At 59.0% G+C, this 56329-nt stretch carries 52 protein-coding genes and 2 pseudogenes (1 of these 54 cut by a window edge); 21 read left to right on the top strand and 33 right to left on the bottom strand.

Annotated elements, in window-relative coordinates:
• Positions 1 to 235: 235 nt before the first annotated feature.
• Genes K5D32_RS09875 through glyQ form a run of 4 tightly spaced genes read right to left on the bottom strand, consistent with a single transcriptional unit; the run spans position 236 to position 4621 of the window.
• Positions 236 to 1006 (bottom strand): 1-acyl-sn-glycerol-3-phosphate acyltransferase, encoded by a 771-nt coding sequence (locus tag K5D32_RS09875; protein ID WP_025257778.1) that lies wholly within the window; start codon positions 1004 to 1006, stop codon positions 236 to 238.
• A gap of 60 nt (positions 1007 to 1066) precedes the next feature.
• Entirely contained in the window at positions 1067 to 1612 is a 546-nt protein-coding gene (gene gmhB / locus K5D32_RS09880; protein WP_221600104.1) for a D-glycero-beta-D-manno-heptose 1,7-bisphosphate 7-phosphatase, read from the bottom strand.
• Between the two features lie 10 nt (positions 1613 to 1622).
• Positions 1623 to 3677: a glycine--tRNA ligase subunit beta gene (gene glyS, locus K5D32_RS09885; RefSeq protein WP_221600106.1), complete on the bottom strand. Its 2055-nt coding sequence runs from the start codon at positions 3675 to 3677 to the stop codon at positions 1623 to 1625.
• Positions 3674 to 4621 (bottom strand): glycine--tRNA ligase subunit alpha, encoded by a 948-nt coding sequence (gene glyQ / locus K5D32_RS09890; RefSeq protein WP_025257781.1) that lies wholly within the window; start codon positions 4619 to 4621, stop codon positions 3674 to 3676. Before glyQ ends, glyS begins: the two co-directional genes overlap by 4 nt.
• A 79-nt stretch (positions 4622 to 4700) precedes the next feature.
• Here glyQ and K5D32_RS09895 point away from each other — a divergent pair, with 79 nt between their 5' ends.
• Positions 4701 to 5252, top strand: a complete 552-nt coding sequence (locus tag K5D32_RS09895) for a DNA-3-methyladenine glycosylase I (RefSeq protein WP_221575305.1) — start codon at positions 4701 to 4703, stop codon at positions 5250 to 5252.
• Positions 5253 to 5290: 38 nt separating this feature from the next.
• A complete protein-coding gene (locus tag K5D32_RS09900; protein WP_221575306.1) occupies positions 5291 to 6178 on the top strand; it encodes a lysophospholipid acyltransferase in 888 nt (295 codons plus the stop codon).
• Positions 6179 to 6244: 66 nt separating this feature from the next.
• On the opposite strand, the gene trkA is transcribed toward K5D32_RS09900, so the two are convergent.
• The 4 genes from trkA to def are packed head-to-tail and all read right to left on the bottom strand — an operon-like array spanning position 6245 to position 10458.
• Complete coding sequence (gene trkA / locus K5D32_RS09905; protein WP_025257784.1) at positions 6245 to 7618, bottom strand: Trk system potassium transporter TrkA; 1374 nt, start codon at positions 7616 to 7618, stop codon at positions 6245 to 6247.
• A 14-nt stretch (positions 7619 to 7632) separates the two neighbouring features.
• Positions 7633 to 8955 carry a 16S rRNA (cytosine(967)-C(5))-methyltransferase RsmB gene (rsmB, locus tag K5D32_RS09910; RefSeq protein ID WP_221600108.1) on the bottom strand — a complete coding sequence of 441 codons (1323 nt, stop codon included), beginning with the start codon at positions 8953 to 8955 and terminating at the stop codon, positions 7633 to 7635.
• Positions 8952 to 9896 carry a methionyl-tRNA formyltransferase gene (gene fmt, locus K5D32_RS09915; protein ID WP_221600110.1) on the bottom strand — a complete coding sequence of 315 codons (945 nt, stop codon included), beginning with the start codon at positions 9894 to 9896 and terminating at the stop codon, positions 8952 to 8954. Before fmt ends, rsmB begins: the two co-directional genes overlap by 4 nt.
• Before the next feature lie 55 nt (positions 9897 to 9951).
• A complete protein-coding gene (def, locus tag K5D32_RS09920) occupies positions 9952 to 10458 on the bottom strand; it encodes a peptide deformylase (protein WP_221559445.1) in 507 nt (168 codons plus the stop codon).
• A gap of 129 nt (positions 10459 to 10587) precedes the next feature.
• Here def and K5D32_RS09925 point away from each other — a divergent pair, with 129 nt between their 5' ends.
• From K5D32_RS09925 to K5D32_RS09935, 3 genes are all read left to right on the top strand, one after another.
• Entirely contained in the window at positions 10588 to 11613 is a 1026-nt protein-coding gene (locus tag K5D32_RS09925; protein WP_221559447.1) for a LysM peptidoglycan-binding domain-containing protein, read from the top strand.
• Between the two features lie 123 nt (positions 11614 to 11736).
• On the top strand, positions 11737 to 12852 hold the full coding sequence (gene dprA / locus K5D32_RS09930) for a DNA-processing protein DprA (RefSeq protein ID WP_221575309.1): 1116 nt from the start codon (positions 11737 to 11739) through the stop codon (positions 12850 to 12852).
• A gap of 38 nt (positions 12853 to 12890) precedes the next feature.
• Positions 12891 to 13448 (top strand): L-threonylcarbamoyladenylate synthase, encoded by a 558-nt coding sequence (locus K5D32_RS09935; RefSeq protein ID WP_025257790.1) that lies wholly within the window; start codon positions 12891 to 12893, stop codon positions 13446 to 13448.
• On the opposite strand, the gene K5D32_RS09940 is transcribed toward K5D32_RS09935, so the two are convergent.
• Complete coding sequence (locus K5D32_RS09940; protein WP_221600112.1) at positions 13445 to 14422, bottom strand: NADPH:quinone reductase; 978 nt, start codon at positions 14420 to 14422, stop codon at positions 13445 to 13447. The genes K5D32_RS09935 and K5D32_RS09940 overlap by 4 nt on opposite strands.
• Before the next feature lie 169 nt (positions 14423 to 14591).
• Here K5D32_RS09940 and hemF point away from each other — a divergent pair, with 169 nt between their 5' ends.
• Together hemF and aroE are read left to right on the top strand one after the other, a co-directional pair.
• Positions 14592 to 15503, top strand: a complete 912-nt coding sequence (hemF, locus tag K5D32_RS09945) for an oxygen-dependent coproporphyrinogen oxidase (protein ID WP_025257792.1) — start codon at positions 14592 to 14594, stop codon at positions 15501 to 15503.
• 61 nt (positions 15504 to 15564) lie between these two features.
• Complete coding sequence (aroE, locus tag K5D32_RS09950; protein WP_221600113.1) at positions 15565 to 16389, top strand: shikimate dehydrogenase; 825 nt, start codon at positions 15565 to 15567, stop codon at positions 16387 to 16389.
• On the opposite strand, the gene K5D32_RS09955 is transcribed toward aroE, so the two are convergent.
• The 4 genes from K5D32_RS09955 to K5D32_RS09970 form a co-directional block, all read right to left on the bottom strand.
• Complete coding sequence (locus tag K5D32_RS09955; RefSeq protein WP_221575312.1) at positions 16386 to 17954, bottom strand: SulP family inorganic anion transporter; 1569 nt, start codon at positions 17952 to 17954, stop codon at positions 16386 to 16388. The genes aroE and K5D32_RS09955 overlap by 4 nt on opposite strands.
• A gap of 162 nt (positions 17955 to 18116) precedes the next feature.
• Entirely contained in the window at positions 18117 to 18581 is a 465-nt protein-coding gene (locus K5D32_RS09960; protein WP_095068091.1) for an inhibitor of vertebrate lysozyme family protein, read from the bottom strand.
• A 3-nt stretch (positions 18582 to 18584) separates the two neighbouring features.
• Complete coding sequence (locus tag K5D32_RS09965; protein WP_025257796.1) at positions 18585 to 18749, bottom strand: DUF1328 domain-containing protein; 165 nt, start codon at positions 18747 to 18749, stop codon at positions 18585 to 18587.
• Positions 18750 to 18807: 58 nt separating this feature from the next.
• Positions 18808 to 19089: a hypothetical protein gene (locus K5D32_RS09970; protein WP_221600116.1), complete on the bottom strand. Its 282-nt coding sequence runs from the start codon at positions 19087 to 19089 to the stop codon at positions 18808 to 18810.
• A gap of 422 nt (positions 19090 to 19511) precedes the next feature.
• Here K5D32_RS09970 and algB point away from each other — a divergent pair, with 422 nt between their 5' ends.
• Together algB and K5D32_RS09980 are read left to right on the top strand one after the other, a co-directional pair.
• Positions 19512 to 20858: a sigma-54-dependent response regulator transcription factor AlgB gene (algB, locus tag K5D32_RS09975; protein WP_025257798.1), complete on the top strand. Its 1347-nt coding sequence runs from the start codon at positions 19512 to 19514 to the stop codon at positions 20856 to 20858.
• 10 nt (positions 20859 to 20868) lie between these two features.
• A complete protein-coding gene (locus K5D32_RS09980) occupies positions 20869 to 22656 on the top strand; it encodes a KinB sensor domain-containing domain (RefSeq protein ID WP_221592946.1) in 1788 nt (595 codons plus the stop codon).
• A 116-nt stretch (positions 22657 to 22772) separates the two neighbouring features.
• Here K5D32_RS09980 and K5D32_RS09985 read toward each other — a convergent pair whose 3' ends face one another.
• The 6 genes from K5D32_RS09985 to K5D32_RS10010 all read right to left on the bottom strand — a co-directional run bounded on the left by K5D32_RS09985 (position 22773) and on the right by K5D32_RS10010 (position 29737).
• Positions 22773 to 24392 carry an EAL domain-containing protein gene (locus K5D32_RS09985; protein ID WP_221600118.1) on the bottom strand — a complete coding sequence of 540 codons (1620 nt, stop codon included), beginning with the start codon at positions 24390 to 24392 and terminating at the stop codon, positions 22773 to 22775.
• Between the two features lie 85 nt (positions 24393 to 24477).
• Positions 24478 to 25257: an N-acetylmuramoyl-L-alanine amidase gene (locus K5D32_RS09990; RefSeq protein ID WP_221600121.1), complete on the bottom strand. Its 780-nt coding sequence runs from the start codon at positions 25255 to 25257 to the stop codon at positions 24478 to 24480.
• A 96-nt stretch (positions 25258 to 25353) separates the two neighbouring features.
• Positions 25354 to 27408: a GGDEF domain-containing protein gene (locus K5D32_RS09995; RefSeq protein ID WP_221600123.1), complete on the bottom strand. Its 2055-nt coding sequence runs from the start codon at positions 27406 to 27408 to the stop codon at positions 25354 to 25356.
• A complete protein-coding gene (locus K5D32_RS10000) occupies positions 27405 to 28280 on the bottom strand; it encodes an endonuclease/exonuclease/phosphatase family protein (protein WP_025257803.1) in 876 nt (291 codons plus the stop codon). The genes K5D32_RS09995 and K5D32_RS10000 overlap by 4 nt, the downstream gene beginning before the upstream one ends.
• A 12-nt stretch (positions 28281 to 28292) precedes the next feature.
• Positions 28293 to 28937, bottom strand: a complete 645-nt coding sequence (locus K5D32_RS10005) for a thiol:disulfide interchange protein DsbA/DsbL (protein ID WP_221575318.1) — start codon at positions 28935 to 28937, stop codon at positions 28293 to 28295.
• Between the two features lie 185 nt (positions 28938 to 29122).
• On the bottom strand, positions 29123 to 29737 hold the full coding sequence (locus K5D32_RS10010; protein ID WP_221575319.1) for a cytochrome c: 615 nt from the start codon (positions 29735 to 29737) through the stop codon (positions 29123 to 29125).
• A 490-nt stretch (positions 29738 to 30227) separates the two neighbouring features.
• Here K5D32_RS10010 and yihA point away from each other — a divergent pair, with 490 nt between their 5' ends.
• Positions 30228 to 30866: a ribosome biogenesis GTP-binding protein YihA/YsxC gene (gene yihA / locus K5D32_RS10015; RefSeq protein ID WP_025257806.1), complete on the top strand. Its 639-nt coding sequence runs from the start codon at positions 30228 to 30230 to the stop codon at positions 30864 to 30866.
• 206 nt (positions 30867 to 31072) lie between these two features.
• Here yihA and polA read toward each other — a convergent pair whose 3' ends face one another.
• Positions 31073 to 33835 (bottom strand): DNA polymerase I, encoded by a 2763-nt coding sequence (gene polA, locus K5D32_RS10020; RefSeq protein ID WP_221600125.1) that lies wholly within the window; start codon positions 33833 to 33835, stop codon positions 31073 to 31075.
• Between the two features lie 74 nt (positions 33836 to 33909).
• On the opposite strand from polA, the gene K5D32_RS10025 reads away from it, so the two are divergent.
• The gene (locus tag K5D32_RS10025) at positions 33910 to 34194 is read left to right on the top strand and encodes a DUF2782 domain-containing protein (RefSeq protein WP_025257808.1); all 285 of its coding nucleotides are present in this window, start codon (positions 33910 to 33912) and stop codon (positions 34192 to 34194) included.
• Positions 34195 to 34231: 37 nt separating this feature from the next.
• A complete protein-coding gene (locus tag K5D32_RS10030) occupies positions 34232 to 35182 on the top strand; it encodes a homoserine kinase (RefSeq protein WP_221575321.1) in 951 nt (316 codons plus the stop codon).
• 185 nt (positions 35183 to 35367) lie between these two features.
• On the opposite strand, the gene znuA is transcribed toward K5D32_RS10030, so the two are convergent.
• A complete protein-coding gene (gene znuA, locus K5D32_RS10035; RefSeq protein ID WP_221600127.1) occupies positions 35368 to 36303 on the bottom strand; it encodes a zinc ABC transporter substrate-binding protein ZnuA in 936 nt (311 codons plus the stop codon).
• A gap of 67 nt (positions 36304 to 36370) precedes the next feature.
• On the opposite strand from znuA, the gene K5D32_RS10040 reads away from it, so the two are divergent.
• The 4 genes and pseudogenes from K5D32_RS10040 to K5D32_RS10055 all read left to right on the top strand — a co-directional run.
• Positions 36371 to 36853 (top strand): Fur family transcriptional regulator, encoded by a 483-nt coding sequence (locus tag K5D32_RS10040; protein WP_117163896.1) that lies wholly within the window; start codon positions 36371 to 36373, stop codon positions 36851 to 36853.
• The gene (znuC, locus tag K5D32_RS10045; protein ID WP_221600129.1) at positions 36853 to 37650 is read left to right on the top strand and encodes a zinc ABC transporter ATP-binding protein ZnuC; all 798 of its coding nucleotides are present in this window, start codon (positions 36853 to 36855) and stop codon (positions 37648 to 37650) included. Before K5D32_RS10040 ends, znuC begins: the two co-directional genes overlap by 1 nt.
• Positions 37643 to 38431, top strand: coding sequence for a zinc ABC transporter permease subunit ZnuB (znuB, locus tag K5D32_RS10050; protein ID WP_221575324.1), 789 nt, complete (start codon positions 37643 to 37645; stop codon positions 38429 to 38431). The genes znuC and znuB overlap by 8 nt, the downstream gene beginning before the upstream one ends.
• A gap of 38 nt (positions 38432 to 38469) precedes the next feature.
• Positions 38470 to 39180 (top strand): annotated as a pseudogene (locus tag K5D32_RS10055) (PA5502 family lipoprotein); the annotation flags it as partial.
• Positions 39181 to 39231: 51 nt separating this feature from the next.
• Here K5D32_RS10055 and katE read toward each other — a convergent pair.
• A pseudogene (gene katE, locus K5D32_RS10060) lies at positions 39232 to 41373 on the bottom strand (catalase HPII); the annotation flags it as partial.
• A 311-nt stretch (positions 41374 to 41684) separates the two neighbouring features.
• Here katE and K5D32_RS10065 point away from each other — a divergent pair.
• From K5D32_RS10065 to K5D32_RS10075, 3 genes are read left to right on the top strand one after another with little or no spacing between them, the layout of a single operon-like run.
• Positions 41685 to 42692 carry a methionine ABC transporter ATP-binding protein gene (locus tag K5D32_RS10065; protein WP_025257816.1) on the top strand — a complete coding sequence of 336 codons (1008 nt, stop codon included), beginning with the start codon at positions 41685 to 41687 and terminating at the stop codon, positions 42690 to 42692.
• A complete protein-coding gene (locus tag K5D32_RS10070) occupies positions 42692 to 43366 on the top strand; it encodes a methionine ABC transporter permease (protein WP_221575327.1) in 675 nt (224 codons plus the stop codon). The genes K5D32_RS10065 and K5D32_RS10070 overlap by 1 nt, the downstream gene beginning before the upstream one ends.
• Positions 43367 to 43420: 54 nt before the next feature.
• Positions 43421 to 44194 (top strand): MetQ/NlpA family ABC transporter substrate-binding protein, encoded by a 774-nt coding sequence (locus tag K5D32_RS10075; protein WP_221600133.1) that lies wholly within the window; start codon positions 43421 to 43423, stop codon positions 44192 to 44194.
• 152 nt (positions 44195 to 44346) lie between these two features.
• Here K5D32_RS10075 and K5D32_RS10080 read toward each other — a convergent pair whose 3' ends face one another.
• The 5 genes from K5D32_RS10080 to K5D32_RS10100 are packed head-to-tail and all read right to left on the bottom strand — an operon-like array spanning position 44347 to position 48227.
• Positions 44347 to 44979, bottom strand: a complete 633-nt coding sequence (locus K5D32_RS10080; protein WP_221600135.1) for an SCO family protein — start codon at positions 44977 to 44979, stop codon at positions 44347 to 44349.
• Complete coding sequence (cyoE, locus tag K5D32_RS10085) at positions 44976 to 45869, bottom strand: heme o synthase (protein ID WP_221600137.1); 894 nt, start codon at positions 45867 to 45869, stop codon at positions 44976 to 44978. Before cyoE ends, K5D32_RS10080 begins: the two co-directional genes overlap by 4 nt.
• A complete protein-coding gene (locus K5D32_RS10090) occupies positions 45866 to 46933 on the bottom strand; it encodes a heme A synthase (protein WP_221600139.1) in 1068 nt (355 codons plus the stop codon). Before K5D32_RS10090 ends, cyoE begins: the two co-directional genes overlap by 4 nt.
• 12 nt (positions 46934 to 46945) lie before the next feature.
• Positions 46946 to 47515, bottom strand: coding sequence for a hypothetical protein (locus K5D32_RS10095; protein ID WP_221600142.1), 570 nt, complete (start codon positions 47513 to 47515; stop codon positions 46946 to 46948).
• The gene (locus tag K5D32_RS10100) at positions 47493 to 48227 is read right to left on the bottom strand and encodes an SURF1 family protein (RefSeq protein ID WP_221600144.1); all 735 of its coding nucleotides are present in this window, start codon (positions 48225 to 48227) and stop codon (positions 47493 to 47495) included. Before K5D32_RS10100 ends, K5D32_RS10095 begins: the two co-directional genes overlap by 23 nt.
• 74 nt (positions 48228 to 48301) lie before the next feature.
• Here K5D32_RS10100 and K5D32_RS10105 point away from each other — a divergent pair, with 74 nt between their 5' ends.
• Positions 48302 to 48505, top strand: a complete 204-nt coding sequence (locus tag K5D32_RS10105; protein WP_025257824.1) for a twin transmembrane helix small protein — start codon at positions 48302 to 48304, stop codon at positions 48503 to 48505.
• A 5-nt stretch (positions 48506 to 48510) separates the two neighbouring features.
• Here K5D32_RS10105 and K5D32_RS10110 read toward each other — a convergent pair whose 3' ends face one another.
• The 4 genes from K5D32_RS10110 to coxB are packed head-to-tail and all read right to left on the bottom strand — an operon-like array spanning position 48511 to position 52708.
• Positions 48511 to 49401, bottom strand: a complete 891-nt coding sequence (locus K5D32_RS10110; RefSeq protein WP_221600146.1) for a cytochrome c oxidase subunit 3 — start codon at positions 49399 to 49401, stop codon at positions 48511 to 48513.
• A gap of 13 nt (positions 49402 to 49414) precedes the next feature.
• Positions 49415 to 49972: a cytochrome c oxidase assembly protein gene (locus K5D32_RS10115; RefSeq protein ID WP_221575336.1), complete on the bottom strand. Its 558-nt coding sequence runs from the start codon at positions 49970 to 49972 to the stop codon at positions 49415 to 49417.
• Between the two features lie 8 nt (positions 49973 to 49980).
• The gene (gene ctaD / locus K5D32_RS10120) at positions 49981 to 51564 is read right to left on the bottom strand and encodes a cytochrome c oxidase subunit I (protein ID WP_221600147.1); all 1584 of its coding nucleotides are present in this window, start codon (positions 51562 to 51564) and stop codon (positions 49981 to 49983) included.
• Between the two features lie 19 nt (positions 51565 to 51583).
• Positions 51584 to 52708 (bottom strand): cytochrome c oxidase subunit II, encoded by a 1125-nt coding sequence (coxB, locus tag K5D32_RS10125; RefSeq protein ID WP_221575338.1) that lies wholly within the window; start codon positions 52706 to 52708, stop codon positions 51584 to 51586.
• A 357-nt stretch (positions 52709 to 53065) separates the two neighbouring features.
• On the opposite strand from coxB, the gene K5D32_RS10130 reads away from it, so the two are divergent.
• The gene (locus tag K5D32_RS10130) at positions 53066 to 53716 is read left to right on the top strand and encodes a hypothetical protein (RefSeq protein WP_221575339.1); all 651 of its coding nucleotides are present in this window, start codon (positions 53066 to 53068) and stop codon (positions 53714 to 53716) included.
• 95 nt (positions 53717 to 53811) lie between these two features.
• Here the strand turns inward: K5D32_RS10130 and K5D32_RS10135 are convergent, their stop codons facing one another.
• Positions 53812 to 55344, bottom strand: coding sequence for a SulP family inorganic anion transporter (locus K5D32_RS10135; RefSeq protein ID WP_221592962.1), 1533 nt, complete (start codon positions 55342 to 55344; stop codon positions 53812 to 53814).
• 257 nt (positions 55345 to 55601) lie between these two features.
• On the bottom strand, positions 55602 to 56329 hold the 3' portion of the coding sequence (locus K5D32_RS10140; RefSeq protein WP_025257831.1) for a carbonic anhydrase. 4 nt of this gene lie beyond the right edge of the window; 728 of the gene's 732 nt are visible here — the last part of the coding sequence; its start codon lies off the right edge, out of view; the stop codon is at positions 55602 to 55604.

The following is a 56329-nucleotide window of genomic DNA, read 5'->3' on the forward strand; positions in this document are numbered from 1 at the left end:
CTTCGCGCCCGTGTCCATTGCACCTTCCTGAAAAGAAGTTAGAAGGTGTAAACCTTATTCAGGACGGGACACCACCCACTAAAAAGCCGACCCTCAAGATCGGCTTTCTATCTACCCGCAAAACTTATGCACGTTTTCAGCTCACTAATGAGCTTCAGAAATAAGCAGCTAAATTAATGACTTAGCCGCTTTTTTCGATGATTTTGCAAAAATGGTGCACAGGTTATCCACAAAATCAGACTTCGACTTTCTCGCTGCTCGAGACAGGTGCAACGTCTGAACCCAGGGACTTCTGGGTGGCTTCGTTCCAGGCCTGTACGCGGTCGTTGAGGGCTGCAATGGCGCGGGGGCCGGAGCCTTCGGCGTACATGGGTTCACCAATAACTACCTGGATGGTGCCTGGCTTTTTCGCCCAGCCTTCCTTCGGCCAGTATTTGCCGGCGTTGTGTGCCACAGGCAGTACAGGCAGTTCGGCGTTGACGGCCAGGGCCGTGCCGCCACGGGAGAACTTGCCGACCTGACCGAACGGGACGCGGGTGCCTTCCGGGAAGATCAGTACCCAGATTCCGTCCTTGAGCAATTCGTCGCCCTTCTTGGCGATTTGCTTGAGTGCGGCCTTGGGGTTGTCGCGGTCAATCGCGATAGGGCGCAGCATGGCCATGGCCCAACCGAAGAACGGGACATACAGCAGCTCACGCTTGAGCACCTGGCTCAGGGGCTCGAAGTAGGCCGAGAGGAAGAAGGTTTCCCAGGTGCTCTGGTGGTTGGAAATGATCACGCAAGGTGTCTTTGGAACGTTGTGCGCGCCGGTCACTTCCACGTGGATATTCAGGAACACGCGGGTCAGCCAGATTGCACAGCGGCACCAGTAGACATTGATAAACCGGTAGCGAGCCTTGAAGGGTAGAAAAGGCGCAATGAAGAAACTCAGGGTGCACCACAGCAGCGAGCTGGTGCCTAGCAACAGGTAAAAGAAAAAGGTCCTGATTGCCTGGATGATCGACATAGTTGCTTTTACCGTACGGGCAGGTGCCCGCTCATTCAGCGTACCGTTGAACCTGAGGGCTTACAGCGAGACGCTATTGTGGATAAGTTCTGCGGCAACTGCCGCCAGATCGTCAAAAATCAAAGTGCCGGCCGGCACTGTACCGTCCATTGTCCTGCGGCCTTTACCGGTCATTACCAGAACTGGTTGTGCATCGACGGCCAAAGCGGCCTGCAGGTCACCCTTGCTGTCGCCCACGAACCATAAACCTTTCAGGTCTGTTGCGTAATGATTGGCGATGGTCTGCAGCATGCCTGGCTTTGGCTTGCGGCAGTCACAACCTTGATTCGGCCCATGTGGGCAATAAACGATCAAGCCAACCTCGCCACCCTGCCCTGCCACCAGCTCGCGCAAACGCGCATGCATGGCATCCAGAGTAGCCAGGTCGTAATAACCTCGGGCAATGCCCGACTGGTTGGTGGCAATCGCCACCGTCCAGCCGGCCTTGCTCAATGCTGCGATGGCCTCGATCGAGCCAGGAATGGGAATCCACTCCTCCACCGACTTTATATAAGCGTCGGAGTCATGGTTGACGACTCCGTCCCGATCGAGAATCAGCAGCTTCACTCTCTATTCCTCAACCCAGCAGCGAGATATCGGCAACGCCCAGGAACAGGCCGCGCAGACGTGCCAGCAATGCATAACGGTTGGCGCGCACGTTGGCGTCGTCAGCGTTGACCATCACTGCCTCGAAGAACGCATCCACAGGCTCGCGCAGGGTTGCCAGGCGTGCCAGGGATTCGCTGTACTGACGCTCGGCAGCCATCGGCTGTACCGCGTGGTCGGCCTGTTGAATGGCTGAATACAGGGAGAACTCGTTGGCGTTGTCGAAGTACTTGGGCTCGACGGTCTGGGCAATGTTGCCCTCGGCCTTGCTCAAGAGGTTCGATACGCGCTTGTTCACCGCTGCCAGCGCAGCAGCCTGTGGCAACTTGCGGAACGCCTGTACGGCCTGGACCCGCTGATCGAAGTCCAGAGCAGAACCTGGCTGCAAGGCACGGACCGACAGGTAGACCGCAACCTCGACGCCTTCGTCTTCGTAACGCGCACGCAGGCGGTCGAAGATGAATTCCAGCACCTGGTCGGACAGGCCTGCAGCCTTGACCTTGGCACCGAACTGGCTGACCGCGAACTTGACGGTCTCGATCAGATCCAGATCCAGCTTCTTGTCGATCAGGATGCGCAGGATACCCAGCGCAGCACGACGCAGTGCATACGGGTCTTTGCTACCGGTTGGCAGCATGCCGATGCCGAAGATGCCGACCAGCGTGTCGAGCTTGTCGGCAATGGCCACGGCCGCGCCGGTCAAGGTGGTAGGCAGTTCTGCACCCGCACCGCGAGGCATGTACTGCTCGTTGAGCGCCAGTGCGACGTCTTGCGCCTCACCGTCAGCCTTGGCGTAGTAGAAACCGGCAATGCCCTGCATTTCCGGGAACTCGCCGACCATTTCGGTCGCCAGGTCGCACTTGGACAGAATGCCGGCACGCGCCGCACGCTGGGCGTCGCCGCCAATGCGCGGGGCGATGAAGGCTGCCAGCCTGGAAACGCGCTCGGCCTTGTCGAAGACGCTGCCCAACTGAGCCTGGAACACTACGTTCTTCAAGCGATCGTTGAAGGTCTCCAGCTTCTGCTTCTTGTCCTGCTTGAAGAAGAACTCGGCATCGGTCAGACGCGGGCGAACCACCTTCTCGTTACCGGCGATGATCTGTGCCGGATCCTTGCTCTCGATGTTGGCAACCGTGATGAAGCGCGGCAGCAACTTACCTTCGCTGTCCAGCAGGCAGAAATACTTCTGGTTGTCCTGCATGGTGGTGATCAAAGCTTCCTGAGGCACTTCGAGGAAGCGCTCTTCAAACGAGCAGACCAGTGGCACTGGCCACTCGACCAGCCCGGCCACTTCGTCCAGCAGGCTTGGCGGCACGATGGCAGTGCCTTCCTGCTGGGCAGCCAGTTCATCAACGCGCTTGCTGATGATCTGACGACGTTCGTTGAAGTCGGCCAGTACATGAGCGGCTCGCAGGTCGCTGAGGTAGCTGGCAGGCGAGGAAATACGCACATCTTGCGGATGATGGAAGCGGTGACCGCGAGAATGACGGCCTGCGCTCTGGGCCAGGATCGTGCAGTCGATCACCTGGTCGCCCAGCAGCATGACCAGCCATTGGGTCGGACGCACGAACTCTTCCTTGCGGGCACCCCAACGCATGCGTTTGGCGATCGGCAAGTCGTTCAGCGAGTCTTCGACAATGGTCGGCAGCAGTGAGGCTGTCGGTTTGCCGATGATGCTCTGGCTGTAACGCAGCTTGGGACCGCTCTGATCGATTTCGCTCAGATCGACGCCGCATTTCTTGGCGAAGCCCAGTGCTGCCTGAGTCGGGTTGCCGTCAGCATCGAAAGCGGCCTGACGAGGCGGACCGTCCAGATTGACGCTGCGATCCGGTTGTTGCGTGGCCAGGCCGGTCACCAGTACCGCCAGACGGCGTGGCGCAGCGTAAACCTGCTTGGCGCTGTAGGTCAGGCCAGCGCTCTGCAGGCCTTTTTCGATACCGGCCAGAAATGCATCGCCCAAGGCACTGAGGGTCTTGGGTGGCAGTTCTTCTGTGCCCAGTTCGACCAGAAAATCTTGAGCACTCATTGTGCAGCCTCCAGCTTAGCCAACACTTCATCGCGTAGATCGGGCGGTGCCATCGGGAAGCCAAGCTTGGCCCGGGCTTGCAGGTAGCTCTGGGCAACAGAGCGGGCAAGCGTGCGCACGCGCAGGATGTACTGCTGACGCGCAGTCACGGAAATAGCCCGGCGCGCATCCAGAAGGTTGAAGGTGTGCGAAGCCTTGAGGACCATTTCATAGCTTGGCAATGGCAGCTCAAGCTCGATCAGGCGTGCAGCTTCGCTTTCATAGAAGTCGAACAGCTCGAACAGTTTTTCGACGTTGGCGTGTTCGAAGTTGTAGGTCGACTGCTCCACTTCGTTCTGGTGGAACACATCGCCGTAAGTCACCTTGCCGAACGGACCGTCAGCCCAGACCAGGTCGTAGACCGAGTCCACGCCCTGCTGGTACATGGCCAGACGCTCAAGGCCGTAGGTGATTTCACCGGTCACCGGATAGCACTCGATGCCACCGACCTGCTGGAAGTAGGTGAACTGCGAGACTTCCATGCCGTTGAGCCAGATTTCCCAGCCCAGACCCCAGGCGCCCAGGGTTGGCGATTCCCAGTTGTCTTCGACGAAACGGACGTCATGCACCAGCGGGTCGAGGCCGATGTGCTTGAGCGAGCCCAGGTACAGTTCCTGGAAGTTGTCCGGGTTCGGCTTCAGGATCACCTGAAACTGATAGTAATGCTGCAGGCGGTTGGGGTTTTCGCCGTAGCGGCCGTCAGTCGGGCGACGGCTTGGCTGTACGTAAGCGGCGTTCCAGGTTTCCGGGCCTACGGCGCGCAGAAATGTGGCGGTGTGGAAAGTGCCGGCGCCTACTTCCATATCGTAGGGCTGAAGTACCACGCAACCTTGTTCTGCCCAGTATTGCTGGAGGGCGAGGATCAAGTCTTGGAAGGTACGCACGGCTGGCGTAGGCTGGCTCACAAAATTCACCTGTGCTGGGCTGCGATTTAAAGAGCGGGAGTATACCCGATTCGGCTGCACGTCCACCCTTGGAAGGCCTATGACTCGCTGCTTTTGGTGCAATGAAGACCCGATTTACATCGCTTATCACGATCAGGAATGGGGAGTGCCACTGCGCGATGCGCAGAAGCTCTTCGAGTTGCTTTTGCTCGAAGGGTTCCAGGCCGGTCTGTCATGGATCACGGTTTTGAAAAAACGCCCGCGATATCGCGAAGTCATGTTCGGTTTCGATGTTCATCGCATCGCCGCCATGACTGACGACGAGATTGAAGTCCTGATGCAGGAACCAGGCATCATCCGTAACCGCCTCAAACTCAACGCTGCCCGCCGCAATGCTCAGGCCTGGTTGAAACTGGACGACCCGGTCGGGTTTCTCTGGTCGTTTGTCGGTGGGCAGCAGAAGGTCAACCATTTCAAGGACCGCAGCCAGGTCCCGGCCATCACGCCAGAGGCCGAAGCCATGAGCAAGGCCCTGAAAAAGGCCGGCTTCACCTTTGTCGGCCCGACCATTTGCTACGCCTACATGCAATCGAGCGGCATGGTCATGGATCACACCGTCGATTGTGATCGATACGCGACTCTGGTCCGCTGAAGGTTACAATGCGCACCTCGAGAATGTGGGAGTGATCTGTGGATAAGTTCAAAGGTGCCATGATTGTCGGGGCGTTGCGGTTGTTTGCCCTGCTGCCCTGGCGTGCCGTGCAATGGGTCGGCACTTCGATTGGCTGGTTGATGTGGAAACTGCCCAACCGCTCCCGTGAAGTGGCGCGGATCAATCTGTCCAAATGCTTTCCGGAGCTGAACAAGGCTGAGCTGGACCAATTGGTGGGTCGCAGCCTGATGGATATCGGCAAGACCCTGACCGAAAGCGCCTGCGCCTGGATCTGGCCTGCCCAGAAGTCCATCGACCTGGTGCGTGAAGTCGAAGGCCTCGATGTGCTCAAGGATGCTCTTGCTTCCGGCAAGGGGGTGGTCGGCATCACCAGCCATCTGGGCAACTGGGAAGTGCTCAACCACTTCTATTGCAGTCAGTGCAAACCGATCATTTTCTACCGTCCGCCCAAGCTGAAAGCGGTGGACGAACTGCTGCGCAAGCAGCGAGTGCAGTTGGGCAACCGAGTGGCGGCTTCCACCAAAGAGGGCATCCTCAGTGTCATCAAGGAAGTGCGTAAAGGGGGCTCGGTGGGTATTCCTGCCGATCCGGAGCCGGCAGAGTCGGCCGGTATCTTCGTACCCTTCTGCGGTACCCAGGCACTGACCAGTAAATTCGTGCCCAACATGCTGGCTGGCGGCAAAGCCGTTGGTGTCTTCCTGCATGCCATGCGCCTGCCGGACGGTTCAGGCTATAAGGTGGTTCTGGAAGCTGCACCGCAAGACATGTACAGCACCGACACTGAAACCTCGGTGGCAGCCATGAGCAAGGTGGTCGAGAAATATGTGCGAGCTTATCCGAGCCAGTACATGTGGACCATGAAGCGCTTCAAGAAGCGCCCGGAAGGCGAAGCACGCTGGTATTGAGAAATCTGTAGGAGCGAATTCATTCGCGAAGGCTGCCTGTTCGCGAATGAATTCGGCTCCTACAAATCAGAAGAAGCTCAACCCCACCTGAAACAGCCGCTCCACATCGCGGATGTATTTTTTATCCACAAGGAACATGATCACGTGGTCGCCGGATTCGATCACGGTGATGTCGTGGGCGATAAGGACTTCTTCGTCGCGGATGATGGCGCCGATGGTGGTGCCTTGCGGGAGAATAATGTCCCTGATGGCCTTGCCGATGACTTTGCTGGATTTGGCATCGCCGTGGGCTACGACCTCGATGGCTTCGGCCGCTCCCCTGCGCAGTGAGTGTACGCTGACGATATCGCCGCGTCGCACGTGAGTCAGCAAGGTGCCGATGGTCGCCAGTTGCGGGCTGACGGCGATATCGATCTCCCCGCCTTGCACCAGATCCACATAGGCCGGGTTATTGATCAGGGTGACCACTTTGCGCGCCCCCATCCGCTTGGCCAGCAGCGACGACATGATGTTGGCTTCGTCGTCGTTGGTCAGGGCCAGGAACAGGTCGGTATTGCCGATGTTCTCTTCCATCAACAAATCACGATCCGAAGAGCTGCCTTGCAGGACCACTGTGCTGTTGAGGGTTTCTGACAGATGACGGCAACGGGCCGGGTTCATCTCGATGATCTTCACCTGATAACGGCTTTCGATGGCTTCGGCCAGGCGTTCGCCAATGTTGCCGCCACCGGCGATGACGATGCGTTTGTAGCTTTCGTCCAGGCGGCGCATCTCGCCCATCACGGCGCGAATATGCGCCTTGGCCGCAATGAAGAACACTTCGTCATCGGCTTCGATAACCGTGTCGCCATGGGGCGTGATGGGTCGGTCGCGACGAAAGATCGCGGCCACGCGGGTGTCGACATTGGGCATGTGGGCCCGCAGCTGGCGCAGTTTCTGACCCACCAGCGGTCCGCCGTAATAAGCCCTGACGGCGACCAGTTGTGCCTTGCCTTCGGCAAAGTCGATCACCTGAAGGGCGCCGGGGTATTCGACCAGGCGCTTGATGTAGTTGGTGACGACCTGTTCCGGGCTGATCAATACATCCACCGGAATTGCATCGTTGTCGAACAGGCCGGCGCGGGTCAGGTAAGCCGCTTCACGGACCCTGGCAATCTTGGTCGGCGTGTGGAACAACGTGTAGGCCACCTGGCAGGCGACCATGTTGGTTTCATCGCTGTTGGTGACGGCCACCAGCATGTCGGCATCATCGGCACCCGCCTGGCGCAGAACCGTGGGAAACGAGCCTTTGCCCTGTACCGTGCGTATATCCAGACGGTCGCCCAGGTCACGCAGGCGATCGCCATCGGTGTCGACTACTGTGATGTCGTTGGCTTCACTGGCCAGATGTTCGGCCAGCGTGCCGCCAACCTGCCCTGCACCCAGGATGATGATTTTCAACGGCTATCTCCCTGTCAGACCGACGCTGCGATCTTGATCAGTTTGGCGTAATAGAAGCCATCATGCCCACCTTCCTGCGCCAGCAACTGGCGGCCGTGGGGCTGCTTGATGCCTGCAGGTTGCTGGCCGAGCTGTCCGGCGATGTCCAGCTCACGGGCGCCGGAGGTACGGGCCAGGAAGGCCTCGATCACTTCGGTGTTTTCCGTGGGCAGCGTCGAGCAGGTGGCGTACAACAGAATGCCGCCGACTTGCAGCGTTGGCCAGAGCGCGTCCAGCAGTTCGCCTTGCAGCGTGGCCAGGGCAGTAATGTCATCGGCCTGACGGGTCAGCTTGATATCCGGGTGGCGGCGTATCACGCCGGTTGCCGAGCAAGGTGCGTCGAGCAGAATACGCTGGAAGGGCTTGCCGTCCCACCATTGGGCGGTTTCCCGGGCGTCGGCTGCGATCAGTTCGGCATCCAGGCCCAGGCGGTCGAGGTTTTCCCGTACGCGCACCATACGCTTGGCTTCCAGATCCACAGCCACCACGCCACTGAGTTGCGGCTGCACTTCCAGCAGGTGGCAGGTCTTGCCGCCCGGCGCGCAGCAGGCATCCAGCACACGTTGGCCGGGAGCCAGTTCCAGCAGGTCGGCAGCCAGTTGCGCGGCTTCATCCTGCACGCTGATCCAGCCTTCGGCAAAACCTGGCAGCGAACGCACATCACCCGGCTCGGCCAGCAGGATGCCGTCCTGGCTGAAGGTACAGGCAACGGCTTCGATCCCGGCTGCTTTCAACAGCTCAAGGTATTGAGCGCGGCTGTTGTGCCGACGGTTGACCCGCAGGATCATGGGCGGATGCGCGTTGTTGGCGGCGCAGATGGCTTCCCAATTCTCGGGCCACGCGGCTTTCAGGGTTTTTTGCAGCCAGCGCGGGTGAGCGGTACGCACCACCGGATCGTGTTCCAGTTCAGCCAGCAGCGCTTCGCTTTCACGTTGGGCGCGGCGCAGGACCGCATTGAGCAATGCTTTGGCCCACGGCTTTTTCAGCTTGTCGGCGCAACCCACCGTTTCACCGATGGCGGCGTGGGCGGGAATGCGGCTGTAGAGCAATTGATAAAGCCCGACCAGCAACAGCGCCTCGACATCGGCATCAGCCGCCTTGAAAGGTTTTTGCAACAATTTGGCCGCCAGCGCCGACAGACGTGGCTGCCAGCGTGCAGTGCCAAAGGCCAGATCCTGAGTGAGGCCCCGATCACGGACGTCGACCTTTTCCAGTTGGGTCGGCAACGAACTGTTCAGCGAAGCCTTGCCGCTCAGGACGGCGGCCAAGGCTCTGGCGGCAGCCAGACGCGGGTTCATTGGCCCAATACCGTGCCGGTGGCGAACTTCTCGCGACGGCTGTTGAACAGGTCAGTGAAGTTCAACGGCTTGCCGCCCGGCAGTTGCAGACGGGTCAGGCGCAGCGCGCCTTGTCCACAGGCGACGATCAGACCGTCCTTGCTGGCACCGAGAATCGTACCCGGTGCGCCCTGCCCTTCGGCAAGGCTGGCGGCCAGTACCTTGAGGGCTTCTTCATTCAAGGTGCTGTGGCTGATAGGCCACGGATTGAAGGCGCGGATCAGGCGCTCCAGCTCGTCTGCCGGTCGGCTCCAGTCGATGCGTGCTTCGTCCTTGTTCAATTTGTGAGCATACGTGGCGAGCGTATCGTCCTGCACTTCGCCAACCAGCGAACCCTCTGCCAGACCGGCCACAGCTTGCAATACGGCAGGCGGACCGAGTTCGGCAAGGCGATCGTGCAAGGTGCCGCCGGTGTCTTCTGCCGTGATGGGCGTTGTGACCTTGAGCAGCATCGGGCCGGTATCCAGGCCGGCGTCCATGCGCATGACGGTCACGCCGCTTTCGGCATCGCCAGCCTGCACGGCCCGCTGGATAGGTGCTGCACCGCGCCAGCGTGGCAGCAGGGATGCATGGCTGTTGATGCAGCCCAGACGAGGAATATCCAGCACCACTTGCGGCAGGATCAGGCCATAAGCGACCACCACCATAAGGTCGGGTTTGAGTTCGGCCAGCTCCTGCTGAGCGGCTGCGTCACGCAGGGTTGGTGGTTGCAGCACCTGAAGACCATGCTGTAGCGCCAGTTGTTTGACCGGGCTTGGCATCAGCTTCTGTCCACGACCGGCCGGGCGATCAGGCTGTGTATAGACCGCGATGATCTGATGAGGGCTGTCCAGCAGGGCCTTCAAGTGTTCGGCGGCAAATTCCGGAGTACCGGCGAAGACGATGCGCAGTGGCTCGGTCATGGGCTTCTCGTTGTGTAAAAAAGAAAAGGCCCTCACAGGCCTTTTGGGTGATGGATCAAGCGTTCTGCCTGTGCTGTTTTTCCAGCTTTTTCTTGATCCGGTCACGCTTCAGACTGGAGAGGTAGTCGACGAACAGCTTGCCGTTCAGGTGATCGCATTCATGCTGGATGCAGACGGCGAGCAAACCTTCGGCAACCAGTTCGTAAGGCTTGCCGTCACGGTCCAGAGCCTTGATCCGAACTTTTACGGGGCGGTCGACGTTTTCATAGAACCCGGGCACCGAGAGGCAGCCTTCCTGATACTGATCCATGTCTTCGGTCAGCATTTCGATTTCGGGGTTGATGAAGACGCGAGGCTCGGTGCGATCTTCGCTCAGGTCCATCACGACCACGCGCTTGTGGACGTTGACCTGGGTCGCTGCCAGACCGATGCCTGGGGCCTCGTACATGGTTTCAAACATGTCGTCGACCAACTGGCGTATGCCGTCGTCTACTATCGCCACAGGTTTGGCGATGGTGCGCAGGCGCGAATCGGGAAATTCGAGAATGTTTAGAATGGCCATATACGTAAGGGCTGCACTGTAGGGTAAAGTCAAAATCGGCTGCCAGGCTTGAAACGTCAAAGCAGACAGCTATATGAGACTGATGGGACTTATGTTTACGCGAGACAACATGATAAAGGGATTCACCGCATGAGGAAATCACTACTCGCCCTGCTGCTTTTGACTGCCAGCGGTCTTGCTCAGGCGCAAGTGCAACTCAAGGAAGGCCACCCGCAGAGTTATACCGTCGTTGCCGGTGACACACTTTGGGATATTTCCGGCAAATTCTTGCGCGAACCATGGAAATGGCGCGAGATATGGCGGGCCAATCCCCAGGTGCGCGATCCCGATCTCATCTATCCCGGCGACTCGCTTTCGCTGATCTACGTCGATGGTCAGCCTCGTGTGGTGCTCAACCGCGCCGAATCCCGCGGCACCATCAAATTGTCACCGCGTGTGCGCAGCACGCCGACGATCGAAGCGATCCCGAGTATTCCGCTGGGCGCCATCAATGCGTTCCTGATCAGTAACCGTATCGTCGACGACGCCGACCAGTTCAACAAGGCCCCTTACATCGTTGCAGGCAATGCCGAACGCGTACTCAGCGGTGGAGGCGACCGCATTTACGTGCGCGGCAATCTGGACCCTGATCAGATGAGCTACGGGATCTTCCGCCAAGGCAAGGTCTATACCGATCCGGCTACCAAGGAAGTGCTGGGCATCAATGCCGACGATATCGGCGGCGGTGAGGTCGTTGCCACCGAAGGTGATGTTTCTACCCTGTTGTTGCAGCGCTCTACTCAGGAAGTGCGTCTGGGCGACCGCCTGTTCACCAGTGAAGAGCGGGCAATCAATTCGACGTTCCTGCCCAGTTCGCCACAGAACGCCATCGAAGGTCTGATTCTCGATGTGCCCCGGGGCGTGACCCAGGTCGGCGTCTACGACGTGGTAACGCTCAACAAAGGCCGACGTGACGGTCTGGTCGAAGGCAATGTGCTGGCGATTTTCAAGACCGGCGAAACGGTCCGCGACCGGGTGACCGGCGAGCAGGTGAAAATTCCCGACGAGCGCTCCGGGCTGCTGATGGTTTTCCGCACTTATGAAAAGCTCAGTTACGCCTTGGTCCTGCACGCGAACCGATCTTTGGCCATTATGGACAAGGTCCGTAACCCCTGAGGCTCTGTCTCAGTCCTGAGACAGGTTTTTCCACCGGACGTTTCACTTATCAAATTGTTGTCAACAGAGTTATCCACAGGTTTGCCCACCTCCTGAAGTGGGCTATGGATCAAGGACGATCTTATGCCGTTGTTTGAAAAAGCTGTTCCTTCGCCTGCCGAACTGGAAGCGCGTCTGCGTTTGCATCGCTTGCCGGAGGTAGGACCCAAGCGCTTTTCCAGACTTATCGATGCCTTCGGTTGCGCCTCGGCTGCCCTCTCTGCACCTGCCAGTGCATGGCGCGCATTGGGGCTGCCGACGGCCTGTGCCGAAGCCCGGCGCGACCCGCTGGTGCGTGATGGGGCCAGTGCCGCAATGGCCTGGCTTGAGCATGAGGACCAGCATTTATTGATGTGGGACGACCCTGGCTACCCGGCACTGCTTGCTGAAATCGCCGACCCACCGCCTCTGTTATTCATCGCTGGCAACCCTTCGATTCTTGAGCGACCCCAGTTGGGAATGGTTGGCAGTCGTCGTGCCTCGAAGCCGGGAATGGACACCGCCGCAGCTTTTGCCCGAAGCCTGGCGGGTGCCGGTTTTGTCATCACCAGCGGTCTGGCGTTGGGAATCGACGGTGCTGCGCATCAAGGTGCCCTTGACGTTGGCGGAGCCACAATCGGCGTGCTGGGCACGGGGCTCGAAAAACTTTATCCACAGCGCCATCGACAGTTGGCGGCGCAGATGATTGCCCAGGGCAGCGCAGTGGTTTCCGAGTTCCCGCTGGATGCCGGACCACAGGCCAGCAACTTCCCGCGTCGCAACCGGATCATCAGTGGCTTGTCGCTTGGTGTGCTGGTGGTGGAGGCCAGTGTTGCCAGTGGTTCGTTGATCACCGCCCGACTGGCTGCCGAGCAGGGGCGCGAGGTGTATGCCATTCCCGGTTCTATCCACCATCCCGGCGCTCGCGGTTGTCATCAGTTGATCCGCGACGGTGCTGTGTTGGTGGAAACCGTCGATCATATCCTTGAAGCCCTGCAGCACTGGCACCGCCTGGCACCCGAGGCTTCCAAACCAGAGCAACCGGCCTCTTCTTCAAAACACCCCTTGCTGAAGATCCTGCATGTTGCGCCGCATACCAGCGAGGCACTTGCAGCGGCCAGTGAATGGCCGCTGCCTCGGGTGCTGGCAGCCCTGACCGAGCTGGAACTGGACGCAATGATCAGCAATGAAGCCGGACGATGGTTCGCACGGGTGCCCTGAGGTTAAACTGCCCGGCAAGATTTAGCGGAGATACATCAATGGTCAGCAGTTGGCGTGTGCAGCAAGCCGCTCGAGATATTCGTGCCGGAGCGGTGATTGCCTATCCAACCGAGGCAGTCTGGGGGCTTGGTTGCGATCCTTGGGATGAAGAAGCGGTTTATCGCCTGCTGGCGATCAAATCGCGGCCTGTGGATAAAGGGCTGATTCTCATCGCCGACAACATCCGTCAGTTCGACTTTCTGTTCGAGGATTTCCCCGAGCAGTGGATCGACCGCATGGCCAGCACCTGGCCGGGCCCCAACACCTGGCTGGTGCCGCATCAGAACCTGTTGCCCGAGTGGATCACTGGCGTGCATGAAACCGTGGCCCTGCGCGTGACCGATCACCCGACCGTGCGAGAGCTGTGTGCTCTGGTCGGCCCCTTGATTTCCACCTCTGCCAACCCTGCCGGTCGCCCTGCTGCCCGCACGCGTCTTCGCGTGGAGCAATATTTCCGTGGGCAGATCGATCTGGTGCTCGGCGGCAGCCTGGGCGGTCGCCGAAACCCCAGTGTCATTCGAGATATCGAGACCGGCCAGGTGGTGCGACCCGGTTAAGGAATCAGAATCGTCGATCCCGTGGTGCGCCGTGCCGACAGTTCGATCTGAGCCTGGGCGGCGTCCTTCAGGGCATATTGCTGGATATCGTTGAGCTTGATCTTGCCGCTGGCGAGCATGTTGAACAGGTCATCGGCCATCGCTTGCAGGTTCTGCGCGTTATTGGCGTAGCTGCCCAAGGTTGGGCGGGTCACGTAAAGCGAGCCCTTCTGCGCCAGAATCCCCAGGTTCACGCCTGAAACCGGACCTGAGGCATTGCCGAAGCTGACCAGCAGACCGCGAGGTGCCACGCAGTCGAGGGAGGTCAGCCATGTGTCCTGACCGACGCCGTCGTAGACCACCGGGCACTTCTTGCCTTCGGTCAGTTCCAGTACCCGGCTGGCCACGTTTTCATGGCTGTAGTCGATGGTTTCCCACGCACCCAGGGCCTTGGCGTGCTCTGCCTTTTCCGGTGAACTGACGGTGCCGATCAGGTTTGCTCCCAGAGCCTTCGCCCATTGGCAGGCCAGCGAACCTACGCCACCGGCAGCAGCGTGGAACAGAAAGGTTTCGCCGGGTTTGACCTGATAAGTCTGGCGCAGCAGGTATTGCACCGTCAGGCCTTTGAGCATGACCGCTGCCGCCTGCTCGAAGCTGATGGAATCGGGCAGCTTCACCAGATTGGCCTCGGGCAGTACATGCAACTCGCTGTAGCCGCCCAGCGGGCCTGTGCCATAAGCCACACGGTCGCCTACCTGAAAGCGCGTCACTTCGTTGCCGATGGCCTCGACAATGCCCGCGCCTTCCGTGCCAAGCCCCGAAGGAAACGAGGGTGCCGGATAAAGGCCGCTGCGGTAATAGGTATCGATAAAATTCAGGCCAATGGCCTTGTTGCGAACCACGACCTCTTGCGGGCCGGGTTGGGCCGGCTCGAAGTCGACATATTCAAGAACTTCGGGTCCTCCGACAGTGCTGAACTGGATACGCTTTGCCATTTGCTATCTCCATGCTGAAACGAATCGTCAGATAGGCTATCGGACTCCTTCAAGTGATTCTCGTCAACTGCGAAGGCAGGTCGGCCAGTGGTATGCTACGCGCCAATTTGCCTGTACCCCTTGGCATTCGGGGGGCTCAGCCGTTTGAAGTCAGCATCAGGGATCAACTATGACTACCCGTACCGAGGCCGTAAAAGCCTACCTGCTGGATCTGCAAGACCGAATCTGCACGGCCCTGGAGCTCGAAGACGGCAGCGCACACTTTGTCGAAGATGCCTGGACACGGCCTGCAGGTGGCGGTGGTCGAACGCGGGTCATCGAAAACGGCTCTGTCATTGAAAAGGGCGGAGTCAACTTTTCCCACGTCTTTGGCAGCAACCTGCCGCCGTCGGCCAGTGCTCACCGGCCCGAACTGGCCGGGCGCGGCTTCGAGGCCCTGGGTGTTTCCCTGGTGATCCATCCGCACAACCCCCATGTGCCGACTTCCCACGCCAACGTGCGGTTCTTCATCGCAGAAAAAGAAGGCGAAGAGCCGGTCTGGTGGTTCGGTGGCGGTTTCGACCTGACGCCCTACTACGGCGTCGAAGAGGATTGCGTTCACTGGCACCGGGTTGCCGAGCGCGCCTGCGCGCCGTTTGGCGATGACGTCTATCCCCGTTACAAGGCCTGGTGTGACAGCTATTTCCACATCAAGCATCGCAACGAGCCACGCGGGGTTGGCGGCTTGTTCTTCGACGATGTGAATCACTGGGATTTCGACACCAGCTTCGCTTTCATGCGCGCTATTGGTGACGCCTACATCAACGCCTACCTGCCGATTGTGCGTCGTCGCAAAGCCACGGCTTATACCGTGCAACAGCGCGAGTTCCAGGAATTCAGACGTGGCCGTTATGTCGAGTTCAACCTCGTCTATGACCGCGGCACGCTGTTTGGCCTGCAATCGGGTGGCCGTACCGAATCGATCCTGATGTCCCTGCCCCCGCAAGTGCGTTGGGGTTATGACTGGAAGGCTGCGCCGGGCAGCGAAGAGGCTCGCCTGACCGAGTACTTCCTGCAGGATCGGGACTGGCTGGCGGAATGACGCAACCCCGGCCTCCTACACAGACCTGCACCGGGCGATAAATACATCAACAGGAACACAAATGGACCAGTACGTCGTATTCGGTAATCCCATCGGCCACAGCAAGTCGCCATTGATTCACAGCCTGTTCGCCAGACAGACAGAGCAGCAACTGGATTACCAAACCGCGCTGGCGCCACTGGATGACTTCACGGCCTTCGCCCGGAATTTTTTCCATACCGGTCGGGGAGCCAATGTGACGGTGCCGTTCAAGGAAGAAGCCTATCGCCTGGCTGACAGCCTGACCCAGCGTGCCCGGCGCGCAGGTGCTGTGAATACCTTGAGCAAGCAGGCCGATGGCACGTTGTTGGGGGATAACACCGATGGCGCCGGGCTGGTGCGTGATCTGACGGTCAATTACGGTGTCAGCCTGCAAGGCCAGCGCATTCTGCTGCTCGGTGCCGGTGGCGCTGTTCGGGGTGCTCTGGAACCGTTGCTCGCGCAGAAACCCGCTGCCCTGGTGATTGCTAATCGGACAGTGGAAAAAGCCGAAAACCTCGCTCAGCTCTTTACCGACCTTGGTCCGGTATTCGCCAGCGGTTACGACTGGCTGGAAGAGTCGGTCGACCTGATTATCAACGCCACCTCCGCCAGCCTCTCGGGCGAGTTGCCGCCGATTGCCCCCAGCCTGATCCAGCCGGGTCATACCTTCTGCTACGACATGATGTACGGCAAGGAGCCGACCGCCTTCTGTCGCTGGGCGAGCGAACACGGCGCAGCTCAGGCAGTGGATGGTCTGGGTATGCTCGTGGAACAGGCTGCCGAAGCCTTTCTGCTATGGCGCGGTGTGCGTCCGGATTCGGCGCAGGTCCTGGCCGAAATGCGGCGGCAACTGGCGAGCGCCTAATCCTCGAACAGGATCGGGCACTTGTCCGCGCCTTCCAGCTTCTGCAATTCTTCGACGACCTGCTGCCGGGCGCGGCGCAAAGTCAGCGTCCGGTCCTGTTTGAGCAGGCGTCGTGCCTCCTGGTGCAGCATTTCCACGCCTGAATAGTCGATGAAGTTGATGTGCTGGGCGTCGATCACCACATGCTTGCCTTCCGTGCGTTGCAGACGGGTTTGCAGGTAGTGACTGGCGCCGAAGAAAATCGACCCGCCGACGCGCATGATGTCTTCGTCACCTTCGCGCCATTGCTGCACCTTGGGCTGGGAGGTGCGCTTGAGATAGAAAAACAGCGAAGCCAGCACGCCGGCGTAGATTGCGGTCTGCAACTCCAGCAGCAGGGTTGCGACACAAGTCAGCGCCATCACGAAGAACTCTGAACGGCTGACCCTGAACAACGCCGCGATACCGCGATGATCCACCAGCCCCCAGCAGATCAGCAGAATCGAGGCCGCCATGCCCGGAATCGGAATGTGGGCAATCAATGATGCTCCGGCAATGGCGAACAGCATGACCCATAACGCCGAAAATACACCCGCCAAAGGCGAGCGGGCACCGGCTTCATAACTCAAGGCAGCGCGGGTAAAGGAACCGGCAGACATGTAGCCGGAAAACAGTGAGCCGACCATGTTCGACAGGCCTTGGGCACGGACTTCCTGGTTGGCATTGATCAATTGCTGGGAGCGCGCCGACAGCGAACGGGCAATCGACAGGCTGTTTACCAGTCCGAGCATGCCTATGGCCACTGCGGTGGGCAGCAGTTTGAGGATCAACTCCAGATCCAGCGGCAGCGGGCTGAACGGCGGCAACTGTCCCACGAAAGCCTTGACCACTTTCACGTGGCCAAACATCGCAGGCCATAGCCAGACCAGCAGGCTACTCGACACAAGGGCGATCAACAGCGTCGGCCAGCGCGGGACGAGATATTTCAGGGTAATGCCCAGCGCCAGAGTCAGCAGACCAAGAATCAGCGAGGGTTTGTCTATTTCCTGGCTGTGTTCGAGGACCGCCGTCAGGCTGTTGAGGGCGGTGTTCTGGCTGGGTAGGTCGATCCCGGTCAGATTCGGTATCTGCCCCAAGGCAATCACGATGGCCGCACCCAGAGTGAAACCCAGCACCACGGAATGCGAGACGAAATTCACCAGCGCGCCGAAGCGCATCATGCCCAGCAGCAACTGAAATGCTCCGGCAATGAACGTCAGCAACAGGATGAGGGTGATGTAATCCTGACTGGCCGGAACCGCCAAAGGGCTGATGCTGGCATACAGCACGATGGAAATGGCGGCTGTCGGCCCGCAGATCAAATGCCACGAAGACCCCCACAGACAGGCGATCAGTACCGGCACGATGGCGGCGTACAAGCCATATTCCGGGGGAAGACCGGCGATCAGCGCGTAAGCGATGGATTGTGGCAGTGCCAGAACGGCACCACTCAACCCGACCAATGCATCGCGGCCAACGCTGGTGCGGGTCTGTCCGGGCAGCCAGGCGAGAAAAGGCAGGAATTTATGACGGTTGAACCAACCCATGAAACCCTCGTCGATTGGTTGCGGCAGCCAAGGTTACACGGCAAGACGGCGCTTATGCACTCGCAACGCAGCCAGCATCATCTGAAGAAGTCGAGGGAAATGGGAGATCAGGCATGCGCGAGCGTGTCCGCATGCCTGATCCTGAAGAGATGTCAGGGGGAATCAATACCAGTTCGGGTCTTTGCTCAATTGCTCTTTCAGCAATTGCTGCATACCTTCATCCGGTTTGCCCAGGAAACGGTAGGTCGCATGCCGCGTTGGCGATTTGTCGGCCGGGAGCCCGGCAGGCACTTCGACCAGCATGGCGTAGGCATCTTCCTTGTCGAGGCTGAACGACACGATCAGTCGTTTGCTGCGACAGGTTTCTGCGGTTTCGCACAGAGGGCCGACGAGGTAAGGGTCCCCGTCTTCGGTAACGGCTGTCATCTGTTCGGAAGTACCGGACAGGTTGATGACCCATTCGGGCAACCGTTCCTCTTTCTGTACAACCTTGGTCCACGTCTGGCGGTACTCGGGCGCAGAACTCAACAGCTCATTGACCCGAGCCTGACCGTCATTGGCGGCTACTGCCATGGCACTGCCGCCCATCAACAGGGCGGCGGCCAGTGATTGCAAGGATTTGCCCATTACTCAGCCTCGTCCACGGCGTCCGAAGAAGAAAGATACGACGAACATGACCAGGAACACGATGAACAGAATCTTGGCGATACCTGTTGCAGTGCCTGCGATACCACCGAAGCCCAGGACGGCAGCGACAATGGCGATGATCAAGAACGTGATAGCCCAACTCAGCATGGTGATACTCCTTTTTACAGCTATTTGAATTTGGAACGTTTCGTTCGGTTTTTCCGGATCAGAAGATCCATTTTTGCGGCGTTACTACTTCGTTTACAGACACCAAACCTTCTACCGGCTGGGTTCCGAGTCCACTGATCTGTGCAGTGCGCGTCAGGCTCTGATGCGACATGCTGATCTTGATGATTTTCTGTTGGGTCTGGGCCGCTTCACGCGACTGATCCCAGCTCTGGAATTGCTGGACCGCAATCAGGGTAACGAGCAAGGCCAGCAGCAGAAAAAGACCTTGTTGGATGTGCAAGGATGAAATACGCAAATGAGCAATATGCTGGCTGTTCATCCTTAAACTCCCTTTACCTGAACGGTGTGGTGAATGTGGTTGGCCATGAGGTCAGGCCTTGGATGAAAGGGATATTGCAGGCTGCATGCCATTTTTTGATTTTTTAATAAATTCAATAAAATCAATGGCTTGAGATATTCTCGAAAAAGTTCCGGCCAGCAAGCTGCACGATCGACCCCCTGCGGTCGTGCGTTCTGCACGAATGCCTGGAGGCCTGTTCAAACCTATAAATCCGGGGCATCGGGAGGCCATGGTTGCGAACCATGGCAGGCGGAAGAAATATCGTCAGCAAAATCAGGTGGTTAGCCAAGGCTCGAACAGATAGCTAACATGCATGTCACAGAATCAATCAGAATCAACCATGCAACTTGCCCGATGATTCCGACACTAACCAAGATCATTTACTTAGGAGCGTAGGAAAAATGGAGACAGCCACTGAGAATCAGGGCCGTATTCTGCTAGTGGACGACGAGTCCGCCATCCTTCGCACGTTCCGGTATTGTCTGGAAGATGAGGGTTACAGTGTCGCCACTGCCAACAGCGCAGCACAGGCCGACACCTTGATGCAGCGCCAGGTGTTCGACCTGTGCTTTCTGGACTTGCGTCTGGGCGAGGACAACGGGCTGGATGTCCTGGCGCAGATGCGTATTCAGGCGCCATGGATGCGCGTAGTGATCGTCACGGCCCATTCGGCTGTCGATACCGCGGTCGATGCCATTCAGGCCGGTGCCGCCGATTATCTGGTCAAGCCTTGCAGCCCGGACCAACTGCGTCTTGCCACAGCCAAACAGCTGGAAGTCCGGCAGTTGTCTGCCCGTCTGGAAGCGTTGGAGGGTGAGATACGCAAACCCAAGGACGGCCTGGACTCACACAGCCCGTCGATGATGGCCATTCTTGAAACGGCTCGGCAGGTTGCCGTGACCGACGCCAATATCCTGATCCTGGGCGAATCCGGTACCGGTAAAGGTGAACTGGCTCGCGCCATTCATGGCTGGAGCAAGCGGGCCAAGAAGTCCTGCGTCACCATCAACTGCCCTTCCCTGACTGCCGAACTGATGGAAAGCGAACTGTTCGGTCACAGTCGCGGAGCCTTTACCGGCGCCAGCGAAAGTACCTTGGGTCGTGTCAATCAGGCGGATGGTGGCACGCTGTTTCTTGATGAAATCGGCGATTTTCCACTCACGTTGCAACCCAAGTTGCTGCGCTTTATTCAGGACAAGGAATACGAGCGCGTCGGCGACCCGGTCACACGGCGTGCCGATGTACGGATTCTGGCGGCCACCAACCTGAACCTGGAAGACATGGTGCGCAGCGGGCGCTTCCGTGAGGATCTGCTGTATCGCCTGAACGTGATCACCCTTCACCTTCCGGCGCTGCGTGAGCGAAGCGAAGACATCCTGACGCTGGCCGACCGCTTCCTGGCGCGCTTCGTCAAGGATTACGCCCGACCGGCTCGTGGGTTCAGCGACGAAGCCCGTGCGGCACTGCTCAACTACCGCTGGCCCGGCAATATCCGTGAGCTGCGTAACGTCATCGAGCGCGCCAGCATCATCTGCCCGCAGGAACGTGTCGAAGTCAGCCATTTGGGCATGGCCGAAGTCCCGACCAACAATGCGCCTCGCGTGGGCGCTGCCTTGAGCCTGGATGAGCTGGAAAAGGCTCATATCGGTGCAGTCCTGGCCACCAGCGACACGCTCGATCAGGCCGCGAAGACTCTGGGTATCGACTCTTCGACGCTTTATCGCAAGCGTAAGCAGTACAACTTATGAGTTGTTCTGTATGAAACTGGCAATGAAGTTACGTACCCGCCTGTTCCTTAGCATTTCGGCGTTGATGACGGTTGCGTTGCTGGGGCTGCTGCTGGGTCTGGTCAGTGTCATGCAAATGGCCAAGAGTCAGGAAGCGCTGATCCAGGGCAATATCAGCAACCTCGAGCTGGGCCTGAAGCTGCGGCAGAACCTGGGTGATCAACTGGTGATAATGATCAGCCCGTCGCCTGACAAGCGCGTGCTGAAGACCTATCAGGATGAGTTTCACACGTTGCTGGCCGAAGGCATCGAGCGTGATGCGCAAAACATGGTGCAGGGCCGCTTCGAGAATACGAGCCGGTACTATCAGCGTTTCATCGAGGCCTCTCAGCGCTTCGCGGACGACACGCGTGCAATGCATGACAATCCGGAGCTGCGGGACAGCTTCGACGCCTTGCGCAACGACTTGCTGGATACCCATGGCGAGGCCCTGCAGAACATCAGCATTGCCGAAGCCTATTCCCGTGAGCGTGCGCTGTGGATTGCCGGGTTGCTTGGGCTGGTAGGCATCGCGGTGCTGTGCGTCGGATTCATCACTGCCCATGGCATTGCCCATCGCTTTGGCGCTCCCATCGAGGCCTTGGCCAAGGCGGCCGATAATATCGGCCAGGGCAACTATGAGGTGACATTGCCGATTTCTTCGGCAGCCGAAATGAACCTGCTGACCCGACGTTTCGGCCTCATGGCCGAGGCTTTGCGTCAGCATCAGGCCACCAATTTCGATGAGTTGCTTGCTGGCCAGCAGCGTCTGCAAGCGGTGCTCGACAGTATCGACGACGGCCTGCTGATGATCGATCGCCAGGGTCGTCTGGAGCATTTGAACCCTGTGGCTCAGCGCCAGCTCGGTTGGGACGAGAGTCGTCTCGGGCGTGGTCTGGGTGAAGCGCTGGAGCATCCCGAGCTGGATGAGCAGTTATTCCTGATCCTGCGTGGCGGGACTCTGGAGCATGCGCCGGAAGACCTGAGCATCGATATCGATGGCGAATCCAGGCTGCTGACCTACAGCCTGACACCCGTCAGCCATACCAAAGGCCACATTCTCGGTGCCGTGATGGTGCTGCGTGATGTGACCGAGCAACGGGCGTTCGAGCGGGTGCGCAGCGAGTTCGTCCTGCGCGCTTCTCATGAACTGCGCACACCGGTGACCGGTATCCACATGGCCTTCGGGTTGTTGCAGGAGCGTCTGCATTTTGCGGCAGAGTCCCGCGAAGCAGACCTGCTCAACACCATCACCGAAGAAATGCAGCGCCTGATGCAACTGATCAACGACCTGCTGAATTTCTCGCGTTACCAGAACGGATTGCAGAAACTCAAGCTGGCTCCTTGCTCAATCAAAAACCTGCTCGAAGAAGCCAGAGGCCGCTTCGAGGAACAGGCCCGGCTGCGTGACATCACTCTGATGCTGGACATTCAGGAGCCCGTCTCTCATTTGCATGCCGACCAGGCGCAACTGGAACGGGTGCTGGATAACCTGCTGGACAACGCACTGCGTCACACCCCCGAAAGCGGCTTGATCCGCTTGCAGGCACGCCGTCATGGCGAGCGGGCAATCATCAGCATCGAAGACAATGGCGAAGGCATTCCTTACGGGCAACAAGGAAGAATCTTCGAACCGTTCGTGCAGGTAGGCCGCAAGAAAGGAGGCGCCGGGCTCGGCCTGGCGCTGTGCAAGGAAATCGTGCAACTGCACGGCGGGCGAATGGGTGTTTATTCACGGCCTGGGCAGGGTACGCAGTTTTATATGGCGTTGCCTCTTTGACGGGTAACTGTTCTCCAGCATTCGTAGGAGCGAATTTATTCGCGAAGGGCCGGTTTCGCGAATAAATTCGCTCCTACTCTGGCATCGGAAGCGCAAAAAAACCTGGCTTGCTGCCCTCACGCCACATCATCCTTGCGCCGTCCCGTCCCTCTTCGACCGCCGGTGACCAGTTCGCAGAATCGGGTGGCGGTCAGAGGACGGGCGAACAGCCAGCCCTGGCCGTAGACAACGCCTTCGCTCCTGAGCAGGTGGGCCTGGGATTCGAACTCGATGCCTTCGGCGATCACCCGCAATTGCAGGGCATGGGCCATGCGGATGATATGGGGCGCCACACCGCTGCTGGCGGCGTCGTGGCCTAATGCATCAATGAAGGCCTTGTCGATTTTCAGGCAGTCCACCGGCAAGGTTTGCAGGTAGGCCAGGCTGCAATAGCCGGTGCCGAAGTCATCGATCAGGATCTGATGGCCGCGGTCGCGCAGCATTTGCAGGTGGTTGCGCGCCACGACCACATCGATCAGGCCGCGCTCGGTCACCTCGAACGCGATCTGTCGGGCAGCCACTTTGTGCTGGGTCAGCAATCTGGCCGCTACGCGACCAATACGCGGGGCGATGACATCGCAGGCTGCCAGGTTCACCGAAACGTACAGATGCGGGTTGGCGCGCAATAGCGGTCCGAGTTTTTCCAGTGACTGTTGCAGGACAAAGTCGGTGATTTGGCGGATCTGTCCGGTGTTTTCAGCCAGCGGGATGAACAGGTCGGGGCTGGTCAGTGTGCCGTCCGGCCTGCGCCAGCGCACCAACGCTTCGGCACCCACACACAAGCCGGTTTCAAGGTTGAAGATGGGTTGATAGAGGACTTTCAATTCCTCGCGCCGCAATGCCCCCGATAACTCGGCACCCAGGGATTTGCGCTGCTGCATCAATTGCAGGACCAGCGCCGCGATGCATAAAGACATCAACAGGCTGGCGGGCACCAGCAACCTCCAGGCTCCGGTGATCTTTACCTGCAAGTCGGTGCGCGGGGTTATCAGCACCAGTTGATATTCCGGGCTCTGGGTGGGCATGCGGTAGATCAGTTGGTTCGCTGTCGTGATCAGCGTGGTGTTGCTGTCCGGCAACCAGTCTTTCAAGGGCGGCCAGGCTTGCGCCGGTCCCAGCACCGGTATCGCCCGGGTGCCGTTATCGAGTACCACCAGCAGGCTGCCGCCCGCCGGAAGATCCACCACATCCGTCAGATGTCCCCGTGAAGTCGATACCCGGAAATCTCCACGGCCCAATACCAGTGCCGCCAGATTATCGTCCGGCTGGGTCGAGGTGTTGAGCCAGTAATCGTAGGTCGGGCCACGAATGTCGGGCTCCCGTGGTTCGCTGAGCACCTTGGGCCGTGGCCAGCTGGAGCAGGTGCGCGCGTCTCCCACATACGCGGCCTCATAAATGAAGCGGTGGCTGGAAATGACCTCGCGCAAGCGCCCGACCATCTCCGGGCTGCATCGCCTGAGCGGTTGCTGTTCCAGTTGGTCCAGCCCGGCCCGCAACTGACCGAAAAGCTGCTCCAGTCGTACCAGGAAGCGCTCGCCCTGAGCATTCATCTGCAGGCTTTCGTTTTGTCGCGCCTGATGCATTGCCAGCCCGAAACTGCCGAATAAAAAGACAGCCGCGCTCAACAAGGCCGCCAGCAACGCCAGCAGCCAAGGGTGGGAAAGGTGAATGCGAAAGCGCGTTTGCGCGATGAGCATCAGTGGATATCCGCATGGAATATCCATCAGGTATAGCAACAAGCGTGCAAATAGCTTGGTAAAGAATGCAGCCCTGAAGCCTGATCTAGTCGGCCCGGTTGAGTACCTTCAGGATGGCTGCGCTCTGGAGGTCGGGTTCTCCGTCGAAGCGTTCTGGACGGTAATGCATCTGGAAGGCCGCCAGAACGTGGCGTGTAGCGGTGTCCAGCTCGCCTGTCTGAGGCGTGGTGTAACCCAGGCGTGCCAATTGTTGCTGGAACCAGGTGGTGCTGGGCAGATTACCCATCATCTGCGCCTGACGCTGGGCGACCTGCCGTTCGTCTGGCCAGATGCCGATACCTTCATGAGCCAGTCGTTTCCAGGGGAACAGCGGGCCAGGGTCCAGCTTGCGCATCGGGGCGATATCGCTGTGTCCGATGATGTGCCGGGGGTCGAGATTGTTGCGCTTGATGATGTCCTTGAGCAGCACGATGATCGACTGCACCTGGCTTTCGGTGTACGGATACCAGAGGCGTCCCGTGGGCGTATCGGTGTAGCCGGGGTTGACGATCTCGATGCCGATCGAGCTGGAGTTGAGCCAGGTACGGCCTTCCCATTCACTTTCGCCTGCATGCCAGGCGCGGGCACTTTCATCGACCAGCTTGTAGATCGTCGCCGGGTTATCGTCGCCGATCAGGTAATGGCTGCTGACTTCGCCATGGGTCAACAACTCCAGCGAGCGCTCAAGCGAGGCGGAGGTGTAGTGCATGATGACGTACTGAACACGGCCGTCATGGTTGACCGAAGGATGGCTGGTATCGAGTTTTGGCCCGCTGGAACAGGCAGTCAGGACCAGAAGGAGGAATGCAGGGAAGAACAGCTTCATGGCAGTCAGGATACGTCGGCAGCAAATGCAACATCATAACAAAGTGCGACCGAATTGCTTCATCTGTGAAACGCTGATGGATTCCAGATGTTTCAGTCAGCCCTGTTCGACGCGATTCCTGCCGTTTTCCTTGGCGCGATACAACGCCTGATCGGCCCGCTTGAGGGCGACATCGCTGCGCTCGCCAGTCCGGAAGGCGGTTACGCCCATGGACACCGTGATCGTTACCCGCTCGCCCTTGAAGTGGAACGGGCAAAGCTCGACGGCGGCCCGCAGTTCATCAAGCAGCGTCAGTGCGATCGATACGTGGGTGGCGGGCAAGAGCATGACGAACTCTTCGCCCCCGAACCGTGCCAGGAAGTCAGTGGAACGCATGCGCTTTTTCAGAACACTGGCGACGATCTTCAGCACTTTGTCGCCTGCCAGATGCCCGTAACCATCGTTGATCCGCTTGAAGTGATCCAGGTCCAGAATGCAGACCAGCAGGTTGGTCTTGTCCTGTTGCCACAGCGCCACTTCCTTCTCAAGGCGCTCCCCCCACGCCGCTCTGTTGGGCAGGCTGGTGAGGGGGTCGATCAGTGCTTTTTGCCGTTGCTCTTCAAGGTGGCTCCTGAAGCCCAGGGCTTCCTGCTCCATGCTCGCGACACGAGTGGCGAGGCCTTGCAGGCGTAAGGCTACTTCCTGCTCCCGCTCGTCCCGTTTGCGCTGGTAATGGTCCATGGTGCTGAGCAAGCCTTCCAGCCGGTTGTCGAGCACTTGCTTGAGGCTGGTCAGGTCGGAAGCGTCCTGGACACTGCTCTGCAAGCCGCCGACCTGCTCGCGCAACTGATCGTTCAGGTCGCGAGCGGTGGACTGATTCTCCGCATGGTCCTCGCTGGCAGCCTGCAGATGGCTCTGAAACGACTCCAGTCGTTCGTTGAGTTGCTTGAGATAGATCCCGAACTCTTGCTGGCCACCGTTATTGATGGCCAGCATCAAGACGGCCAGATCGTCGAGGATCGGTAGCAGTTCGTACCAGTTGAGCCCGTGTTTCAGGCGTAACTGCATGTCTTCGACTTGCGGGCGATGGTGCTCGGATAAGGTCAGGTCCTTGAGTAACCCCAGCAAGGTGTCTTCGATATGCGTTGCAACCGAGCTGTAGCTCGGCTCTGGAGAGTACGGCAGGGAATAGTTCGGGTCCCCTTCGCTGCCTTCTTCCTCGGTCGGTTCATCGTCGGCTTCTGCGCTATCGCTCTCGACGGGTGCCTGCACAACCGGAACATGCTCGTAAGGAACAGCAGGCGTTGGCGTAATCAGCTCTTGCGGTGGAACCGGCACGGGTGAAGGTGTTGTTTTTGCGGCAGGCACAGGCGCAATGGCTGCCATTTCAACGGGCGGCGGCGCTTCGGGTGCGGGCTCAACCACTGGTGCGGGAGCGGGAGCCTCTACTTTTTGCTCGGCTTTTGGTGCCTCAAGCTCAACCTTGGGTGCTGGTGCTGGTGCTGGTGCTGGTTGCGAAGGCTGTGCCGGTGTTGGCGCGGGCGCAGATTGTTGCTCGCTAACGCTTTCATGCTCTGGCGCGGTGGCAGGTGCAGACGGATGAGCTGGCTGAGCGTCTTCCGGGCCATGAGCCCCATCGCTCGACTCTTCACGAGTACCGAACAGGCGTTGCAGGATTCCGGGGCGAGGGCCTTCTTCGTGTTTTTCGAGCAAGGTCAGCGCCTTGCCCTGCAAGCCACTCAACTCGCTCAGCAGCAACGGCAATTCCCGAGCCTGGGCGGCGCGGTCTTCAAGATCCTTGGCAAAGCGCTTGAGGGGTTTGCGTACCTCGCGGGGCAGCGGCAAGGATTGCAGTTGGGTTACCAGTGCATTCAAGGCGCTGCTGATCTGCCCGACCCGCACTTCGCGACGTTGCTCGGAATCCAGCACTGCCTTTTCAAGGCGCGGTATCAGAGCGGCCAAGCCTGCATCCATGTCGTCCTTGCGCACGATTTCGCGCATTTCCTTCATGCATTCGTCGACAGAGCGGTCAGTACCTTCCGCCGCGAGACTACTGCGGACCAGACCCCGGCGCAGCAAGTCGAGCCGGGCGTTCCAGCGTTCCGCCAGTCTGTCCTGCTGCTCGATACCCTTGAGATACTTCTCTTTCCAGCGCTCGGCTTCTTCGCTCATTCAAGGGGTCCACCAGAAAGCACGGGTAGCGAGTCCCCACACAGCGAAGCAGGCAGGCGAATCTCCACAGCAACGGGCAGGTGATCGGAAATGGGTTGGGCCAGTACCTGAACACGTTCGAGCGTCAGTGTCGGGCTGAGCAGAATATGATCGAGGCAGCGCTGTGGCCGCCAGCTGGGAAAGGTTGCCTCGACCTGCGGTGCCAGAAGACCAAGATCGCGCAGCGGCGAATGCTCCAGCAAGTCGTTGGCATGGGTGTTCATGTCGCCCATGAGGATCTGGTGGCGATAACCGCCAATCAGTTCCCGGATATAGGCCAGTTGCCGTACACGAGTGCGTGGCCCAAGGGCCAGATGCATCATGACCACCACCAGCGCGTCCTCGCCTTCCCCGAAACGGACAAGAATGGCACCGCGTCCGGCAGGTCCGGGCAATGGGTGATCTTCGATCTTGCCGGGACGCAGGCGGCTGAGCACGCCATTGCTGTGCTGGCCCAGACGACCCAGGTTGCGATTGAGCTGCTGATACCAGTAGGGAAAGGAACCGAGATGGGCCAGATGTTCGACCTGATTGATGAAGCCGGAGCGCAGGCTGCCGCCATCGGCTTCCTGCAACGCCACCAGATCGAAATCGTTGAGAAGATCGCCGATCTTCTGCAGATTGCCCGCACGTCCACCGTGGGGCAGCAGATGTTGCCAGCCGCGTGTCAGGTAGTGCCGGTAACGCTCGGTGCTGATACCGACCTGGATGTTGAAGCTAAGCAACCGAAGCCGGCCATCGGCTGGCAGTCCGCTTTGCAGCAGATGGTGTTCGTTGACCTGCGGATCATGCAGGCCAACGACTCGCTCCGTGCCCTTGCCCCAGCGGCGCATGGCGAACGGCTCTTACTTGCTTGCCTGGGCGGCCGCTCGCTCTTTGGCGATCAGCTGGTCAGCAACTTCCAGAGTCGCTTCCGGGCCACCGGAGCTGCCCAGGTCGAAACGGTATTTACCGTTAACGATCATGGTCGGTACGCCGGTCACTTCGTACTTCTTGGCCAGTTCCTTGTACTGGGCAATCTTGCCTTTCACTGCGAAGGAGTTGAAGGTTTCGAGGAACTTGGCTTTGTCGATACCCTGAGTGGCGACGAAATCAGCCATGTCTTCCGGCTTGGTCAGAGGCTTGCGGTCTTTCTGGATTGCGTTGAATACAGCCGCGTGAACCTTGTGCTCTACGCCCATGGTGTCCAGGGTGATGAACAGTTGGCCGTGGGCATCCCAGGCGCCGCCGAACATTGCCGGGATACGGACGAAATTGACGTCCTCAGGCAGTTTTTCAGCCCATGGGTTGATGGTCGGCTCGAATGCATAGCAGTGCGGGCAGCCATACCAGAACAACTCTACTACTTCGATCTTGCCTGGCTCGGAAACAGGCACAGCGCTGTTCAATACAACATATTGCTTACCAGCTTCGATGGGTGCGGCAGCCTGGGCGGACATACCGAACAGGCTGGCGGCAACCAGAGCGGCGCTGATGATCAGATTACGCATGCTTTACTCCTGAGCAGATTGAGTCGCCTTGAAGCGACGGTTTTTCGACCAGCCACCAAGGCGTGAGTTCTTAGTGTAACGCTGGCGATCAAAAAAAAGGGCAGCCCGGGCCACCCTTTTTACATGTGTCATGAAGCACGTCACGTCTGAACCGCAGATTGCCTGCACGAATGCCTGTGAATCGATCAGTGCAAACCCTGGATATATTGCGCCAGAGCCTCGATATCCTTGTTGCTCAGCTTGGCCGCGATAGAGCGCATGACCATGGTGTCACCATCATTGACCCGATCGCCTTCGCGGAATGCAGTCAATTGTTTCTTGATGTAATCGGCGTGCTGGCCACCCAGATGTGGATAACCGGCCGGAGCATTGCCGGTGCCGTCAGGTGAGTGACAGCCGGTGCAGGCTGGCATGCCCTGATCCAGCTTTCCGCCGCGGAACAGTGCTTCGCCGCGGGCTACCAGACTGGCGTCGGCTGCACCAATGCTGCCTTTCTGGCTGGCGTAATAGGCGGAGATGTCCGCAAGGTCCTGATCGTTGAACGGAGTCAGCAATCCGGTCATTTCCAGTACCGGTCGCTTGCCATCCTTGATCTCGTGCAACTGCTTGAGCAGGTAGCGCTGGCCCTGGCCTGCCAGTTTCGGGAAGTTGGGAGCCAGGCTGTTGCCATCAGGTCCATGACAGGCACCACACACGGCTGCCTTTGCCTGACCGGCAGCCGCATCACCGGTGACGTCGGCTGCCTGGGTCGCCCCACAGATGCCAAGCGTCAACAGCAGACTCACGAATAATTTGTTCATCAGGTAATCCAGATCGGCTAATGGTGAAAAGTCAGGTAGCAGGTGATTTGCTCATCTCCAGGATGACGGTTCGCAAATGCTGACTACTGCGGTCCTTGTACATTTCACGCGCGGCATAGTTACGATCCTGGCAAAAGTGGCTCCAACAGGCTGTGTGAAAACTACTGCGCTCGATCATGCAGCGTTGAAAACAGGCTCGGAATGCTCATTTACAACATGTAAACTCCGCTTCCTCGCCTGTTTTCGCCTTGCCTGATCTTCGCTCGCTACGTTTTCACACGGCCTGCCAAAACCCTCTTGCGCAGTAAAAACCTTTCAGGTTGAAAGCGGACTGCGTTCTAATGCGCATATTAGTTCTCGCTTCGGTGTTCTTCCCCCGCTGCCGGGGAATTCACACACAAAATTTGCGGCATTATATACTCGCGCTACCCAAACGGAAACGACACCTCTTGCCGCACCCCTTGCAGGCAAGGCTTTCACCGGAAATCACATGCAACTCAAGAACCCCATCCTCGGCCTGTGCCAACAGTCCACGTTCATGCTCAGCGCCGCCAAGGTCGATCAGTGCCCTGATGACGAAGGCTATGAAGTCGCGTTTGCCGGGCGTTCCAACGCGGGCAAGTCCAGCGCGCTCAATACGCTGACCCACGCCAGCCTGGCGCGCACCTCGAAAACGCCGGGGCGCACGCAACTGCTGAACTTCTTCAAGCTCGATGACGACCGCCGTCTGGTGGACCTGCCCGGCTACGGCTACGCCAAAGTGCCGATCCCGCTCAAGCAACACTGGCAGCGTCACCTGGAAGCCTATCTGGGCAGCCGCGAAAGCCTGAAGGGCCTGATTCTGATGATGGACATCCGTCATCCAATGACCGACTTCGACATCCTGATGCTGGACTGGGCAATCGCCAGTCAGATGCCGATGCATGTCCTGCTGACCAAGGCTGACAAACTGACCTACGGCGCAGCCAAGAACACGCTGCTCAAGGTTCAGTCGCAGATCCGCAAGGGCTGGGGCGAAGCGGTCACCATCCAGCTGTTCTCGGCACCAAAGCGCATGGGCCTGGAAGAAGCCTATACCGTTCTGGCCGACTGGATGGAGCTGGAAGACAAAGCGCCTGCCGAAGGGTAAATCGCAGGCAAAAAAAACCCCGGACTTCATATGGGGAGGGGGGAAGTTCGGGGTTCAAGGTCCAGACCCTTAGGGTGGGATCCGGATATCTGCCAACACTTAACACAACTAGGAGCATGACGGGTTTCTCAACCAGTCGAAATCTCTGACTCGCAGCTGGCCGGTTAAGTTCCCGGCCAGCCGAAAAGTTCATGCAGGCAGGGCGATCAGTGCGCCTCGTCCCAGTTGTTGCCCACACCCACTTCAACCAGCAACGGCACGGCCAGTTGCGCAGCGCCGCTCATGTGCGGGCGAATCTGCTCGCTGATCTGCTCGACCAGATCCTCGCGCACTTCCAGTACCAGTTCGTCGTGAACCTGCAGGATGACGCGGGCGTCGAGACGCGACTCTTCCAGCCAGCTGTTCACCGCAACCATGGCCTTCTTGATGATGTCGGCGGCGGTGCCCTGCATCGGCGCGTTGATCGCCGTGCGCTCGGCCCCGGCGCGTTTCATGCCGTTGTCGGAGTTGATGTCCGGAAGATAGAGGCGACGCCCGAAGAAGGTTTCGACATAGCCTTGCTCCTTGGCCTTCTCGCGAGTGCGCTCCATGTATTCCCGCACGCCAGGGTAACGAGCGAAGTAACGTTCGATATACGCCTTGGCCTGCTTGCCATCGACACCGATCTGCCGGGCCAGGCCTGATGCACCCATCCCATAGATAAGCCCGAAGTTGATGGCCTTGGCGCTGCGGCGCTGATCGTTGGTGACCTCATCCAGCTCGACGCCGAAAACCTCGGCCGCCGTCGCACGGTGTACGTCCAGGCCATTGCGGAAGGCATCCAGCAACCCTTCGTCGCTGGCCAGGTGCGCCATGATCCGCAATTCGATCTGCGAATAGTCCGCTGCCAGCAGTTTGTAACCCGGCTGGGCAATGAACGCCTGACGAATCCTGCGCCCTTCTGCTGTGCGCACCGGGATGTTCTGCAGGTTGGGTTCGCTGGACGAGAACCGTCCCGTTGCGGCGCCCGCCTGGTTATAGGACGTGTGAACGCGACCGGTTCTCGGGTTGATCTGCCCTGGAAGGCTGTCGGTGTAGGTGCTTTTCAGCTTGCTGATCGAGCGGTACTGCAACAGCAAGGTAGGAAGCTCATGGCCTTGCTCGGCCAGCTTGACCAGCACATCTTCCGAGGTCGAAGGCTTGCCCGTGGGCGTCTTGCCCAGAATCGGCAGCTCCAGTTTTTCATAAAGGATTTTCCCGAGCTGGGTCGGGGAGCCCAGGTTGAACTCCTCGCCTGCCAGAACAAAAGCCTGACGCTCCAGTTCGACTATGGTGTTGCCCAGCTCGACACTTTGAATGCCGAGCAGATTGGCATCCACTTTCGCGCCTTCGCGCTCGATCTTCGCCAGTACCGGCACCAGCGGCATTTCGATTTCGGTCAGAACGCGGGACAGCGCAGGCTCGGCTTCCAGCTTTGCAAAAAGAGTCTGGTGCAGACGCAAGGTCACGTCTGCATCTTCAGCCGCATAAGGGCCGGCCTGCTCCAGAGCTATCTGGTCGAACGTCAGCTGCTTCTTGCCTTTACCGGCGATGTCTTCAAAGCTGGTGGTCTGGTGACCGAGATACTTCAGCGCCAGGCTGTCCATGTTGTGGGCAGTGGCTACGGAATTCAGTACGTAGGATTCCAGCATGGTGTCGAAGGCAACGCCTCGCACGGTAATGCCATTTTCCTGATCGCCACCGATGGCGCAGTTGGCCAGGATGTTCATGTCGAACTTGGCGTTCTGCCCGACCTTCAGGATGGCCGGGTCTTCCAGCAGCGGCTTGAGCGCCAGCAGTACGGTGTCGCGATCCAGTTGATCCGGCACGCCCATGTAGGAATGGGTCAGCGGGATGTAGGCGGCTTCACCGGCCTTGACGGCGAACGAGAGGCCGACCAGTTGCGCCTGCTGGGCATCCAGACCGGTGGCTTCGGTATCGAAGGCGATCAGGCTGGCGGTGCGCAGTTTTTCCAGCCAGACGTCGAAGCGGGCCTGATCGAGGACGGTTTCGTAGTGCAGCTCGATTTCGGAGGCGACTTCTTCCTTGACGATTTCCACACCGGCGCGCTTGGCTTGTCGTTGCAGATCCTCGAGCCAGCTCTTGAACTCAAGCTCGGTATAAAGCTCGGTGAGCTTTTCCAGATCCGGCTCGCCCACCTGCAATTCGTCGAGGGTGATATCCAGCGGCACATCGACCTTGATGGTCGCCAGCTCATAGGACAGAAACGCCATGTCGCGATGCTCTTCGAGCTTGGGTGCCATGGTCTTGGCTCCCCGGAACGCCATGCCCGCGACCAGATCGAGGTTTTCATACAGCTCTTTCAAACCGCCGCCGACACCCACCAGCAGGCCTACGGCGGTTTTTTCGCCTACGCCGGGAACGCCGGGAATGTTGTCGACTTTATCGCCCATCAGGGCCAGATAATCGATGATGTGCTCAGGACCGACGCCGAATTTCTCTTTCACGCCAGGGACATCCAGCACGCTACCGGTCATGGTATTGACCAGCGTAATGTGGCCGTCGACCAGTTGCGCCATGTCCTTGTCGCCGGTGGAGATGATCACGGGTCGGTCCGCCGCCGCACTGCTGCGCGCCAGAGTGCCGATCACGTCGTCAGCTTCGACACCTTCCACGCACAGCAGCGGGTAACCCAGGCCTTTGACGCAGGCATGCAGCAGGTCGACCTGAACGCGCAGATCGTCCGGCATGCTTGGGCGGTTGGCTTTGTACTCGGCGAACAGATCGTCCCGGAACGTCCCGCCCTTGGCATCGAAAACCACCGCGAAGGGGCTTTTCGGGTATTGCCGGCGCAGGCTCTTGAGCATGTTCAGCACACCCTTGACCGCACCTGTCGGCAAACCTTTGGACGTGGTGAGAGGTGGCAGCGCATGGAAGGCGCGGTACAGGTAAGAAGAACCGTCCACCAGGACGAGGGGCGCTTGGCTCATGAGCAGAATCAACCTTTTCGGCGGGGTCGGCGCTAGAATGCGAGGACCATTGACGACAAAGGGACAAGGTTATCATGCGCACGGCAAATCGACTGTTGTTGGCTGGGCTGTTGGTATTTTGTCCCCTGGTGATTGCAGCCGAGGATTCTCCTGCGGACGCTCCAGACGTTACCATTCGCACCGACGGCGACAAGACCATTCAGGAGTACCGTCAGAACGGATTTCTTTATGCGGTGAAAATCACGCCCAAGAACGGAAAACCTTACTTTCTTGTGCGTGCCGATGGTACGAGTCCCAATTTCATCCGTTCGGACCAACCGGACATGCTGATCCCTCAATGGGAAATATTCAGCTGGTAACACCCTAAATTCACTTAATTTTGCTGGCAGTCCTGATATGTCCGTTTTTACCCCACTGGCTCGGCCCGAGCTGGAAACATTTCTTGCCCCGTACGGGCTCGGCCGTTTGCTCGACTTTCAAGGCATTGCCGCTGGTAGTGAAAACACCAATTACTTCATCAGCCTGGAACAGGGCGAGTTCGTCCTGACCCTAGTCGAGCGGGGACCGATTCAGGATTTGCCGTTCTTCATCGAGCTGCTGGACGTACTGCACGACGCCGACCTGCCGGTGCCTTACGCGCTGCGCACCACCGACGGTCAGGCGCTGCGAGAGCTGGCGGAAAAACCGGCGCTGCTGCAACCGCGCCTGCCGGGCAAGCACATCAGCGAGCCCAACACCCAGCATTGCGTGCAGATCGGCGAACTGCTGGGCAACCTGCATCTGGCGACTCGCGCCAATGTTCTGGAGCGCAAGACCGATCGCGGCCTGGACTGGATGCTCAGCGAGGGCACGAATTTCCTTTCGCACCTGGGCGAGCCGCAAAGAACGCTGCTGGAAAATGCCTTGCAGGAGATTGAAGAGCTCAAGCCGCAGATCATGGCGTTGCCTCGCGCCAACCTGCACGCCGACCTGTTCCGCGACAATGCCCTGTTTGAAGGCACGCACCTGACCGGGCTGATCGACTTTTACAACGCCTGCTCCGGCCCGATGCTCTACGACCTGGCCATTGCGCTGAACGACTGGTGTTCGCTGGAAGACGGCCAGATCGATCCGGTACGCGCAAGAGCCCTGCTGGGTGCCTACGCCGCCTTGCGACCGTTCACCGCCAGTGAAACAAAACTCTGGGCAACCATGCTGCGCGTGGGTTGCGTGCGCTTCTGGCTGTCACGCCTGATCGCGGCTGAGTCCTTTGCCGGACAGGACGTACTGATCCATGACCCGGCAGAGTTCGAGAAGCGCCTGGCACAGCGCCAGGATGTTCACCTGCCGTTGCCGTTTGCCTTGTAAACGGGTTGTTCGCGAATGAGTTCGCTTTCACCAAAAAACACAACATCATGAATTAAATGAAGTTTCTGTAGGAGCGAATTTATTCGCGAGAGGCCGGTACATCCCCAGCAAATGCATCGTCTGGAATGACGTCTCGCGAATGAATTCGCTCCTACGCCGGTAGGAGCAACTGTCATTCGCAAGCGCTACAAACCCTCCAGGCATCCCGCCAGATCATCACCCAGCTTCTGTAACACCTGCTCATAACCCTGAGCCGTGGCCGGTGTATAGCCGCCCAGCGCATCCAGTTCAGCCAGTTTCACCGGCAAGCCCGCCGTCAGGGTTTCGGCCAGGCGCGGACGCAATGGCGGCTCGCTGAACACGCAGGTCTTGCCCACTTCCTTCAAGCGTTCACGCATGGCGGCGACGTGCTGGGCACCCGGCTGGATCTCGGCGGCGACACTGAACACGCCGGTGTGCTTGAGCCCATAAGCTTCCTCGAAGTAGTCGAAGGCTTCGTGGAAGACGAAATACGGCTTGCCCGCCACAGCGCTGACGCGGCTCTTGATCCGGGTATCCAGGGCATCGAGACGTTTGGCGAAGGCTTGGGCATTGCTCTTGTAGCGAGCGGCGTTGTCCGGGTCGGCGGCGCTGAGGTCTGCCGCCATCTTCGCGGCAATCACCCGGGCGTTGAACGAGGACAGCCACAGGTGCGAGTCCAGGCTGCCGGGACGGTGATCATGGTCGTGCTCTTCTACGCCATGGTCATGATCGTGATCGTCATGTGAGGCATTGTCTGCCTCGAAATGACGCAAATGCATGCCAAGCAAACTTTGCACAGCAACCGCTGGCAGTTTGCGGCCCTGAATGACACGCGGGAGGAAGCTTTCCATGTCCGGGCCGATCCAGTAGAGCAGTTCGACCTCGTTCACACGCCGTACGTCGGATGGGCGCAAGGCATAGTGGTGAGGCGATGCGCCGGGCGGCAAAAGCACCTCGGGTGTACCCACGCCATCCTGTACGGCAGCCGCAATCAGCTGCAATGGCTTGATGCTGGTCAGGACCCGAACCTCGGCCTGGGCGGGGGCGGCAGCCAGCCAACTGGCCGACAAAACGACAAAAAGGTTAAAAAGACGGCGCACTTGAACCACTCATATAAGACAGGAACGGGTAACATAATAACGTCTCTAGCAAATATCGTCGCCGCTCATGCCTATTACACCGCTGGCCAGCCGTCCTCATGATCACTCACATTGTGTGCATTCCGCGCTCACAGAAGCCGATGCGCTGTGCGCCAGCAAAGGTCTGCGCCTGACGACGCTGCGTCGTCGTGTGCTGGAACTGGTCTGGCAAAGTCACAAGCCGCTGGGTGCCTACGACATCCTTGCCGTGCTGAGCGATGAAGACGGTCGCCGCGCCGCGCCGCCTACCGTTTACCGGGCGCTGGATTTCCTTCTGGAAAACGGCCTGGTACATCGTATTGCCTCGCTCAACGCCTTTACCGGCTGCAACCACCCGACCCACGCGCATCAGGGCCAGTTCCTGATCTGCCGCGAGTGCCACGCCGCCATTGAATTGCAGCACGCTTCCATCAGCGATGCCGTGGTCAATGCTGCCAAAGAAGTCGGTTTTCAGGTTGAAGGCCAGACCGTTGAAATCGTCGGCATCTGTTCCGGCTGCAAGGCTGCCTGATGAGTAATGCGTTGATTCGCCTGGAGCAGGTGGCTGTCACGCTGGCCGGGCAAAACGTTCTGCACAACATTCAGTTGAATGTCAGCCCTGGCGAAATCGTCACCCTGATCGGCCCCAATGGCGCCGGCAAGACGACGCTGGTGCGTGCCGTGCTGGGGCTGCTCAAGCCGGATGCCGGTTCGGTCTGGCGCAAGCCCGGCTTGCGAGTGGGCTACATGCCGCAAAAGCTGCATGTGGACCAGACCCTGCCGCTCTCGGTGCTGCGCTTTCTGCGGCTGGTGCCGGGCGTTGATCGTTCGGCGGCTCTGGCTGCGTTGCAGGAAGTCGGTGCCGAAAAAGTCATCGACAGCCCGCTTCAGGGCATATCCGGCGGTGAGATGCAGCGTGTCCTGCTGGCCCGTGCCTTGTTGCGCGAACCTGAACTGCTGGTCCTTGATGAACCGGTGCAGGGTGTCGACGTGGCCGGTCAGGCCGAGCTCTACAGCCTGATTACCCGTTTGCGGGATCGTCACGGTTGCGGCGTGTTGATGGTTTCCCATGACCTGCATCTGGTGATGAGCACCACCGATCAGGTGGTGTGCCTGAACCGTCACGTCTGCTGCTCCGGCCACCCGGAACAGGTCAGCAACGATCCGGCGTTTGTCGAACTGTTCGGCAAGAATGCGCAAAGCCTGGCGATCTATCACCACCATCACGACCATGCCCATGACCTGCATGGCGAAGTCGTGAGCGGCGATGCAGCACCCGCGTCACCCACTCACACCCATGTCCATGGAGACAACTGCAAGCATGGCTGATTTTCTTCTCTACGCCTTGCTCGCAGGCCTGGCCTTGGCAGTGGTCGCGGGGCCTCTCGGGTCGTTCGTGGTCTGGCGGCGCATGGCGTATTTTGGCGACACCCTTTCACACGCCGCCTTGCTGGGCGTGGCGCTGGGCTTTCTGCTGGACGTCAGCCCGACGATTGCCGTGACGGTGGGTTGTCTGCTGCTGGCGGTCCTGCTGGTCACGCTGCAACAGCGTCAGCCCTTGGCTTCGGACACGCTGCTGGGGATTCTCGCACCAAGCACCTTGTCACTTGGGCTGGTGGTCCTGAGCTTCATGCATGAAGTCCGTATCGACCTGATGGCTTATCTGTTCGGTGACCTGCTGGCGATCAGCCCGACGGATCTGGCCTGGATTCTGGGCGGCAGCGCACTGGTTCTGGTGCTGATCGTCTGCCTGTGGCGACCGTTACTGGCGGTGACCGTGCATGAGGAGCTGGCCAAGGTCGAAGGCCTGCCGGTAGCCTCGTTACGCATGACGCTGATGCTGCTGATTGCCGTGGTGATTGCCGTTGCCATGAAAATCGTCGGAGTTCTGCTGATCACGTCGCTGTTGATCATTCCCGCTGCTGCGGCACAACGTCACGCCCGGTCGCCGGAACAAATGGCGCTCGGCGCAAGCCTTATTGGCGTGACGGCTGTGTGTATTGGGCTATCGTTGTCATGGTTCAAGGACACCCCGGCCGGACCGTCTATTGTGGTATCCGCTGCGGCTCTGTTCTTGCTCAGCTTTGTTCTCCCCAAGCGAGCGGTGTAGACTTGCTCGTTTTTTGCGCAACTTAGAGAATCGCAGGAATGAAGCCGCTCGCCTCCCGTTATCTGCTGCTTTTCGCATTTTCCATCCTGTTGGGTGCCTGCCAGAGTGCCCCGACCGTTGAAACGCCTGTGGCCGAAGCTCAGCCAGACGGGTTCGCTCAGCTGGAGCAAAGCATTACCAGCAATGAATTGGCGACTGCTGAAGAGCAATTGGCAACCTTGCAGGCAGCAGCACCTACCGACATTCGGCTGGAACCCTTCCAGCGTCGACTGGCCGAAGCCTACTTGAGCCGCAGCCAGATCGGCCTGCAGAAAGGCGACATGAATGCCGCTGCTGCCGCTCTGAGCCGCGCTCGTGCGCTGATGCCCAAGGCACCGGCGCTGACCAGCGGGGTTAATGGCGCCATTGCCCATGCCCGCAAGGCCGAGCTGGAAAAAGCCGAAGCTGAATTGCTCGCAGCTGAAGCCAGGCGCGTTGCGAAGTTGATCGACCCGGACGCCGAAAGCACCACCATCGATTTGAAAATCGGTGACATGCCGCAATTGCGTCGCCAACTGGATGCCATTGCCGCCGATACCGTGGCGTTCAATTGCGAAGTCCTGTTGCAGGTTCCACGCACCGACGATTACCCATGGCTGGCGACTCTGCTGACCAAGCGGGTGGTCAAGATCAATCCTGACTTTGAGTTGGAGCTGCGCCGTCAGATCGAGCGCAATGAGTCAGCGCAGATTGTCTTGACCCCGGCCAAGCCTGTTCCCGAAAAAGGGGGGCGCCGCTTTTTCCCCCAATCCCAACCAGGGCGGGCAAGCCTTGGCTTTTGGGTCTTCCTCCCCTACCCGATGCTGGGCGATTGCCTTGAAGAACGCATCGTATGAGCTGCCAGCCACAACCAGCAATCCGGCATCCTGATCCAGATGCAGCAGATCCAGCAGCGCCTTGGCATCACTGGCCAGCGCGATGGCCTTGAGGTGTTTGTAGGCTTCCAGCACGAAATGCAAGGCAACCCCGTCAGTGCTCAAGGCTTTTATCGAGTCCTTGCCGCCGGGGATGAATACCGCATCGAACGCCACTGACGGCAGGCCTTCCATCGACGCATCCACCGGCAGGCTCTTGCCATCGGCAGTCACTACGGGAGCAGATGTCGGCCCCAGCACTTTGCCGTGGGCGCCTTCGGCCTGCAGAGCCGCTTTCAAGGCCTCGACGGCTTTTGCGTCCACGCCATTGGCTACCAGAATGGCGACCTTGCGTGAAGCGATGTCGCCCGACAGCAGGTTGGCCTGGCTCAGTGCTGGAGACTGCTTGATAGACGAAGCTCTGGCTGCCACGGTTCCGGCTTTTGGCGCAGGCAGGCCGAGGTTCTGCGCAACGCGACCCGCCAGCTCCAGATCGATGTTGGCCAGAATCTCGTTCACTGTGCGTGCCCGGATATATTCACGTTCCACCTTGCCCAGTTCGAAACTGTAAGCCGAGATGATGTGTTCTTTCTCGTGCTTGCTCATGCTCTGGAAGAACAGCGTGGCCTGGGAGAAGTGATCGCCAAAGGACTCGCTGCGCTCACGTATCTTGTGCGCATCGATGCGTTCCGGGTACGACTCGAAACCACCGTCCTCTGCTGCGACAGGGGTTTCCTTTGGCCAGCCACCATCAATGGAGTTCGGCTCGTAGGACGTACGGCCCTTGTGGATCGTCGTGCGATGTTGCGCATCGCGCTGCCCGTTGTGGTTGGGCGCGACCGGCCGGTTGATCGGGATCTCGTGGAAGTTCGGCCCGCCCAGGCGGCTGATCTGGGTGTCGGTGTAGGAGAACAGCCGGCCTTGCAGCAGCGGGTCATTGGAGAAGTCGATGCCGGGCACGATATGACCGGGGCAGAAGGCAACCTGCTCGGTCTCGGCAAAGAAGTTGTCCGGGTTGCGGTTGAGCACCATCTTGCCCAAGGGGGTCACTGGCACCAGTTCTTCGGGAATGATTTTGGTAGGGTCCAGCAGGTCGAAGTCGAAGGCGTGTTCATCTTCTTCGGCCACGATCTGTACGCCCAGCTCCCACTCGGGGTAGTCGCCCGTCTCAATGGATTCCCACAGGTCCCGGCGATGGAAGTCGGTGTCCTTGCCGGCCAGCTTCTGGGCTTCATCCCAGACCAGCGAGCAAACGCCGTACTTGGGTTTCCAGTGAAACTTCACGAAGGTCGATTTGCCTTCGGTATTGATCAGGCGAAAGGTGTGAACGCCGAAGCCCTGCATGGTGCGCAGGCTTTTCGGAATGGCGCGGTCGGACATGGTCCACAGCACCATGTGCGCCGACTCCGGCACCAGCGATACGAAATCCCAGAAGGTGTCGTGCGCCGAACCGCCGGTTGGAATCTCGTTATGAGGTTCTGGCTTCACGGCATGCACGAAGTCCGGAAACTTGATGGCATCCTGAATGAAAAACACCGGCATGTTGTTGCCAACCAGGTCGAAATTGCCTTCATCGGTGTAGAACTTGACCGCAAAGCCGCGTACATCCCGTACCGTATCGCCCGATCCCCGTGGCCCTTGCACGGTAGAGAAACGCACGAATACCGGGGTTTTCTTCCCCGGATCGCGAAGGAAGCCGGCCTTGCTCAAGGTGGCGTGATCGTCATAGCTCTGGAAATAACCATGCGCCGCAGTACCCCGCGCATGAACGATCCGTTCCGGAATACGCTCATGGTCAAAGTGGGTGATTTTCTCGCGCATGATGAAGTCTTCCAGCAGCGAAGGACCCCGGCTGCCGGTTTTCAGCGTGTTCTGGTTATCGGCGATCCTGACGCCCTGATTGGTGCGTAGCGCCTGCTTCGTGGCATCGGAGCGGAACGGTTCGAGGCTTTCCAGTTTCTCGTTGGTGTTGCCTCGATCAAGGGTGTCGGTTCCTGCCAGTTCGCTTTTGGGTGTATTACTTACAGGCGGCTTTTTCGGGCTAGACATCGGGTGCGTCTCCTCATTCCCTGGCCCTGACTTCATGTCGGGCTCTTTGATCCAGTTCCCTTGGCAAGCCACGGGAATCACGGTGTTAAAGGAGTGACCTGTCTGGCAAAGTGCCGTTCAGTAAATTTTCCGGTCAATGGAACCACCGGTCGCGTTATGCCAATTGAGCATGAGTGCTGGCAAATAAATGCTAAGCAGTGCTTTGCGGACAGGCTAAAATGCGCGCCCGGCTTACCCCGCCGAGGTAACGAAGCAAGTGACTGTCTTGTCACTGCGCTGATTTTTTAACGCGCCCCCACAAGGTTCGCTCCGTGATCGAGTTTCATAACGTCCACAAAACCTATCGGGTTGCAGGCAAGGATATTCCGGCCTTGCATCCCACCAGCCTGCGTGTCGAAGACGGCCAGGTATACGGCCTGATCGGCCATTCCGGCGCTGGCAAAAGTACTTTGCTGCGCCTGATCAACCGCCTTGAAACCCCGAGTGGCGGGCAGATAGTGGTCGACGGCGAAGATGTCACGGCACTGGACGCCAACGGCCTTCGGCGTTTCCGTCAGCAGGTCGGGATGATTTTCCAGCACTTCAACCTGCTGTCCTCCAAGACCGTTGCCGACAACGTGGCCATGCCGCTGACACTGGCGGGCAATATGTCCCGCGACCAGATCGATCAGCGAGTGGCCGAGCTGCTGGAGCGTGTCGGTCTGTCCGACCATGCCCGCAAGTACCCGGCGCAACTTTCCGGCGGCCAGAAGCAGCGCGTCGGCATTGCCCGCGCCCTGGCGACCAAGCCCAAGATCCTGTTGTGCGATGAAGCCACCAGCGCTCTGGACCCACAGACCACTGCGTCGGTGTTGCAGTTGCTGGCCGAGATCAATCGCGAGCTGAAACTGACCATCGTGCTCATCACCCATGAAATGGACGTGATCCGCCGTGTCTGCGATCAGGTGGCCGTGATGGACGCCGGTGTGATCGTCGAGCAGGGCAATGTGGCCGATGTGTTTCTGCACCCGCAGCATCCGACCACCAAGCGCTTCGTCCAGGAGGATGAGCAGGTCGACGAGAACGAGCAGCGCGACGACTTTGCCCATGTGCAGGGCCGTATCGTACGCCTGACCTTCCAGGGCGATGCCACTTACGCGCCATTGCTGGGTACCGTCGCCCGGGAAACCGGCGTGGACTACAGCATCCTGGCGGGCCGTATCGACCGCATCAAGGACACACCATACGGGCAACTGACGCTGGCCATCACTGGCGGCGACATGGAAGCCGCCTTCGCCCGCTTCACCGCCGCTGACGTTCATATGGAGGTGCTGCGCTGATGGACGCTTTCCTGAATCTGTTTTCCAACGTCGACTGGTATGAAATCTGGGTCGCCAGCGGTGACACCCTGATCATGCTCAGTGTTTCGCTGGGCTTCACCATCCTGTTGGGCCTGCCTCTGGGCGTGCTGATGTTCCTGACGTCGCCGCGCCAGTTGCTGGAGCACAAGCAGCTGTATGCGACGGTCGGGCTGATCGTCAACATGCTGCGCGCCCTGCCCTTCATCATCCTGCTGATCGTGATGATGCCGCTGACCGAAATCATCACCGGCACATCGCTGGGTATTCTCGGCACGCTGCCGCCGCTGATTGCTGGTGCTACGCCATTCTTCGCCCGTCTGGTGGAAACTGCCCTGCGCGAAGTGGACAAAGGCATCATCGAAGCGACCCAGGCCATGGGCGCCACTACCCGGCAGATCATCCTCAAGGCACTGCTGCCCGAGGCTCGTCCCGGCATTCTGGCCGCCATTACCGTGACCGCCATTGCGCTGGTGTCCTTCACGGCCATGGCCGGTGCCGTGGGTGCTGGCGGGCTGGGTGATCTGGCAATCCGCTATGGTTATCAGCGCTTCCAGAACGACGTGATGTTCGTGACGGTCGTATTGCTGCTGGTGCTGGTGCAGATCCTGCAAACCGTTGGCGACAAGCTGGTCGCGCACTTCACCCATCGTTAACCGAATTTGTTGGTTGGGCCTGCTTGGTGCGGGCCTCATAAAAGGAGCTGTTGCATGAAAAAACTATTGGCCGTATTTGCCGCCGTTACAGCATTGTCTGCGCAGGCCAACGAAACCCTGAGCATCGCCGCGACCGCTGTGCCGCAGGCCGAGATTCTGGAGTTCATCAAGCCAACACTGGCCAAGGAAGGCGTGGACCTGAAAATCAAGGTCTTCACCGACTACATCCAGCCGAACGTACAGGTTGCCGAAAAGCGCCTGGACGCCAACTTCTTCCAGCACCAGCCGTACCTGGATGAGTTCAACAAGGGCAAGGGCACCAATCTGGTTACCGTTGCCAAGGTCCACGTAGAACCGTTCGGCGCTTACTCGGACAAGTTCAAGAAACTGGAAGACCTGCCAAACGGCGCAACCGTCGCGCTGCCAAACGATGCCACCAACGAAGGCCGTGCTTTCCTGTTGCTGGCCAAGGCCGGTCTGATCACCCTCAAGGACCCGACCAGCATCCTGGCTACGCCTAAAGACGTTGCGAGCAACCCGAAGAACCTGAAGTTCCGTGAGCTGGAAGCTGCAACCCTGCCGCGCGTGCTGACCCAGGTCGATCTGGCGTTGATTAACACCAACTACGCGCTGGGTGCCAAGCTCGATCCAACCAAGGATGCGCTGGTGATCGAAGGTGCTGAATCGCCTTACGCCAACATTCTGGTTGCCCGCCCGGACAACAAGGATTCGGACGCCATCAAGAAACTGGCTGCTGCGCTGAACACCCCTGAAGTGAAAGCGTTCCTGGTCGAGAAGTACAAAGGCGCTGTGGTTCCGGCGTTCTAAAACCGGAATCCTGTGGGAGATCACCCGCTGCCCAAACAGGTAGGAGCGCGCTTGCCCGCGACCGAGTGCGAAGCGCTCGCAAAATCTACGACTGCTACGCAGCCGGTCGCGGGCAAGCGCGCTCCTACAAATTCCACCTCAAAGGGTGGGGGTTAGTGTCGCTGCAACAACCCTGGCAATTGCACCACCAGCTTCTGGCTGCTCAACGGTGCACGAATGAACCCGCGCTGCGTGCCGTCCGGCCCCAGCAATGCCAGGTTCCCGCTGTGGTCTACGGTGTAGTTCGCCTTGCTGGTATCGGCAGGGATGAACGGAATACTCACCGCATTGGCCAGCTTCTGAAGATCTGCCACCGAGGCGGTCAGCCCGACGAACTCCTTGTCGAAATAACCCAGGTATTGCTTGAGCTGCTGCGGTGTGTCGCGATTCGGGTCGACGCTGATCAGCACCACGCGCAAGTTGCCGACCACGTCCTTGGGTAGCTCGCTCTTGATCTGGCGGATCTGCGCCAGCGTGGTCGGGCAGATGTCCGGGCAGAAGGTGTAACCGAAGAACAGCACCGTCCATTTGTCCTTCAACTGATTGATGACAACGGGCTCACCGTTCTGGTCGATCATCTTCAGGTCAGGCAGGTTGCGGCTTTGCGGCAACAGGATGATGCCCGCATCGATCAGGGCTGTCTGATCGCCCGCTCCTTTGCCGGACAGCACACGGTTGAAGGTCAGGCCCAGGATCAAGGCCACGATGGCGACAAGGATGAATACGGTTTTCTGGGTTCGAGTCATGGTTTCAACAGTAAGTAGTGATCTGCGAGCAGGGCAATGAACAGCAGGAACAAGTAATGGACAGAGTACTTGAAGGTGCCGATTGCCGCGTGTGGTCGAGTGCCACGGTACAGCACACGGCTCCAGTGCAGGAAGCGCAAACCCAGCAGTGATGCACAAATCAGATACGCCGGGCCGCTCATGTGAATCGCATAAGGCAGCAGACTGACCGCGAACAGGATGCAGGTGTACAGCACGATATGCACTTTGGTGTAGTGCTCGCCATGGGTGATCGGCAGCATCGGGATACTCGCCTTGGCATATTCGGCCTTGCGATGGATGGCCAGCGCCCAGAAATGTGGCGGAGTCCAGGCGAAGATGATCAGCACCAGCAACAGGGGCTCGGCACTCACCTGCCCGGTCACGGCGACCCAGCCCAGCAAGGGCGGCGAAGCGCCGGCCAGCCCGCCGATGACAATGTTCTGCGGTGTGGCGCGTTTCAGAAAACCGGTGTAGATCACGGCGTAGCCCATCAGCGACGCCAGGGTCAGCCAGGCGGTCAGCGGGTTGGTGAATACCAGTAGCAGAAACTGCCCGATCAGCGTCAGCAGCAAGGCCAGAATCAGGGCGTTTTCCGGTGCGATCCGCCCTTGGGCAACCGGCCGTTTATGCGTGCGGGCCATCAGCGCATCGATATGCCGGTCCACCACATGGTTGATAACGGCGGCACTCCCCGCACACAGCCCTATGCCCAGATTGCCGAACAGCAGAATCGTCCATGGCACGCTGTTGTGGCTGGACAGCAACATGCCGATCAGGGAAGTCATCAGCATCAACGTCACGACTTTGGGTTTGGTCAGCTCCAGGTAATCACGCCATAGCGCCTGACGCTCCTGACTCAATACGCTCATGGCAGGGTGTCCTTTTTCACGGGCAGCACATTGGCCCATGAGGTCGCCAGGTTTGCTCGATCAGGGTGGCGGCGTTTGCTGCTGAAGGCTGTGCGTGTACGAAAATTGATCAATGTCAGGGTCAGCATCAAACCCACGCCTCCCGCGTTATGGGCTATCGCAACAGGCAGGTGCAGACTCAGCAGCACATTGCCGAACCCCAGGCCGATCTGTATCCCGAGGACCAGCACCAACAGGGTTGCCAGCACCTTGAGCCCGGCGCGTTTGAGTTGCCAGGCCAGAGTCAGCAGCGAGCCCGCAACCAACAGTGCGCCGAGGCGATGGGTCAGATGAATCGCAGTGCGCGCTTCGTTGTCGAGTTTGCCGCCCAGATAATCCGGGCCGATGTGCTGGGTCAGGTGGAAACCATTGGCGAAGTCCGTTTCCGGCCACCATTGCCCTTGGCAGGTGGGCAGGTCGGTGCAGGCCAGTGCTGCATAATTGGCACTGACCCAACCGCCCAGGGCGATCTGTAGCGTGACCAGCGCCAGCCCGAGCGCCGCAAGGCGTTTCAGGCGCTGGGGCACGTGTGGTAATGGCGCAAAGGCGCCACTCAGGCGCAGGGTCAGCAGAAACAGCAGGCTCAAGGTGGCCACGCCTCCCAGCAGATGCGCCGTGACCACTTGCGGCCAGAGTTTGAGGGTCACGGTCCACATGCCGAAAGCCGCCTGAACGAAGACTACTGCCACCAGCAGCAAAGGCAGTTTCAACGGTTGCCCGGCCAGATGGCGACGCTGCCAGGCTTTTATGGCCAGCCACAGAATCGTCAGGGTCAGCCCGCCCGCGAAATAGCGATGGGTCATCTCGCTCCAGCCTTTTCCTGCATGCACCGGAACGCCTGGAAAGTGCAGCTGCGCATGAGCCAGTTGCCGCTCAGTGGCGGGCACGCCGATGAATCCGTAACAGCCCGGCCAGTCAGGACAACCGAGGCCCGCATGGGTCAGTCGCGTGTAAGCACCGAGTAGCACCACGAACAACGCCAGCAGCGTGGCAAGCAAGGCGATACGAAATCCGGGTCGGGTCATGACGACCTCCCTTTATCCGATGTTCGACAGTTTCAGGAGTTGGCGCAGGTCGATCAGCAAGTCCTTGCCTTTGATCCTGGGGTCATAGCGCAGCACAAGGTTGCCGTGTGGATCGACGATCCACAGTTGCGGCGTATCGTCGGGCACCAGCCTCCGGTAGCGGACAACATCCAGCGGATAACGCTGCAGTTGTGGATAGTCCAGGCGAAGCGTCTCGGCATATTCGTCACTGAGCAGTGCATTTGTGGCCAGGGCATGGCTGGCCCGTGTGGCATCGCGACCCAGACCGATCTGGACCTGCCGCGCCAGATACACCAGTTGCTGGCAGTCGGCATTGCACTGCCCCGGCGCACTAACCAGCAATTGCCAGCGCGGCTCACTGGCCTGGACTCCCAGATCGGCGCGGCTCTGGCCGTTGCCGATCAACTGGCCGTGATAACTGCGACTGTCCGGCACCCAGAAGTTGAAGCGGTACATGCAGGTGGCCAGGATCATTGGCCCGACAGCGATCAGCACCAATACCAGCAGTTGCAGACGCCCTTGTCGTCGCTTGCGAAACTCAGATACGCCGACGGTGTTCATTATTCTTCTCCCGGCTGTTTCTGTTGCGCCAACCCCAATACACACCCAGACCGAACAGTGCCGTGGCCAGGGCGAACCACTGCACGGCATAGCCCACATGTTTTTGCGGATCGAGGGCCACCACCGGCCAGTCAACGCGATACGCGGCACTGCCCGGCTCAAGTCGCAGCTCGTGTGGATAGCCCTGGCGATCCAGTGCTGCCCAGAGCTTTTCTGGCGTGACGGCGGTCACCAGTTTCGGCCACGAATCGTTCAGCGCATCGGCTTGCAGGTGAAAGCTCTCGCCAAGGGGAACATAGACCCAGGCGTTCAGGTCCAGCGGCTGGTTCGGGGTGATAAATACCGGCGGCGTACGTCGATCCGGCCAGGGCAGCCAACCGCGATTTATCCACAGCCATAGCCCGCTGGGCTGGTCCTCAAAGGGCTGAAGCAACTCGACGCCGGCTTTGCCGTCACGGGTGCTGTTATCGAGCAGCAGGCTATGGGCCGCATCAAACCGCCCATGTAACTGCACGCGCCTGTAGGCGGGCTCTTCGACATCCAGCAGTCGGGCGATATCGATGGGCTCGGCGGCCTGGCGTTCGGCGTGATGAGCGAGAATTACGCGCTTCTCTTCGGCCCGGTTCAATTGCCAGAAACCGAGCATGAGCAGCAACGGCAGCACCGCCAGAATCAGCAGCACAGGCCCCGAACGCCGGATGAAGCGGTTCATCCCGTCGCCCGTTCCGGCATCAGGGCCGTGCCTATACTCCATTGCATCATGGCGATTGCTCCTGGAGTTTTCTCATGCTCAAAGCAGCGATTGTTCTTATGTTGGCGGCCACCATCACCTGCCTGTTCAGTGGCCTGTTCTTTCTGATCAAGGACGACAACCAGTCGACCCGGCTGCTCAAGGTCCTGGCCCTGCGGGTCATCCTCGCCGCCCTCACCCTGGCGCTGATTACCTGGGGGTTCTACAGCGGCCAGCTGGTTTCACATGTGAACTGGTAACGGCTTCACAAGACATACACAAAGGTGAACAGGCCAACCCACACCACATCTACAAAGTGCCAGTACCAGCTCGCGGCCTCGAAGCCAAACTGATGCTCGGCATCGAAATGCCCGCGCAGAATCCGCATCAACATCACAAACAGAATGATCGTGCCAATGGTGACGTGGGCGCCGTGAAACCCGGTCAGCATGAAAAAGGTCGCGCCATAGATCCCGGAGCCCAGGGTCAGGCCAAGCTCTTGATAGGCATGGACGTACTCTTCAGCCTGCAGGACCAGAAAACTGCAGCCCAGCAGCACGGTGACGGCCAGCCAGCCTTTGAGCGCGCCGCGACGGGCTTTTTTCAAGGCGTGGTGGGCAAAGGTAATGGTCACGCTGGAGCTGACCAGCAAAATGGTATTGATCAGCGGCAAATGCCAAGGATCGATGACGCCCTTGGGAGGCGGGAACAGTTTCGGGTCCGGATTTTCCAGCAGCGGCCACTGGAACTGGAAGTTCGGCCACAGCATGTTCGAGATCCCGTTGGCGCCCTCGCCACCCAGCCACGGTCCGGTCCAGACCCGCACGTAAAACAGCACGCCGAAAAAGGCCATGAAAAACATCACTTCGGAAAAGATGAACCAGACCATGCCCCAGCGAAACGAGCGGTCCATCTGCGCGCTGTACATCCCGGCCCGTGCTTCCTTGACGACCGCACCGAACCAGCCAGCCATCATGTAGGCCACCAGCAGACCGCCCACGAAAAAGATCAGCGGCCCGTTGGATTCCGGCCGTCCTTCCTTCAGGTCATTGAACCAGGTGCCCAGGCCGAACATCGTGACCAGCAGGGCCAGCGTGGCAATGATGGGCCATTTGCTTTGCGCCGGAACGTAGTAATGCTCGTGGGACGTAGCCATTTGAGCGTCTCCTTCAGCCACCGTTTTTCACGACAGGCAGAACGGGCGGCTGGCGTGCAGTGATATCGAACAGCGTGTAAGCCAGGGTCAGGTGTTTCACGTCTTTGGGCAGGTCGCGGTCAACGATGAAACGCACCGGCATTTCGATCTGTTCTCCCGGTTGCAGCATCTGCTGGGTGAAACAGAAGCATTCGGTCTTGTGGAAATAGGCCGCTGCCTGACCGGGGGAAATACTGGGCACGGCCTGGGCCGTCATCGCTTTGTCGGTGGGGTTCTGCGCCACGAAAATCATTTCGTTGACCGAGCCTGGGTGAACCTCGATCTCTTCGGTCCGGGGATGAAACGCCCAGACCATGTCCACCGCATTGGTGGAGATGAACTGCACACGCACCAGCCGCTGCTGATCGATCACTTGTGAGCCTTGATACTGGCCGCCGGTCTTGCCATTGATGCCAAATGCCCTGCACATCACGTCATACAAGGGCACCAGAGCGAAACCAAAGGCAAACATCACCACCACTATCAGCAGCAAGCGAGCGACGAGGCCTTTGATCGAATGCACGTTGCTCATGTCGGTACTCACTTCACTTCGGGCGGTGTGCTGAAGGTGTGATAGGGCGCGGGCGACGGCAGCGTCCACTCAAGCCCGTCAGCGCCATCCCAGGGCTTGGCTGGCGCAGGCGGGCCGCCGCGAATGGTCTTGATCACGATGAACAGGAAGAACAGTTGTGTCGCACCAAAGGTGAAAGCCCCGATGGACGACACCATGTTGAAGTCCGCGAATTGCAGGTTGTAGTCCGGGATGCGGCGCGGCATGCCCGCCAGGCCAAGAAAGTGCATCGGGAAGAACGCCAGGTTCATGCCGATGAATGAGAGCCAGAAATGCAGTTTGCCCAGGGTTTCGTCATACATGTGCCCGGTCCACTTGGGCAGCCAGTAATAGGCCGAGGCAAAAATGCCGAAGATTGCGCCCGGCACCAGTACATAGTGGAAGTGCGCGACCACGAAGTAAGTGTCCTGATACTGGAAGTCGGCTGGCGCGATGGACAGCATCAACCCCGAAAACCCGCCAATGGAAAACAGGATCACGAACGCCACGGCGAACAGCATGGGCGTCTCGAACGTCAACGAACCCTGCCACATGGTACTGACCCAGTTGAACACCTTGACCCCCGTCGGTACGGCGATAAGCATCGTTGCGTACATGAAGAACAGTTCGCCCACCAGAGGAATGCCCACCACGAACATGTGGTGCGCCCACACGATGAACGACAGAAAGGCGATGCTCGCCACGGCGTAGACCATTGAGGTATAGCCGAATAACGGCTTGCACGAGAACGCGGGAATGATCGAGCTGACCGCCCCGAAGGCCGGCAGGATCATGATGTACACCTCGGGATGACCGAAAAACCAGAACACATGCTGGAACAGCAACGGATCACCGCCGCCTGCAGCATTGAAGAAGCTGGTCCCGAAATGGATATCCATCAGCATCATGGTCACGCAGCCGGCCAGCACCGGCATGACCGCGATCAGCAGAAACGCGGTGATCAGCCAGGTCCAGACGAACAGTGGCATCTTCATCAGGGTCATGCCCGGTGCCCGCAGATTGAGTATGGTGGCGACCACATTGATGGCGCCCATGATTGAGCTGATGCCCATCATATGAATGGCAAGAATGAAAAAAGTCACGCTTTCGGGTGCATATGTCGTCGAAAGAGGCGCGTAGAACGTCCAGCCAAAGTTGGGGCCGCCGCCCGGATGAAAGAGTGTTGAAACCAGGAGCAGGAAGGCAGCAGGCAGCAGCCAGAAGCTGAAGTTGTTCAGGCGCGGCAAGGCCATGTCCGGCGCGCCGATCATCAGCGGAATCATCCAGTTGGCCAGGCCGACAAAGGCCGGCATCACGGCCCCGAAGACCATGATCAGGCCATGCATGGTGGTCATCTGATTGAAAAAGGCCGGCTCGACGATCTGCAGGCCCGGCTGGAACAGTTCGGCGCGAATCACCATGGCGAACGAGCCGCCCAGCAGGAACATGGTGAAACTGAACCACAGGTACATCGTGCCGATGTCCTTGTGGTTGGTGGTCAGCACCCAGCGCATCAGGCCTTTGGCGGGACCATGCGCGTGGTCATGGCCATGGTCATCGATTACTGCACTCATGTTTCAGTCTCCTGCGCGCTCATTGCTGTGACTGCTTGAGGGCCAGCACATCCTTGGGACTCAGCATGTCGCCCTTGTCGTTACCCCACGCATTGCGCTCGTAGGTCACGACCGCTGCGATATCCACTTCTGAAAGCTGTTTGCCGAAGGCGGCCATGGAGGTTCCGGGCTTGCCGTTGAACACGATGTTCAGATGCCCTTCGAGGGGGCCGGTGGCGATCGGAGAACCCTTGAGCGCCGGGAACAATGGCGGCATGCCCTGCCCTTCAGGCTGGTGACAGGCGGCACAGACGGTGTGATAGACCTTGTCGCCGTGGGCGATGAGTTCTTCCCGGGTCCAGTTCTTGTCGGTCAGTTCCTTGAGCCGGGCGCCTTCTTCCTTGCGCTCGGCCAGCCAGGCCTGATAATCCGCCGTGGACTTGGCTTCTACCACGATGGGCATGAAGGCGTGGTCCTTGCCGCACAGTTCGGTGCATTGGCCGCGGTAGATGCCGGGTTTTTCGATGCGGGTCCAGGCTTCATTGACGAACCCCGGAATGGCATCACGCTTGACCGCGAAAGCCGGCACCCACCAGGAGTGGATCACGTCGGCACCCGTCACCAGAAAGCGGATCTTCTCGCCAACCGGCAGAACCAGCGGCTGATCGACTTCCAGCAGGTAATGTTCGCCCTTGGTGTCGCGGTTCTGGATCTGGCCGGTGGGGGTCGCCAGGTTGCTGAAGAACTCCACATCCTGTCCCAGGTACTTGTAATGCCACTTCCATTGATAGCCGGTGATCTGGATATCCACATCCGATTCGGTGGCGTCATACATGCTGATCAGGGTGCGGGTCGCCGGGATCGCCATGGCGACCAGAATCAGGAAGGGAACGAGGGTCCAGAGAATCTCGACGGTGGTGTTTTCGTGGAAATGGGCGGCCTTCTGCCCAAGTGAGCGGCGATGCATGAGCATCGACCAGAACATGGCGGCGAACACCACGATGCCGATCACCACACAGATCCAGAAGATGGTCATGTGCAGATCGAATACCGCATTGCTGACGACGGAAGCGCCAGGCGACATATTCGTTGTCCAGGCAGCTTGTGCCTGGCCAAATAGTTGCCACGGCACAAGCCCCATCCAAACGTATGGACGTCGCTTCATCGCGGGGTCCCCCCAGCTTGTTATCCGGCAGACGTTGTCTGCGGCCAAGGAGTGGCTTGCGAATTCACTGACATCATGCCCGGGCACCGGGTCTACAGCGTTGCGGCCTTCAGCCAACTTCTCTCACAGCCGAGTATAGACACAGCTTGAGAGTGCGCAACGCGATAGACGATCCATCCATATAGATGTATGACGTTTTATTAAGATCGTAAGATAAAGCTCTGAAAAAAGTCTTTTAATAACTAATACACATAAATGTTACTTAGTTATGAAAAATGCGTCTTAGGGATTCAGCCAATCAGGCTAACGTATGACTTCCCCTAATAACTACCTGGTTTTAAGCCCTCAGGAGCCTTCATGAACACCGCCGCATTGCGCGAGCAGATTCAGCGTGCACATCAACACGAAGCCGAAACAGGCCAATTGCTAAAACAGCTGGAAACCCAATTACCTCACCTGCATCCCGCTATCGATCTTCCGGATGTCGACGCAAAAGGTGTTCTGACACGCTTCGTGTCTGCCTATATCGAGCTGGTACCGGACCTGCTGGACGCCGCTCATGAGGTTGCAGTCCAGGCCGGTATCGAAGGACAGATCAAGCCCGTCCTTAATATTGCCGAACACTTTTTCACGACCCCGCCAGCCATCATGGACGGCCATGAAGGACTCGACAGCCTGCTGGATGAAGCGTACCTGGCGCATCGTCTGGTGGAAGAGGTGAATGACCTCTACATCAAGCATTTCGGCCAGCCGCTGATTCCGTCGAATACGGTCGTTGCCAGCGTGATTGCCCATCAGTTGATCGGCGAAGAGTTTGCCAACCAGCTCGATGAAGCCGTGCATCATGCCGTTGACCAACTGCTGAATGAAGAGAGTTTCGCGTTGGAGTCGGTCGAGACCTATCGGGATCGCCTTGGCAGCGCTGACACAGAAGCAGCCTGGAAACGCTGGCCATGCCTGTCACGCCAATTGGGCATCGGCCTGGAGCTTGATCGTCCCCAGGCCTGATGCTATCGGTCTTGATCGTAATGCCTTTACGGGCAAAAGAGGATTAGTCGGCAGGCGCTCCGCTGTTTCGCGAAGCCGCCCACCGCTGACGCAAGCTACCTGGCAGCAGCTCCGATACCGGTTGTCGTATACACCCGCCCTTCCAGGCGACGCTTCAGGCCCCGCGCCTCGATACGCAGTTTCGTCCCATGAGCAGCATTGGCGCGCCCCCACTCTTCCAGCAACTCCAGGCAAGAGTGATCGATATAGGTCAGGTTGTTCAGCGGCACATGCACGGTGCTGCCTTGAGGAATACTGCCCAGTACTTTGGTCAGTGCCGGAACCTTGAGGAAAGTCGCCGCACCCACCAGACGCAATTCCATTTCACCCTCGGCCTCCAGTTGAACCAGGCTGATCTTCAGGCGCGAAGCCTTGAGTGCCAGCTTGACCAGAGTCAGACCGAAACCAACCAGTACACCGGTCAGCAGGTCAGTGAAGATGATCGACGAAGCCGTGGCTGCGTAGATGAACATCGGCATGCGTCCATAACGGCCCAGACCACGAAAGGCTTTCAGATCCACCAGCTTGAGGCCCGTGTACACCAGCACACCTGCCAGACTCGCTACCGGAATGCTTTGCAGCACGCTCGACAGAATCAGTACGAAAGCCAGCAGCCACAGGCCGTGGAAAATCGCCGAGAATCGGGTCGTGGCACCTGCCTGAACGTTTGCCGAGCTGCGAACGATAACGCCGGTCATGGGCAGGGCACCCACCAGACCACACAGCATGTTACCCACGCCTTGTGCGCTCAATTCCTTGTCGAAGTCAGAGCGTGTGCCGCTGTGCATGCGGTCTACGGCAGCGGCCGAGAGCAGCGTTTCGGCACTGGCGATGAAGGCCAGGGCGACGGCGGCAATGAGGATCGCCGGGTCAGTGAGGTTGATGAGATCCGCAGGACGCAGCCAGTCGATGGCATCTGCCAGATTGTCAGGAACCTCTACGCGCTTGACCTCCAGTGCCATGAGGAGGCTGATGCCTGTTGCAAGACCGACACCCAGCAGTGCTCCCGGAATGAAACGCAGCGACTGCGGGCGGATTTTATCCCAGGACCACATCACCAGCATGGTTCCCAGACCCAGCAGGCCTGCCTGCATGGACGAGCCCGGTCCGATGGCCTGGACCAGCGTTGCAGGGAATGCCACCAGATTATCCAGCCCGGACGGTTTCGGGCCGCTATCGAACATTACATGCACTTGTGAAAGGACGATCAGCACGCCGATACCGGCCAGCATGCCGTACACCACAGCCGGTGCCGTGACCCGGAACCAGCAACCGAGCTTGAAGCGTCCGGCCAGCAGTTGAAGCAGGCCGGCCAGCAGAAGAATCGGACCAAGCATGGCCATTCCATGCTCACGTACCAACTCGAATACCAATACGGCCAGACCTGCGGCAGGGCCACTGACCTGCAAGGGCGACCCCGCGATCCAGCCGACCACCAGACCACCGATGATGCCAGTAATCAATCCCTTGGCCGGAGGCATGCCTGAAGCAATTGCAATCCCCATGCACAGCGGCAGGGCAACCAGGAACACCACCACGGAAGCGAGGAGCTCCCGTGGTAAGACGGATTTCAGTTCTGTAGTACCCATGATGCTTCTCCGGGATCTCTTCAGATCAGATTGTGTGAAAACTGCTGCGCTCGGTCATGCTGCGTTGAAAACAGGCTCGGAATGCTCATTTACAACACGTAAACTCCGCTTCCTCGCCTGTTTTCGCCTTGCCTGACCTTCGCTCGCTACGTTTTCACACGGTCTGAGACGTAACAAAGCCTGGCGGCGCGCATCCTGCGCAACCGCCATAGGCTCAAAGAGGGGGTTTACCGCCAGTCGTGAATCAAATCACGCGACTAGAAGCGTGGCTTCGGGGTAGCCATGGGTGTCGGACCCTCGCCATCGAGTGGCAGGAATGCATCCCGGTCCGCGTCGTAAGCCAGAATTTCACTGGTTTCGATGTTGTAGACCCAACCGTGGATGAACAACTGACCGTTGGCCAGTTTGGATGCAACCGAAGGGTGGGTACGCAGGTGCTGAAGCTGAGCGATCACGTTTTCCTGAGTCAGGACGTGCATGGTTTCTTTTTCGCTGCCGCAACTGCAATTGTTCTCGACAACCGTACGGGCAACCTCTGCATGACGCAGCCAGGCTTTGACCGTAGGCATTTTATCGAGGCTCTGTGGGTTGAGTACGGCACGCATTGCGCCGCAATCGGAGTGCCCGCAGATGATGATGTGTTGCACGCCCAGAGCTGAAACCGCGTACTCGAGGGCTGTTGAAACACCGCCGTTCATCTGGCCATAAGGCGGAACGACGTTACCGACGTTACGGGTGACGAAAAGATCGCCTGGAGAGCTCTGGGTAATGAGTTCAGGCACGATGCGCGAGTCTGCGCAGGTGATGAACATGGCGCGAGGCGATTGTGCCGTGGCCAGTTTCTTGAACAATTCTTCCTGCTGTGGGAAGACCTCATGACGAAAGTGTACGAAGCCACTCACGATTTGCTGCAGCGCTACCTCAGCACTATTCAATGCAGGTTGCTCACTGGCTGAGGTAGCCGACTGCTGTTTATCCATGTCTC

Source organism: Pseudomonas cichorii (assembly GCF_019719005.1).
Taxonomy (GTDB): Bacteria; Pseudomonadota; Gammaproteobacteria; order Pseudomonadales; family Pseudomonadaceae; genus Aquipseudomonas; species Aquipseudomonas cichorii_E.

Excerpts from the sequence above, each read along its gene's own strand:
- K5D32_RS10070 (WP_221575327.1), top strand. The coding sequence starts at position 42,692 with ATGGACGCTTTCCTGAATCTGTTTTCCAACGTCGACTGGTATGAAATC.
- K5D32_RS10135 (WP_221592962.1), bottom strand. The coding sequence starts at position 55,344 with ATGGGTACTACAGAACTGAAATCCGTCTTACCACGGGAGCTCCTCGCT.
- K5D32_RS10040 (WP_117163896.1), top strand. The coding sequence starts at position 36,371 with ATGCCTATTACACCGCTGGCCAGCCGTCCTCATGATCACTCACATTGT.
- K5D32_RS09970 (WP_221600116.1), bottom strand. The coding sequence starts at position 19,089 with ATGAACAGCCAGCATATTGCTCATTTGCGTATTTCATCCTTGCACATC.
- rsmB (WP_221600108.1), bottom strand. The coding sequence starts at position 8,955 with ATGAACCCGCGTCTGGCTGCCGCCAGAGCCTTGGCCGCCGTCCTGAGC.
- ctaD (WP_221600147.1), bottom strand. The coding sequence starts at position 51,564 with ATGAGTGCAGTAATCGATGACCATGGCCATGACCACGCGCATGGTCCC.
- K5D32_RS09960 (WP_095068091.1), bottom strand. The coding sequence starts at position 18,581 with ATGGGCAAATCCTTGCAATCACTGGCCGCCGCCCTGTTGATGGGCGGC.
- K5D32_RS09985 (WP_221600118.1), bottom strand. The coding sequence starts at position 24,392 with ATGCTCATCGCGCAAACGCGCTTTCGCATTCACCTTTCCCACCCTTGG.
- K5D32_RS10090 (WP_221600139.1), bottom strand. The coding sequence starts at position 46,933 with ATGACCCGACCCGGATTTCGTATCGCCTTGCTTGCCACGCTGCTGGCG.
- K5D32_RS10100 (WP_221600144.1), bottom strand. The coding sequence starts at position 48,227 with ATGAACCGCTTCATCCGGCGTTCGGGGCCTGTGCTGCTGATTCTGGCG.
- K5D32_RS10095 (WP_221600142.1), bottom strand. The coding sequence starts at position 47,515 with ATGAACACCGTCGGCGTATCTGAGTTTCGCAAGCGACGACAAGGGCGT.
- K5D32_RS10005 (WP_221575318.1), bottom strand. The coding sequence starts at position 28,937 with ATGCGTAATCTGATCATCAGCGCCGCTCTGGTTGCCGCCAGCCTGTTC.
- K5D32_RS09940 (WP_221600112.1), bottom strand. The coding sequence starts at position 14,422 with ATGGCAAAGCGTATCCAGTTCAGCACTGTCGGAGGACCCGAAGTTCTT.
- K5D32_RS10105 (WP_025257824.1), top strand. The coding sequence starts at position 48,302 with ATGCTCAAAGCAGCGATTGTTCTTATGTTGGCGGCCACCATCACCTGC.
- polA (WP_221600125.1), bottom strand. The coding sequence starts at position 33,835 with ATGAGCCAAGCGCCCCTCGTCCTGGTGGACGGTTCTTCTTACCTGTAC.
- znuB (WP_221575324.1), top strand. The coding sequence starts at position 37,643 with ATGGCTGATTTTCTTCTCTACGCCTTGCTCGCAGGCCTGGCCTTGGCA.
- K5D32_RS09965 (WP_025257796.1), bottom strand. The coding sequence starts at position 18,749 with ATGCTGAGTTGGGCTATCACGTTCTTGATCATCGCCATTGTCGCTGCC.
- K5D32_RS10110 (WP_221600146.1), bottom strand. The coding sequence starts at position 49,401 with ATGGCTACGTCCCACGAGCATTACTACGTTCCGGCGCAAAGCAAATGG.
- K5D32_RS09895 (WP_221575305.1), top strand. The coding sequence starts at position 4,701 with ATGACTCGCTGCTTTTGGTGCAATGAAGACCCGATTTACATCGCTTAT.
- algB (WP_025257798.1), top strand. The coding sequence starts at position 19,512 with ATGGAGACAGCCACTGAGAATCAGGGCCGTATTCTGCTAGTGGACGAC.
- K5D32_RS09990 (WP_221600121.1), bottom strand. The coding sequence starts at position 25,257 with ATGAAGCTGTTCTTCCCTGCATTCCTCCTTCTGGTCCTGACTGCCTGT.
- yihA (WP_025257806.1), top strand. The coding sequence starts at position 30,228 with ATGCAACTCAAGAACCCCATCCTCGGCCTGTGCCAACAGTCCACGTTC.
- K5D32_RS09925 (WP_221559447.1), top strand. The coding sequence starts at position 10,588 with ATGAGGAAATCACTACTCGCCCTGCTGCTTTTGACTGCCAGCGGTCTT.
- K5D32_RS09995 (WP_221600123.1), bottom strand. The coding sequence starts at position 27,408 with ATGAGCGAAGAAGCCGAGCGCTGGAAAGAGAAGTATCTCAAGGGTATC.
- coxB (WP_221575338.1), bottom strand. The coding sequence starts at position 52,708 with ATGAAGCGACGTCCATACGTTTGGATGGGGCTTGTGCCGTGGCAACTA.
- fmt (WP_221600110.1), bottom strand. The coding sequence starts at position 9,896 with ATGACCGAGCCACTGCGCATCGTCTTCGCCGGTACTCCGGAATTTGCC.
- K5D32_RS09955 (WP_221575312.1), bottom strand. The coding sequence starts at position 17,954 with ATGGGTTGGTTCAACCGTCATAAATTCCTGCCTTTTCTCGCCTGGCTG.
- dprA (WP_221575309.1), top strand. The coding sequence starts at position 11,737 with ATGCCGTTGTTTGAAAAAGCTGTTCCTTCGCCTGCCGAACTGGAAGCG.
- K5D32_RS10025 (WP_025257808.1), top strand. The coding sequence starts at position 33,910 with ATGCGCACGGCAAATCGACTGTTGTTGGCTGGGCTGTTGGTATTTTGT.
- glyS (WP_221600106.1), bottom strand. The coding sequence starts at position 3,677 with ATGAGTGCTCAAGATTTTCTGGTCGAACTGGGCACAGAAGAACTGCCA.
- cyoE (WP_221600137.1), bottom strand. The coding sequence starts at position 45,869 with ATGAGCGTATTGAGTCAGGAGCGTCAGGCGCTATGGCGTGATTACCTG.
- aroE (WP_221600113.1), top strand. The coding sequence starts at position 15,565 with ATGGACCAGTACGTCGTATTCGGTAATCCCATCGGCCACAGCAAGTCG.
- K5D32_RS10030 (WP_221575321.1), top strand. The coding sequence starts at position 34,232 with ATGTCCGTTTTTACCCCACTGGCTCGGCCCGAGCTGGAAACATTTCTT.
- K5D32_RS09875 (WP_025257778.1), bottom strand. The coding sequence starts at position 1,006 with ATGTCGATCATCCAGGCAATCAGGACCTTTTTCTTTTACCTGTTGCTA.
- K5D32_RS09935 (WP_025257790.1), top strand. The coding sequence starts at position 12,891 with ATGGTCAGCAGTTGGCGTGTGCAGCAAGCCGCTCGAGATATTCGTGCC.
- znuC (WP_221600129.1), top strand. The coding sequence starts at position 36,853 with ATGAGTAATGCGTTGATTCGCCTGGAGCAGGTGGCTGTCACGCTGGCC.
- K5D32_RS10000 (WP_025257803.1), bottom strand. The coding sequence starts at position 28,280 with ATGCGCCGCTGGGGCAAGGGCACGGAGCGAGTCGTTGGCCTGCATGAT.
- K5D32_RS10130 (WP_221575339.1), top strand. The coding sequence starts at position 53,066 with ATGAACACCGCCGCATTGCGCGAGCAGATTCAGCGTGCACATCAACAC.
- K5D32_RS10075 (WP_221600133.1), top strand. The coding sequence starts at position 43,421 with ATGAAAAAACTATTGGCCGTATTTGCCGCCGTTACAGCATTGTCTGCG.
- def (WP_221559445.1), bottom strand. The coding sequence starts at position 10,458 with ATGGCCATTCTAAACATTCTCGAATTTCCCGATTCGCGCCTGCGCACC.
- hemF (WP_025257792.1), top strand. The coding sequence starts at position 14,592 with ATGACTACCCGTACCGAGGCCGTAAAAGCCTACCTGCTGGATCTGCAA.
- K5D32_RS10115 (WP_221575336.1), bottom strand. The coding sequence starts at position 49,972 with ATGAGCAACGTGCATTCGATCAAAGGCCTCGTCGCTCGCTTGCTGCTG.
- K5D32_RS10010 (WP_221575319.1), bottom strand. The coding sequence starts at position 29,737 with ATGAACAAATTATTCGTGAGTCTGCTGTTGACGCTTGGCATCTGTGGG.
- K5D32_RS10080 (WP_221600135.1), bottom strand. The coding sequence starts at position 44,979 with ATGACTCGAACCCAGAAAACCGTATTCATCCTTGTCGCCATCGTGGCC.
- K5D32_RS09980 (WP_221592946.1), top strand. The coding sequence starts at position 20,869 with ATGAAACTGGCAATGAAGTTACGTACCCGCCTGTTCCTTAGCATTTCG.